The following is a 57671-nucleotide window of genomic DNA, read 5'->3' on the forward strand; positions in this document are numbered from 1 at the left end:
GACCGGGTGACAAAGGTGACAGTAGAAGAAATTCGCGAGAAGGAAATTGAATATTGCCGGGATCATGTGGAGTATTACATCGAAACGTATTGTCACATTGAGGATAAAGATGCGGAAGAGCTTATTCAGCCGTTTCATCTGTGGGAAGCTCAGAAACAGGCCCTGAAAGATATTCATGAGCATCGTAAGATCGCAATCTTGAAAGCGCGTCAGTTGGGATTCTCCTGGCTGGTTATGAGTTACGCTTCATATCTCCTGCGGTGTTGGACTGGAAGGACTGCAATAGGGCTTTCTCGATCAGAGGAAGAGGCGAAAGAGCTTGTTCGTCGTCTGGCAGTGATTTTTCGTTATATGCCCGAACTGATTGCTGAATATGGGAATGTACCACAAGGTTGGAGCGGACCTGTTTTTAAGAGAAATGATCTTATTCTAACTATATTTTTTTCAAACGGTCCAGAAAGCGTATTCAAAGCTTTCCCATCGTCGCCGAATGCGGCACGATCTTTTACCGCGGATCTTCTGGTGTTTGATGAGTGGGCATTCCAGCAATTCGCCGAAGAAATCTGGAAGGCAGCATTTCCGGTCATAAACCGTCCATTTGGCGGAAAAGTTGTGGGACTTTCCACGATAGAACGCGGCAGCCTTTTTGAGCAGATTTTTACGGACCCGGATAACGGGTTCTATAAAATTTTTATCCCGTGGTATGCAGACCCAAAACGTGATGAAAAATGGTATGAAGAAACGAAGCGGGCTATGGGGGACGATATCACGCAGGAATATCCAGCAACGATTGAGGAGGCTTTGGAAGTTCCGGGCGGTGCATATTTCCCGGAGGTTCGCGCGGAGACGCATTTGACGACAAAATACCCGGAAGGAAATGTGAGAACTTACGTATGCATTGATTATGGTCTGGACATGTTTTCGGCACATTGGGTGGCGGTTGATGAGAAAAATCATGCTGTAGTTTACCGGGAGTATGATTCTCCGAACAAGACGATCGGAGAAGCGTGCGACATACTGCGGAGTCTTTCAGAGGAAGAAAATGTAGAATTATTTTTGGCGCCGCCGGATTTATGGAACCGGGATCAGATCACAGGAAAGTCCCGCGCACTGCACTTTGCTGAATATGGGATAACGCTCACAAAAACCTTGAATCGACTGGAAGATGGATGCGCAGCTATGAAGGAATGGCTGTATGTCCCGAAAGATGGAAAGCCGGCACTCCAGATTATGGAGAACGCAGCTCCTAATCTTTATCGATGTCTTCAAAAGATTCAGAAGGACAAGCGCCGCCCCAACATTTACGCGAAAGATCCTCACGACCTGACTCATGATGTGGATAGTCTTCGCTGCTTCTGTGTTTATTGGACGGATCCCGCGGATCCAGAGAAACAGCGGAAGAAAAAGAAATGGACGGCGGATATGTATGAAGATTATGAGAATGCTAGTGAAGAGGATAAGCGGAAACTTTTAAGAATATACGGAGAGCCGGAAGAATGGTAGGGAGAATTAAGAACATGATCAAGAACATGAAAAATCCTGAGCAGCTTCGCAGATTGCGGATGTGGCAGGGAAGGCTGGATATAGCACTTGCGGCGTATGATCTGGAACGCAGGCACATGGATACGAAAGAGGCATATTACAATGGAACCCGGGAGGTCCAGAAAAATCCCAATTCTAAAAAATCCCCGACGAAGCTGGCCAGTAATGTTCGGAACATTGTCTATGAGCTGATTGAGTCACAGGTAGATAATTCAATTCCGATGCCGAAAGTGCGACCAATTCATCCGGAAGACATTGAGCTTGCGAAAAGTATAGAAAAAGCGCTGGTCAACGAGATTTCTAAGATCAAGTATAAGGACATAAATGATGAGCAGGAAAGGGTCACACCTATACAGGGCGGTGACTTTTTTCATGTCCAGTGGGATTCTACGGCAGGAATGCATTGTACTTTGGGAGACGTTTCTGTGGAAGAGGTGCATCCGAAGCAGGTGATACCGCAGCCGTGTGTAACAGAACTGGAGAAGATGGATTATGTGTTTCTCATCTTTTCTCAGACAAAGGATTTTATAAAAAAACGGTATGGTGTGAATGTGGAAGATGCCATAGAGGACCGTCCGGACATCCGCAATCAGAACGATACAACGTACAATGACGATATAGTAAGCCAGTATATCGCATACTACCGTAATAAAAACGGCGGGATCGGGATGTTTTCCTGGGTGGAAGATTACATTCTGGTGGATTTTGAAGACTATCAGGAAAGAAAGCTGGAGCGCTGTAAAAAATGTGGCGAGATCAAGGCCGCTGATGTGTGTCCGGTATGCGGCGGGAAAAAATTTGAGGAAGTTTCAGAAGATACGGAAGAAGTTTTCTCTGATATCCCGTTATCAAACGGAAATTTTATCCGTTCCGTTATAGGGGCAGAAGAAATTCCAGTGACCGATTCTGAAGGGAATGCTGTATATGATGAAAACGGGATTCCGTTGGTGGATATGCGGCCGATTCACGAACGAATTCCGTATTATAAGCCAAATGTGTTCCCGCTGGTGATCCGGAAAAATATATCAAAAAGTAAAAAATTCCTGGGCGGCTCTGATGTGGATGTGATCATAGATCAGCAGGACACTATAAAGAAGCTGGGAACGAAGATCAATGAAAAACTACTGCGCGGATGGTCATTTGCGACGTTGCCGGAAGGCCGAGAGATTACCTGCAGCAAAAATGAAATGAATATAGTCCGGGTACGTCCGCAGGATGTGAGCCTGATCGGTGTTTATAACATGCAGCCGGATATCTCCAAAGACCGTGTGGCTCTGGAAGACAACTACGACTGGGCGAGATCATCCCTTGGGATCACTGATTCTTATCAAGGGAAATATGATTCATCGGCCACATCAGGAACAGCAAAGCAGTATTCCATCAATCAGGCTGCGGGACGTCTGGAGTCAAAACGGATCATGAAAAATAATGCCTATGCTGCTCTGTACAAAATGATCTTCCAGTTTTGGCTGTCATATGCGGACCAGCCTATTCCTCTGAGTTACAAAAAGGAAGACGGGACATATGAATTCTCTCATTTCAATCGGTATGATTTTCTGAAAAAGGATGATGCAGGGGAATGGTACTGGAACGATGAATTTATATTTGAGACGGACACAACATCCTCGATCATGACAAACCGTGAGGCTATGTGGAATGCGGCTGACGTGAAGTATCAGGCAGGGGCGTTCGGACCCATTGGTGATCTTGAATCGTTGGTGCTTTATTGGAAATTTATGGCAAAAGCGAATTATCCGAATGCCGGGGAAATTTTATCTGATATTCAGACTCGACTGCAGGAGCAAAAAGAAATGCAACAGGCATTACAGGAAGGAGATGTGCAAAGTGAAGTGTCCGCTATGCAATTTGGAAATGGCGATCCAGTCATCCCGGTATGAAACGCAGGACGATGACAGCCCAGATAAAGAAACGCAGTTGTTTGTGGTTATGGATCTTACTTGCAGGGACAAGAAGTGCCCTAATTATGGGAAAGTGGTTCAAACAGTGAAAAATCCACTTCCAGTCAACAACACCTGAAAGGGTGTTTTTTTAATACATTTTCGCAGGAAGAGCGTAAAAATCCGGGAGGTATTTATGAGATTTAAAGAGATTCCGATGAACTTACAGATGTTCGCAGGCGAAGAAGTGCCGGAAGTCGCCGATCCGGCATTGGAAACAGAAGGAATCGGGGGAGAACCCTCGGAAGGCATAGAAGGTGAAGGCGGAAAAGATCCGGAAGTCGCCGACCCGGTAATTGACCAGAATGCCGCATATGCTGCTGCGCGCAGGAGGGCAGAGCAGCATTATAACCAGCAGATCGCGAACCGGGACGCAGAATATGCCCGGAGATTCGGTCATTTGCGTAACCCTGAAACAGGACAGCCGATACGAAGCGAAAAGGATTATTTCGCCGCACTGGATGCACAGGAGCGGCTTGGGGTCCAGGAACAACTCAGATCCCAGGGCGTAGACCCTGCGATGTTGGATCGGGTGATCCAGAATAACCCGACAATCCGCCAGGCGCAGCAGGTGATCCACCAGGCGAGGGTGGATAAAGGGAATCAGATGCTGGATGCCCAGATCAAAGAAATTTCCGAATTCTATCCGGAGGTGAAGTCCCTGGAAGATATCGCAAAGATGGATACATTTCAATCTTTTGACCGATATGTGCGAAGCGGGATGAACCTGGTTGATGCGTTCAGATTGGCGAATTTTGATGCCCTGGTCGGTAAAGGGGCAGCGGCATCTAGACAAGCGGCAATTAATTCCGCGAAAAGTACCGGTCATTTAATCCCGGTTGGTGGCGGGGCCAGTGGACCAGAGGGAGAAGTAGAAATCCCGAAAGCCGAATTGGGATTATGGCAGGACATGTATCCAGGCCTCAGTTATAAAGAACTCCGCACAAAGTATAACCGGACATTATGAGAAGGGAGAATTATCAATGTTTGCTTTTAAAAAATCCAATGTAAAACCGGAAGTCCCGGTGATCAAAACTTTGCCGACCACTGCATCTACAGCGTATAAGATCGGCGACGCGCTGGTACTTACTGGCGGGAAACTGGCAAAAGCCACGGGAACGACGATCCCGCGGTATATCTGCGCATGCAATTATTCTGCCCCGGCAGAGAATCCGGAAGACATCGCAGTGTACCTGATCGCTCCTGGAATGGAGTGGGATACGACTTTTGCGGCAGATGCTTCCTCCGTCACGGAAGGATCGAAGGTAACTATTCATACGGATGCAGCGCAGGTTACTGCCACCACAACGTCTGGGATTGTGACGATTCTGAAAAAGTACGGCACTGGGGCAAGTGGAACGGCGGTAAGAGTCACTTTTGATGGTGCAGTTCCTGCAGCGGCTGCAGGCTGATTTAAAGGAGGTAGAAAATATGGCACTTATTTTTTCACAGAACAGCGGACTGAATGATGATCTTTGGAAACCTGTTGGTCAGGTAATCAAAAGCGTTATGATGGATGCTGATACCGAAAAAACACCATACGACAAACTGGTGACGGATCTTTGCAATGAAGAGAAGTCGAAAAAATATGCAGAGAAGAACACGGGTCTTACTTCCACTGGAACCTTTCAGCTGGTAAACGAAGGCGATGTGCCGGATCTGTCTGATATCCGGGAGACTTTCCCGAAATTGATCATCCATTCTACATTCATGGATGAGATCGCATGCACCCGGCAGATGTTGGATGATGGTGAGATCAATACTATGAAAACCATGTCCCGAAACCTGGTTATGGGGTATAAAAGGACACGCGCGAAGCTGGCAACGAATGCCGTAGCGACGGAGGGAGCAAAGTACTCTATGGGAAGTCGTGAGCTGGATAAAACAACCGGCGACGGAAAAGCTCTGTTTGATACTGCGCATCCGGCAGCAAAAGAGGGAGTCGCTGTTCAGAGTAACGTGTTTACGAATGAGTTCGGAAACGATTCGGCTATGCTTATCCGGCTGGCGAATATTGGACGTAACTTTAAGAATAACTCTGGTGAGGTTCAGGGCTATACGTTCGACACCATTATTCTTCCCGGGAATGTGCCGGATCTGGAAGATCTGGTAAAGAGGATTATCCGGTCTGAACTGATCCCGGGATCCAACAACAACGATGTCAATACCCAGAAGGGCTTATGGAACCTGATCGTCCTTCCGACATGGCAGGTGGCGTCCGGGAAGAAGCCGTACATTATCATGTCCAGTGAGGCAAATAAGGAACTCCGCGGCACCTTGTTTTATGACCGTGTTGGCCTGGACGTAAAAAACTGGGTGGATGAGCATTCCCGCAACCTGCTGTGGAACGCATACTGCCGTATGTCCTGCGGGTTCAACGACTGGAGACACATGATCATGGGCGGTGCGGATGCCGGAACCACACTTTCTTGATTGGAGGAGTTATGGTCGAAAAGGGATTGCAGAAAGGGGCTGTCTTCACGGAAGGCAGCTCTTTTTACAAAGTAGAAGAGGTATTACCGGATGGGAATTATATATCCAGAAGGATCAGTGAAGAAGAAGCTGAAAAGCTGCGGATCAAAGATTCGGTGCCGAAAGAAAGCACGGAAGAGGGAGCGCCGTCAGAAGCCGTCAACAAACAGGTGAAGAAGACAGGCGGACGGAGAACCGGAGTAAGAAAAACAGCGCAGCAGAAAAACCGCTGAACGGGTTAGGACGGTGATTATATGACGTGGGGCGATATAAAGCTTGCTACTATGCAAAAAATGTTTTCTGCCGATGGCACAGAGATCCCGTCAGATGATTCTTCAAAAGATTATTTGGCAGGGATGCCTTATGTAGCAAATGAATGTCTGCAAATGATCTGCACATCAAAAAAGTATATCGTGAAGTCTGTGGATGTAAATTCTGTAGATGGTGACCAGGTGGGGCAGTTTCGCAGGTTCCGGATGAAGGATCTGGCAGAAGATTTTTTTGAATTTTACGGCGAAGTGTATATTACGGCCGGAAATTATCACGAAAGATGTGCCGAATACCGATCTGAGGCGCAGGATGTGCTCCTGATCCACTCTGATCTTGAAGGGATATATACGATTTATTATCGAGCTTATCCGCCAGCAGTGACAGCCGCGACGGAAGACGATTATTCTTTTGATGGGATATCCCCGGATGTTTTGGCAATTCTTCCGTTATATATGGCCTCACAGCTTTATAAAGAGGATGACAATGGAATCGCGACTTCGCTTCGGAATGAATTTGAAGTGGCATATGAAAGGCTCTCCCAGGACAATCCGTCCTATATCCTGGAATGTGAAGACGAAGGTGGTTGGTAATGGCAGTTTCATTCAAAGTCCCGTCCAGCCCGAGCAGGAGCATTATTACAATCGATGAGTTCTTGGGCGTGGATTTTACGAACAGCCCATCCAATGTCGACTTGAATAAATCTCCCAATGGGCAGAATATGATCCGGGACGTCCCAGGTAAGGTCAGAAAATGCATGGGTTATGAATTGGTCTCAGCCTATGACGGTCAGATCAACGGAATGCATGTAAGGCGCGGGGACGATCAATATCTCATCCACGCAGGGACAAAGCTCTATAAAGGCTCAAACGCTATATATTCAGCAATGAATAATACGCGGTCAAAGAGCTGGCAGTTTGGCGATGTGCTGTATATCGCTGACGGGAAAAAACTTTTGAAATATGATGGTTCCTCGGTCAGCACAGTGGAGTCATCTGCTTATGTTCCGACAGTGACAATCGCCAAAGCTCCATCCGGCGGCGGGACGCAATACGAGGCGTTAAACCTCCTTTCACCGGCGTTTGAAGAGCTTTTTGCAGGGACAGAAAATGATACGGCATATCACCTGTTGTTTGGCGGCCTGGACGCAACAGCGGTTGTTGTGAAAAAACTAAATTCAAACGGGAATTGGGACACGCTTACGGAAGGGAATCAGTTTACTGTAGACAGGACAAACGGTATTGTAAATTTTACTACAGCCCCCGGGGTCAGCCCTGTGACGGGAGAAGATAATATACGGATACGGGCATACAGGACTGTATCCGGGTATGCGGACAGGATCAATAAGTGCACAATAGGGATTCTTTACGGGGTGAGCGGAGCGTCTGACCGTTTATTCCTTTCCGGGAATCCTGATTTTGTAAATTATGACTGGTACAGCCAGTACAACGACCCGACGTTTTTCCCTGATACGGGTTATTCCGTCCTGGGCAGTGGCGGGTCTGCGGTGGTTGGTTATTCGATTATCAACGACAGGCTGGCGGCGCACAAGGACGATATGGAAATCGACCGCAACATCATCCTGCGCTTGGGTGAGATCGTGGAAGACGAACCGGCCTTCAAGATCGTCAATACGCTTCAAGGGGCAGGGGCTATCGCAAAATGGTCCTTTGGGTATCTGGCAACGGAGCCATTATTCCTCACCCGGTTGGGTATCTATGCTGTTACACCGCAGGATATCACAGGGGAACGGTATTCCCAGAATCGGAGCTTTTTTCTGAACGGGAAGCTTCTGGAAGAACAGAACCTTGAGGATGCTTACGCCTGTACGTTCAAAGATATGTATTGGCTTTGCATAAACGGAAAAGTTTATATCCTGGACGGGCTACAGCCGATCCAGACAGACCGGAGCATGCCATATGCGACACGCCAGTACGTTGGGTTTTACCGGATTAATGTCCCGGCATGGGTGATGTGGCAATACGACGGCGAGTTATATTTTGGATCGACAGATGGGAAGGTATACAAATTCTATTCCGATCCAGACTCCCAGCTTTCTTATAATGATAATGGATCAGCGATTCACGCAATCTGGGAAACGCCGGATTTTTACGGAAAGCTATTCTATAAAAATAAGACGTTTCGGTATATGGCGGTTCGTTTGGCAACTGCATTGATAACTTCGATCAAAATGTCTGTCTTTAAGAGAGGCATATGGGGCCTGATAAAAGAGGATACCACAAGCGCAAGATATTTTAGCTTTGCGCATGTGATATTCAGTAAGTTCACTTTCCGGACTGATACGACGCCGAAAACGATTGCGACAAAAATAAAAGTCAAAAAGGTGGACAAGGCCAGATTCAAGCTGGAAAATGACCATATCAATGAGCCGTTCGGGCTTTACGATATCGCTTTTGAGTATATCGAAAACGGAAATTATAAGGGGTGATAACATGGCATTTACGAGAATCACAACGGCTGACACAACAGGAAAGGGTGTGGTAGGACTTCCGGACACTCCTGGGTTGGATACTACGGAGATGCAGCAAAAATTTGACGAGTTGGCGCTGGATGTTATCATCCCAAAACTCAATAACCTCATCAGCGAACTGGAAGCCGCTGCTGGTGCAGCTTCGCTTGGTGCGAAAGCGCCGGCAGGAATTCAGGCACAACAGAATGTGCAGAGTATCCTAGATCAGATTGCCCTGGTGGCAGCAGACGCATCCTCTAAGGCCAATACTGCTTTTAACACTGCAACGGACGCAGCAAGTAAGATCAATTCTGTGGCCGAAACCGTAAATAACATTGCCTATATGGTTAATCCGTTTACCGGGCAAGTAGAGCCGATTAATCAGATCATCGAAAGTTTGTATGACAACATGAAGCCTGCGGCTCTGACCGCGGCAGCATACGCTGCGCTTCAGCTGACAGCAGATCAGTATGCAAGCTATCAGATTACGGCATATGATTATGCAAATTACGGTGCAAATATTTTAGGAAAATAGGGAGGAAGATATATGTCAACGGCAGCGAAGACACCAAATTATAACTTGTCCCAGGTAGCGGGATCTGATATTCCGGACTGGATCACAGACTATACTTCGGATATGAAAAAAATAGATGAAGCATTGAAGGAAAATGCAGATGATATTGCCACTGTCAGGCCGGACGAATTCAGTGAAGAATCGACCTATGCAGCAGGGGATTACTGCATAAAGGACAATGTGATGTATAAAGCCAAGACAGCAGTCGAAGCCGGAGCATTTGATATTTCGGACTGGACAGCAACAACGATTTTTGATGAGCTTTCGGGACTAAATCAAAAGAAAATAGAATCTGTTGAAATATCATCAATAGAACTATTGCAGGACGGATCAGGTTATTACATCAACATAGTAAAAAAAGGTGAATCGGAAAGAACGGGATATATTCGACTTTCTCAATGATCCTATAGGTTAAGAATCCTTTACCACTAATATAAATAGATTGATATAACCCACGGTGTTCCCTGAATATGGCGTACCATCGTCAATGTTAATACAATGCAGCTCCATCCGATTATTTGCGCTCTGCGCTTGACATGATGCGATTACTACTCCTGTTACATTTTCGGGTTGTGCAAAAGCTCTTGCAACACGGTCGCCCCCTGATAGATTGTTGTTGACGTATCCAACACCATTTACAAATTCCACATCTGTAACTCGTTGAAACATTAGATATAAATCACGATTTTCGTTTTCTGCAACAACATCATACTGAATTTTATTTTGGATCTTTTGATTTAGTGAACTGATGTTCAAAAAATAAAATGTAATCCGTAAACAATGTTTTGTTCGCTACTTACGAACTGAAAGGAGAAAGAATGAAAAAGTATATTGGAACCAAATTGATTGAGGCAAAGCCTATGACACGCGGAGAATACAATGAGTATCGCGGTTGGACGATTCCACCGGATGAGAATCCGGATGATCCGGGATATCTGGTGAAATATTCTGATTCTTATGTGTCATGGTCTCCGAAAAATGTGTTTGATTCGGCATATCTTCAGGTTGACGACAATAAGCACCTGCCTTCTGGCGCGAGTATTGGTCAGAAGATGGTCGATGAGTTTATTTCTTATAAAGAAATCATCACGCTGGGAGACAAAACCACAGTCGTGCGTTGTGTGCTGCGGAATGGTTTTGAAATCGTTGAATCCAGTTCTTGTGTGGATCCGAAGAATTATTCTGAAGAATATGGGGCTGAAATCTGTATGGAAAGAATCAAAAACAAGATTTGGGAGTTGCTGGGCTTTCTTCTTCAGACGGCGTGGCATGGAATCAGATGAGGAGGACATCCAATGGATCAGGAATATATAACACGGGCTGAACATGAAGAATTCCGGAAGCGGATTGAAGCAGAAGACCATCGCCAGAACCGGCGGATTGAGTTGCTGGAAGAGAGCATTGAGCAGCAGAAAACCCTGACGTCATCCGTGGAAAAACTGGCTCTCAACATGGAAAGCATGCTTAATGAGCAGAAGCAGCAGGGCGAACGGCTGGAAAAGCTGGAAGGCCGGGACGGCGAGAAGTGGCGCAGTGTCACAGGATACCTTTTAACCTTTGTGATTGGCCTTGTGGTCAGTTACATATTCAGTCTGATTGGAATGTGAAAGGAGAACATCGTATGACTGATTTGAGTTTTTTAATGGAGTACATCAACCTGATCACGCTGGGGATTTGTCTCTGCGTGGGATTCGCGCTGAAATACGCGAAAATCTTTGACTGGTTGGGAAATCAGTACATTCCGCTGTCCATGCTGGTGTTAGGGACTATCATCAATGTGCTGGTCAACATCCCCAGCATCAACGCGGCAGTAATTTTGGGCGGGATGATATCCGGCCTTGCCAGTACGGGATTATATGAAATGATGAGGAACCTGCTGGACAAAGATGGGAAGAGCGACATATTTTAATTATTGTAACCAGGGGACGGGAAACCGTTCCCTTTTGTGTCGGTGCATGAGCCGAAAGAAAGAGAGGAAATTATGAGATTCGCACAGGCTTTAGATATGATGAAACACGGGATTCCGATGAAGCTTCCGTCATGGGGAGGATATTGGTGTTGGGATGATGAAAAGAAAACTATTTTGATGCACTGTAGGAAAGCAGACTCAGATACAGGAAAAGATGTTCTTGATATCAGGGAAACTCAGAGAGTGGAATACACACTGCTGAATGTACTTTCAGACGAATGGGTTCCAGCAAATAGTGAGAACTGCTCAATCATGGGCGGTACGCCTACATTCAGTTTTGGTGATGCCATCAAGTACATGAAGCGCGGGCTTAAGGTGAAGCGTCAGGGATGGAATGGGAAAAATCAGCATATCGAACTGGCTAAGAATATCAGCTATATAACACCGGATGGGAATATTCAAAACTGCGACCATGACGCAATCGGCAATATGGCTATTGCTTTTGTTGGAACATCAGGGGTGCAGATGGGATGGCTTGCATCGCAGGCGGATATGCTGGCTGAAGACTGGGTGTTTGTGGAATAGAACGGGGGAATAAGAATATGAGAATAAGTGAAAATGGTTTGAATCTTATCAAAGAATTTGAGGGCTGCAGGCTGGAAGCGTATCTGGACCCGGCTGGGGTACCGACGATTGGATACGGTCATACGTCCGGCGTAAAAATGGGACAGGTCATCACGCAGAATACCGCAGATGAATATCTCCGGGATGATTGTGCGGCGGCGGAAAAGAATGTAAACGGTTTTGATGCCAAATATCATTGGAATCAGAATCAGTTTGACGCTCTTGTTTCCTTCGCTTTCAACCTGGGATCCATTAACCAGCTGACAGCAAATGGGACGCGCTCTATTGAGGATATATCTGCGAAAATTCCGGAATACTGCCATGCTGGAGGGGAAAAATTGAACGGACTTGTTCGCCGGAGGGCCGCGGAGAAAGAACTGTTCGACACTCCAACAGAAGCGCGAGCAGAAGGAGATCGTGAGCTGGATCAGGAAGCCGTCCGAAGTCTTCAGGAAGCACTCAACGCTGACGGAATCACGGATGCGGATGGAAAAGCGTTGGTGATCGATGGAATCAAAGGGCCAGACACGACTGCGGCGATCAAGAAAGTTCTGTTGCTTTCTGGAGCATTTGACATGTTCAGTGCACGATTTACTGTAGGCAGCACTGGACAGACCGTGAAATGGCTGCAGATGCGCCTGAACACGGTGATCGGGCCGCAGATTGTAAAGCTTCTGGGCACAGAGTATGGGCTGGAGGCTGACGGAAAATTCGGAAATGATACGCGGCTGGCGGTCGGATTGTTCCAGGAGATCCGCGGCTTGAAACTGGACTATAAGGTTGGTGTAAATACGATCACAGAACTGTTATATACAGCTTAATTGATTTTCCCCGGAGAAATCCGGGGATTTTTCAATATAAGGAGAGAATTTTTATGGCATTAAATTTGACGAAAAAGCAGTACGAAACAGAGATGGCAAGAGGCGAAGCCTTGAATAAAAAGTACGGGAAGAACAATTCTTCTTCATCGAATAAAAACACATCCAATAGAAACAGCGGAGGCTCAGGAAGAAATTCTGGTGGAAATTCTGAATCTTCCAGCGGGGGTAGTTCGTCTGCTGGGAATGCTGCATATTATGCTCAGCTTCAGGCAGAGGCAGAAGCAAGGGCACGCGAAGAAGCGGAGCGTCTCAGAAGAGAACAGGAGCGTATTGCCCAAAACGCATATGATCGGAATATGGCGGCGCTTAATGATGCATATAACCAGCGTGGAGAGCTTTTAAAACAGAATTATGACAGCACTGTGGGGACGCTGAATTCCAGTTATGATGTGTCAAAGGGGAATGTAAACAATCAATCGAATCAGGCATTGAGGGAGGCATACATTAACCGTATGTTGTCTCAAAGAAATCTCGCTCAAAATATGGCGGCACAGGGACTTTCGGGTGGGTTGGCAGAAAGCACTATGGCCGGTTTGTCCAATAACTATGGAAATGCCAGAAATAATATCGAAGAGACCCGCGCCAACAACCTGTCGGAACTGGAAAATACATACCAGAACAATCTGGCAACGGCATTGCAGAATTATAATAATCAGTTGGCGGAAGATTCTGCACAGAAAGCCGCGTACCAGATGCAGTTGGAAAGCGACCTGGCAAACCTGATTGCGTCATCTTATTCTGATATGTATGATAATATTCCGGCTTTGACGGAATCATATACAGCGGCGATGCAGGATCTTTTGGCGAATCAGGCGGCATATTCACCGGTAGAAGCAACGGTAACAAATAGGCAGGATCCTGTCTCAGTAAGTAGTCCAGTAGAGGACTATAGCTCCTGGAATAATTATGCCGCATGGGCGAAAAAGGTAAAAGCTAATGGATACAGCGATGATCAGATCGCTGATATGTTGGTAAGAAACGGCGTCAATAATACAGGGGCGCTGCAGTATATTCTCAACCAGCTGTAATCATGGAGGTCAGGTATGGCGAATTATAGCATAGACGATATAGAAAAGATGCTTAATAAGCATAAAAACGTCACATCTAATACAGAACATACTCCATCGAAAAAGATGGAAGTATCAAAGCGCCTGAACAAAAGCGGGAGCCAAAGTGCCACATCTGGCCAGAAAGACGCTTCTGGAAAACAATGGTATAACGCTGGTGAGCTAAAAAGAAAACAGGATTCTCAACGTGCGGCTAAAACAGAGAAAAAAGTGAGGACAAGAAGTTCGGTCGGGAATGCACTCAGTTATTATAATGATCGGCAGAAGGATAGTCTTTCCGGAATGACCGGAGTAGCCCGCCAGTTAAAAAGAACCACTGCTGTACCGACAACGGAGAGAATTCCAAGCCTTGATACATCGAGTCTGGGAAAAGAGAGTTCCTCTCCGGTTCTCTCGACAGGCTCTGTTCAGAGGCAAGAAAGCATACCCGTCTTGACACAGGAATTTGAACCTCAGGAAGAAGTGTCAAGCACTTCTAATCCGCTTTATGGTGCTTTGAGTGGGAAAATGTCAGAAGAGGACCGTAAGGTAATCCAGGAGTATGCAAGCGAATGGTTGAGGGATTATAACCGGCGCATTGCATCTGGAAGTATTTCTCAGGCGCAGGCGGCAAAAGACGCTACGGATGAGACTTCAATGTATGCAACTATGGTTAGGCTGAAGAATAAAACAAATCCGCTGGCGGCTTTTGTAACCGGGATTATGGACTCCGCACAGAACCTGCCTGGTGTTGGAACTGTACGAGACTGGATCGATAATCTGACACCGGGAGGGAATCCGTCCGGAAACTTTATTGACCAATCCATAGAAGATGCCCGAACACAAAGCCCGCTTGCGCAGGGCGCCGGGAACTTAGCTATGGAGGTCGCAAAATATAACCTGGCCAGCGGCATTATGTCTGATATTCCAAGGGTTCAGGCGGCAAGAGAGGCGCTTTCCGGAAGGATTGCAAGTGCTTTAAGTCCCGGCGGAAATGCTGCAGCTGCAGCAGCGGCTGGAAATAGAATTCCGGAGCTCGTTGGAGAGGCAACGGCGAACGTTCTGAGTGATCTGTCGCTGGATACTGTTTTAGATACACTTCCCCGTGCGGCGGATGATGTCAGGGCGGGTAGGAGCGCCGGTGAAGTGGCAGGGAATGTCGCGCGAAGTATTGGAAAAAATTTGGCATATAATGTTGCGGGCGAGGGTTTGTCACAGGTCGTTGGAAGAGCGCTTCGAAATAGAGCCAGAGGAACGGAGCTTGATCCTCCTGGAAGTCTTGAAAACGGCTTAGAACGGTCTGGAACGGCATTGAATGAGGCTGCAGATTCCGCAGAGACAGTAATGCGGAGGACGGATGGACTTTCGCCCTTGGAAAATATCCCGGCCAATGGGCGGACCGGCAGCGCGGTATCAGATGTAATGCCTCCATACAGAGTTGCAGCAGAAAGTGTGGATGATAGAACGGCGAGATTGACGGAAGAAATCCCGACTCTTCGAGATCCTGAAATATCTGCGCGCTCTGGCGAGGATCTATTAAATGGAAGCAGGTCCAGACGCACGGCAACAATTGACGGCAGAGATGTTGTCGAGGAGAGCTATGGTAATAATATTGCCAGGGGCAGAGTACAGGGTGTTTCCGATGAGATTCAAAACGAATTCATTGACAATCCGGCATTTTATGAAGTTCTGAGCAATGAAGAAACTTTACAGCGGGCACAGCGGATTTATGATTCTGGATCTGCAGAAAGCCAGATCTATCGTTTGCTGGACGCAAAATCTCCTGAAGCTGTCCCGTTGGCGAATAAGATCGTGTCAGATATGATTGATTCTGGCCGGAAGGACGAAGCTGTGGAGCTGCTGAGGACTGTCTCGCAGAAACTTCGTGAAGGCGGCCAGTTTACACAAGCTGCTGCAATTACCATGATGAAGAGTGATCCGGATACCGCATTGAGATATGCTGTCCGTGACATAGATAATATGAACGCGGCAGGGCGGCAGAAATTTGGGAACCGTTGGACAGATTTTTCCTTGACGGATGATGAGATAGAAATGTTCGGAAAAATCAAGCCGGGAGACACTGACGCGATCAAAAAGGCATATGAAAAGATTGGGGCGCGGCTTGCAAAGCAGTATCCGTCTACCAGATGGGAAAAGTTTGTGGAGTTGTCACGCGTGGGCATGCTGTTGAACCCAAGAACACAGATCAGGAATATCGTATCGAACGCATTATTGCAGCCGGTCCGTTCTTTGTCTGATCGCGTGTCTGCGCTTGGGCAGAATGCCATCCATTTGATAAACCCGGATTTCAAGGTTACGCAGTCCCTTACAGGAGGCGGAAAAGCAGAGAAGAAACTGGCAAGAGAAGTATGGGATGGTGTGAAAGAAAGCATCCTGGGAAGTTCAGCTTCAAAATGGGGGGATGGATTGAAGGGAGTTGCCGGGAATCATCAGGTATTCAAGGGAAATCGTGTGACAAGGGCAGTGACGGGAGCGACCTATAATCTTTTGAACCGAATAGCTCCGAGACTGACCGCCCGGGTGAAAGCGGCAACCGGAATAACAGTGAACGATTCTTTCCTGGAGATGGCGCGGCAGTTCACATATCATCTGCTGGAAGCCGGTGATGAGCCTTTCGTCCGCAACAATTTTGTGAACCGTCTTGCTTCCTATATGAAAGCACAAGGGATAACTTCCATCGACCAGATCCCGGAAGATGCGATAACGCTTGCGACAGATGAAGCGCTGAAGGCGACGTTCAAGGACGATAATGCATTGACGCGGACTTTTTCAAACTTGAAGAAAAACACCGGAAAAGTCGGGGAAATTGTTATGCCTTTCACAAAAACACCTGCGAACCTTGCGATGAGAGGAATTGATTATAGCCCGGCAGGCCTTGTCAATGCTTTCAAAATGGTTAAAGATAAAAAAGGCGCATCAGAAATCATGGATTATTTGGCAAAAAATTTGACTGGTACTGCGGCAATTGCAGCCGGTTACACTTTGGCAAAAAATGGCGTGATTACAGGGGCACTGTCCAGTGATAAAGATGAGGTAGCATTCCAGAAGCAGCAAGGGGAACTTGCTTATTCTATCAAAGTGGGTGATAATTATTACACATATGATTGGGCACAGCCGGCAGCAATCCCGTTTATCCTGGGAGCATCCATGTACCAATCCATTGCCGAGTCCGATGATGAATCAAAAACAGCTATGGATAGATTTGAGCGCGTCGCAGATATGGCCGGACAAGCCGCGGTTAGCGTATCAAATTCCTGGCTGGAACTGTCCCCATTACAGTCGCTTGCTGATATTTTTGATACGGGAAATGGCGGATCTGTCCCGGAGAACTTCATCAATGAGGTGTTGGAATTTCCGCAACGGTTTATACCATCGGCTTTGGGCGCCGCCGCGCGTACAGTAGATCCGGTACAGCGCCAGACGTTTTCTGCTGATCGACCAATTCAGACGCAGATTAACACGGCCATATCGAAGATCCCGTTCCTGAGTGAAACGCTTCCGGCAGCTTATGATACATGGGGCCAGGAAATCCGAAGAAGCGACAGTACAGGCGAAGCGGCATTCGCACAGATGGTTAATCCCGGTCAGCTTGGAAACTCTGCTGAAACGCCTATTGACAGCGAGATTCAGAGACTTTTTGATGAGACAGGGAATAATGCTGTATTTCCACGCAAAGCAGAGTGGAAAGTCGGGGATACCAGGCTGACCAATGAACAGTACAGCGCACTGCAGCGGGCGCAGGGCACACTTTCCTATGAGTTGGCGGAAGGCTTTGTAAATTCTCCTGAATATGAACAATTTGACGATGCTGAAAAATCTGAGATCCTTGGAGATATGTATTCTCTTGCAAAGGCAGTTGCTGAGAATGAGCAGTTCGGGAAAGAGATGAGCACTACAAATCAGAAGCTCTATAAGATTTATAATGATCTTGGAGTGGAAGGAATTGTGCGTTATAACCTGTATAAAGGCATTAAGGACGAAGGAGGAGAAGGTGCTGCAGATAATGTTAAAGCGGCGCTGGAAGAAAGCAATATGAGTCTTTCCGAAAAGCAGGAAGTCTACGCGCAGTTGTATCCGAATACGAAAGAAGAGAATAACCCTTACACAGAAAAGAATTACGAAACGACAAATGCTACGGAAAGGATCAGCGCTTCCCTGGAATCTGATCTGAACAGATCCCAGGCGTATTCGCAGCTTGGTATTCTTCGCTTTGATTTTGATGATAAGATGGAAAGTTTTACGAAAGCTCTTGCAAAGCATGAAGTACAGGGAACGGAGTTGAGCGCGGAAAACCAGAAGTTGAAGACAATCTATGATAATGATGGGGCGGATGGGCTTGTCAGATATTACCTGTATAAAAAGAATGCCGACGCTGATGGGAATGGATCCCTGAGAAAAGATGAAATAATTCCATACTTGGATTCGCTGGGTCTTTCTCAGCAGGAGAAAAGGACATATTTCTCATATCTAAGCTCAGCAAAAAATCCATATTAAATCTGAGCCAGCTTCTCCTTAAGAGGGGCTGGCTCATTTACTATTTCAAAATAAGATAAAATATGCCATTTTAAGCGTCACAACAAATGGTGCAAGAACCCAATCCGTACAACAGAGTGATGCAAATCAAATCATTGCGGCTACGTTTGTCCAAAATGACGATATATATAACATGTGCGCTGCCGATAATATATACCCGTCCGTACAAATAATGGGCACAAAAGTAATTCAGATTCTGTACATGAATAAAACACCAAAGGCTAATACTCGGACATTGCAAATATTGGTAGCATATATGTGATATCCTATATAGTATTGCGGTTACCTATAATATGCATTCATATGCACTGTAGTCCTGGCATCTTCTCCACCATAAAAAGCCTGGACAAGCGTAAGAACGGAGTTGTCAATATTTACACATGCTGATCCATTGGCACTAGGAGTATAATAAAATCCAAAATCTACTCTTTGATTACGATTTGGAATTACAGAAGATGCTACTTGCCCAGTCTCAAATGTTACACATACATTTATATCTTTTGCTCCAGCTGGTATTTGAATGGCATTTCCTGAACCCATAAACTTCCATTCCATCTTTTGAAATAGTAAAAGACTGACTCCAAAGCAAGAGAGAAGGAGTCAGTCTTTCAGAAGGAGATAGTCATGTATCTCAATATGCATCATATCACTGCTTAAATGGAGAATCAAGTCGTGTTGCATTTCGTGTTGCATGTGTTGAAAAATAGACATCTTAGGTGCAATAATAAAGACGTAAAAGTAAATTTGAAATAGTTGAAAAATAAAGCATTTTTAAAGAATGTGGAATTTCAAAGCAAACACAGTAATTATACGGAATTTATGATTCATGGGTTCGAATCCCGTCTCGTGCTCTCTCAAATACCTAGAAAAGCCTGAAAGTAAAGGCTTTTCTTTTTTTGTTTTTCCTTTATTTTCTAGTGATCTTTGGTGACCGGAGGGGCGTGACCATCTTGTCTCCGGTGTTTGATGAATTTGTACCCAGTTGTACCCACCTTCTTCCCTAAATGATTTTTAACGAAACTGAAACAATTTTTTAAATTAACAAAAACATCCGAAAGGTATGATACAGATATCATTTAAAAAGAAAACAGAGGTAATACAATATGAGTAATTGGCTCCATGATCTGTATGATACAATGAAACGCAGCGAGAAGGAAATGCTGATCAGGCGCTCCGGTTCCACAATGAGCAGTCCATGGTCGCAAGGAGGACAAAAGAACTGGCGAGACTTGGCCATATCAGCTGCGGATACCATCTGATTGATATCACTTATTATGGATATTCCATTTATATATCCTTCCATCACGCGCTGTGCGACGAACGCGGCGTCATGCCGTTCCTTGAGACTTTAATCTATTATTACTGTGATCTGAATATGGCAGGAAACCCGTGCCGGAAGGCGTCCGTCTGGCGGATGATCCGCTCCTGCCCGGAGAAACGGACGATCCATTTCTGCAGGAGTATGATTTTGACGAAAAGAAAACGTTTGTCAATCTTCCGCGGGACAGATACGCGATCCCTGAAAATGTGGCGACGGAGGAGGCCACAAATTACCGGTACGAGGTAAAGATTTCCGGCGCCCAATATATGAAGGCGTGTAAAGAGCACAACGCGACTCCTGTGATCCTGCTGGCTCTTTTGATGAGCCGCGGCATCGCGGAACTCTATTCGGAATATGACAAACCTGTCAACGCCAATATTGCCGCGGACATGAGAGACGCCCTGGGTGTGCCGAATACATTCAAGAACTGTGTGAAGAGCATGAATCTGCCTTACAGCAGAGAATTTTCAGAGAAGAGCCTGACCGAACAGGCAACAGAGTATCGGGAACTGCTGAAGGCGCAGAGAGACAGAGATTTTTGCCGGAAAGAGGCCAACGCGATGATCGGACTGTCCAATAAGCTGGATACTTTGGATTCTTATGAAGAAAAGCAGAAAATCATGACATTTTTTGAGGGGATGACGCTGAATACTTATATTATCAGCTATCTGGGTGCGTTCCGCCTGGGCGAGAACGCGCAGTATATTTCCGAAATACATCTTTACAATTCCGGGACCACCGGCCTTGGAATCAATATGATCTCCTGCGGAGAGAATTTTGTCCTGGATTTCAAGCAGAATTTCCAGTCGGACAAATACGTCAGGGCATTCTGTGAAGAGTTGGAAAAACTGGGAATTGCATATACAGTCAGCGATAGGATTCCGTTCGTCACTCCCGGCGATTCCATCATAAAGCGATAGAAAGATGCAGGAGGCGACGATCTGTTTGACATTTCCTGCATATTTGCTATAATATACTTAACAAGGGAGCCGGAAGGTGAATGCAGCTCACCCGTCCCGGCGCAATTTAAAAATGTACTATCAAGAGATAGCTGTCCTTAAACTTTGACGAGAGCAGGACGGCTATTTCTTATGTGTATAAGTTAGAATGGCGACTATCAATAGAGCAATGCTCACAATCAAGTTTAATTCTTCATATGTACTCATAATAATCACCGCCTTCCGTAAGGTCTCGGAATGGGTGAGAACACGTCCCCCAGCTCCCTGGGTAAGGATATTATATTTTCAAGGTGATTATTTGGGGTATGCCGGAGGAAGGAGAGAGATAGAATGAGAAAATTATCTTATTTGGTGATCGGAGCAGGCGGTACCGGAGGAAGTATTGCCGCATTTCTGGCAAAAGCGGGAAAAGACGTGACGCTGATCGCGCGCGGAGCGCACGGGAAAGCGATTCAGGAGAACGGGATGCGTATAATCTGCCCGTCAGGAGAGTGGACGATGCCGCTGAAAGCAGTAGAAGAAAAAGATTATGAGGGGAAGGCAGACGTGATCTTTGTCTGCGTAAAAGGATATTCTGTCGGCAGTATTTACGGCTGTATCCGCAAAGCGGCTCATGAAAATACGGTGGTGATCCCCATACTGAATATATATGGAACCGGAGAACGGATGGCGAAAGACCTGCCGGGCATCCGTGTGCTGAATGGCTGCATTTATATTGCGGCGGCGATTGAAGCTCCTGGAACGATCCGCATGAGCGGAGATATTTTCCGGATTGTATACGGAAGCCTGGACGGGAATGTGTCGGATCCGCTGCTGCTTCAGGTGAAAACGGATCTGCAGGACAGCGGAATCCTTCCGGTATATACAGATCAAGTCCGCAGGGACACATTTCAGAAATATGCGTTTGTCTCGCCTATGGCGGCGGCAGGGGCATACTATGACGCGGCGGCCGGCGATATGAAGCGTCCGGGGAAAGTGAGAGATCTGTTCGTTTCCTGTGTCAGAGAGATCGACGCGCTGGCAGACGCCATGGGCATTCCGTTTCCGGTGGATATTGTGGAAGAGGATCTGAAGATCATGGACGGGCTGGCGGACGACTGTACGGCGTCCATGCAGAAGGATCTGAAAAAGGGCGGGGATTCCGAGGCGGACGGACTTCTGCGGGAAGTAGTACGCATGGGAGAGCAGTATCAGGTACCTACTCCCAGTTACCGGATGGTCGCGGAGAAAGTCTGCGGCAAAATGGAATGACCCGGTCGAAACTTTACAAAAAATTTACAAAAATATGGTTATGAATTTTACATAGGGAGGATATACTATCCATCGTAAGGTACCCAGCACCTACTTTTTCATATCGGACTTGGATAAGTCCCCTCCCTTTGATTGGGCTGTCAGAGTTCTGACAGCCGTTTTTTTACAGAAAAAGCAGGAGCGAAGCCGGGAAACAGGGGAGATATGGACAGAAAGGATATTGTATGAAGAAAACGAAAATCATCTGCACGATGGGACCCAACGCGGACAATCGGGACACATTAAAACAGCTGGCGCTGCACGGAATGGATGTGGCGCGATTCAACTTTTCCCATGGAGATCATGAGGAACAGAAAGGGCGCCTGGAGCTGCTGAAAAGTGTGCGGGAAGAGCTGGATCTCCCGATCGCCGCGCTTTTAGATACGAAAGGACCGGAGATTCGTACAGGACTCCTGAAAGACGGAAAAGTACATCTTCAGGACGGGATGCCGTATACTCTGACCACCAGAGAAGTAGAGGCGGATGGAGAAATCTGCCATGTGAATTATGCGGGACTGCCGGCCTGTGTGAAACCGGGGACACATATTCTCATTGACGACGGACTGATCGATCTGGCTGTAGAACGTGTGGAGAACACGGAGATCTTCTGTCGTGTCGTCAGCGGAGGGGAACTGGGACAGAAAAAAGGCGTCAATGTTCCGAAGACGAGGATTGATCTGCCGGGCCTGACGGAAAAGGACAAGGCGGATATCCGATTCGGCATGGAACAGGGATTTGACTTTATTGCCGCTTCTTTTGTCAGGAATGCGGATGTGATCCGGGAGATCCGCCAGATTCTGAAAGAAGCGGATTCCCAGATCCGGATCATCGCGAAGATAGAAAATGAAGAAGGCATCGAGAATCTGGACGAGATTATCAAGGAAAGCGACGGCATCATGGTGGCGAGAGGGGATCTGGGAGTAGAGATTCCGCCGCAGACACTTCCATATATACAGAAAACCATGATCCAGAAGTGCAATGAAGCTGGGAAAACTGTGATCGTGGCGACACAGATGCTGGATTCCATGATCCGAAATCCCCGTCCCACCAGAGCAGAGGTGACGGATGTGGCCAATGCGGTGTATGAAGGGGCTGACGCGGTTATGCTGTCCGGCGAGACGGCTGCCGGGAAGTATCCGGTGGAGGCGCTGCGGATGATGGCGCAGATCTGCCGTGACGCGGAAGCGCATCTGGACGGAGAATTTTACCGGACAAGAAAAGTAAGCCCGGAGATCCTGGGGACTGTTTCCAACGCGGTCTGCTATTCCTCGGTGTCCACCGCCCATGATCTGCACGCGAAGGCGATCGTCGCGCCCAGTATGAGCGGATTTACCACATGGCGGCTCTCCAAATGGAGACCGGAGACTCCGATTATCGGCATGTCGCCGGACGCGCAGGTAGTCCGTCAGATGCAGCTTTACTGGGGCGTGCTCCCGTTCCAGGCCAAGCGTGCGGAGTCCACAGATATATTGATTTATTCTTCTCTGGAGCTCTTGAAACAGAAAGGTGTGATCCGGGAAGGAGATCTGGTGGTGGTGACGGCAGGAATCGTAAGGGACCTGAATACAGTGGAGTCTTCCAGACATACCAATATTATGCGTGTGGTGGAAGTGGATTAAGCCAAACGGCTTGCCCTTTTGAATCTTAAAAATGGCAGCAGGACATGTTTTTGATTTTGCATGTGTCCCGCTGCCATTTTCAGATGTTATTTATCCGTGGAAAATCAGCAGAAAATCCGGCTCCACATAATTTCTGTCGAACTGATTAAGAAATACTGCAAATGGAACCGGGAAAATCTTGCAGTTGCCCTGATTGGGCCAGATGCAGTTGGCTGTCTCAGCATAGAAAAATTATAATATAAAATGAAAAGAGAAAAAAAGAAAGGCCTCCACTTTCGTGAAAACCTTGATATTTCGAGGGAGTGGGGGCTTTTGGGAAGCCCCCTAAAGTGTTATGAATGAAATACTGATGTGTTCCTGTTACGAGTATTATAATAGCAAGGAAATGTGACGAAAATGTGGCGATGAAATAAAGGATTTCTAAAAAAACAAAAGAAATACGAAACAAAAAGGAAAAAATGTGCTACAATGTTCGCGTGACCGGAGGTGCATATGAAAATACTTCTTGTGGCAGTCAATGCTAAATATATTCATTCCAACCTGGCTGTATACAGCCTGAAAAAAGCGGCGGAAAGGCCCGCGGGAGAGGTGGAAATTGCGGAATACACCATTAATCAACAGTTTTTTGATATACTCAGCGATATTTACCGAAGGCAGCCGGACGTGGTTGCTTTTTCCTGTTATATCTGGAACCGTCTGATGGTGGAAGAACTGATGGGAGAGCTTCCCAAGGTGCTTCCGGGGATCAGCATATGGGCCGGCGGTCCGGAAGTATCGTTTAACGCGGAGGCGTTTCTGGAGGAGCATCCGGAGGTGACCGGTATCATGCGCGGTGAGGGAGAGGGGATCTTCCGGGAACTTGCTTCCTATTATATAGAAAGAACAGGTTCTCTGAGCGATATCCGGGGACTGACGTTCCGGGATTTTTCCGGAAATATCAGACAGAATCCCCCGGCAGCGCTTCTGGATCCGGATGAGGTTCCGTTTCCTTATGACGATCTGGGAAAATTCGCGCATAAGATTATCTATTATGAATCCAGCCGGGGATGCCCGTTCAGATGCAGCTATTGCCTGTCTTCCGTGGACAGAAATGTGAGGTTCCGCAGTCTGGATCTGGTAAAAGCGGAGCTGGGAAGATTCCTGGAGGCGCGGATCCCCCAGGTGAAATTTGTGGACCGCACCTTTAACTGCAATCCCGGAAGGACGGCGGAATTGTGGCGCTGGATGATGGAGCATGACAATGGAATTACGAATTTTCATTTTGAGATTGCCGCAGATCTAATCACAGAGGAAGAACTGGAACTGATGAGCCGGATGCGTCCCGGGCTGATTCAGCTGGAGATCGGCGTACAGTCGGTAAATCCTGCGACGATCCGGGAAATTGACCGGGTCATGGATCTGGAACGGCTGAAAACGGTGGTGGAGAGAGTCCGCAGCCGCGGAAATATCCATCAGCATCTGGATCTGATCGCAGGACTTCCGGAGGAGGATCTGGACAGCTTTCGAAGATCTTATAACGAAGTGTTTGCCATGAAACCGGAGCAGCTGCAGCTGGGGTTTCTGAAAGTGCTCGAAGGCACAAAGATGAAGGCGCGGGCGGAACGTTACGGGATCCTCTGCCGGAAGAATCCTCCGTACGAAGTATATGCCACTTCCTGGCTCTCTTTTGGCGAGGTGCTTCTGCTGAAGGGAGTGGAGGAGATGACGGAAATTTATTACAATTCGCATCAGTTTGACCGTACTCTGGCGGAAATTTTAAAAAGGAAGGTATCTCCATTTGATTTCTTCCATGAACTTGCAGTATATTATGATGAAAAGGGGCTGGCAGACGTCAGTCACGGGCGCATGGCACGGTATGAAATTCTGAGGGATTTTCTGAGGGAAAAGGGTTGTTGGTCCGCGGAGGCAGACCAGTGTATGGTTTTTGACCTGTACGCCAGGGAGAGACTGAAAAGCCGCCCTGTATTTGCCGCGGATCTGACGCCTTACAGGGAGCGTCTGAAAGAATATGAGCGGGCCTATGGCAGGAAAGTGCATATCGAGGTATTTGAAAAAGAACATGGGCCGGAATTTGTGCTTTTTGATTATGACAGGCGAAGCCCTCTGACAAAGGAAGCATATACGGAGGTACTGAGATGACCAAGAGAACCGGAGAGATCCTGGAGCTTCTGGATAGGGAATACGGGACAGAATACGTCTGTTATCTGCATTATGAGACGCCGTGGCAGCTTCTGATCGCTACGATGCTCAGCGCCCAGTGTACGGATGCCAGGGTAAACCAGGTGACAGCGGATCTTTTTCGTAAATATGATTCTCTGGAGAAATTCGCCGCGGCGGACCTGAAAGAGCTGGAAGAGGATATCCGACCCACCGGATTTTATCACAATAAGGCGAAAAATATCATCGCCTGCGCCGGAAAACTGGTGGAGGAGTACGGAGCAGAGGTTCCAAACGATCTGGATGCGCTGACTTCTCTGGCGGGCGTGGGAAGGAAGACCGCCAATGTGATCCGGGGAAATATTTTCCATGAACCCAGCGTGGTGGTGGACACACATGTAAAGAGGATATCCAGAAGGCTGGGACTCACAAAAGAAGAAGATCCGGTTAAGATTGAATTTGACCTGATGAAGAAACTGCCGAAGGATCATTGGATCCTCTGGAATATACATATTATTACATTCGGAAGAAGTATCTGTACGGCAAGGAATCCCAAATGCGGGGAGTGTTTCCTTCGTGGATACTGTAAGGAAAAAGGACATGACAGATAGATATGTGGCGCTGGATGTGGAAACGACAGGACTGGATCCGGCGAAGGACCGGCTCCTGGAGATCGGAGCCGTAAAGGTGGAGGACGGAGAGATACGGGAAAGTTATGAGACGCTGATCAATACAGGCGTGCCGATCCCTTACCGGATACAGGAACTGACCGGAATCACGGATGAGATGCAAAAGGCGGGGAAACCTCTGGAGGCGGCCATGGAAGAGATAGTGCGGTTCTGCGAAGGATACCCGATTCTTGGGCATAACGTACAGTTTGATTATGGATTCTTGAAGCAGAACGCGGTTATGTGCGGTCTGGGATTTGAAAAAGACGGCATCGATACATTGAAGATTGCGCGGAAAGTGCTGCCTGATATGAGGTCCAGATCTTTGCCGGCCATGTGCGCGCATTATTATGTGGATCCGGGAAATTCCCACCGGGCGCTGGATGACGCCAGATCCGCCCACGAGATTTTCCGGAAAATGCAGTCGGAATTCGGCGGGACGGAGCCGCAGGTATTTGTTTTTCAGAAAATGATGTATTCTGTAAAAAAAGAATGCCCGATTACAAATTCACAAAAAGGATACTTGAATGATTTATTGAAATATCATAAAATAGAAATGAGTATCTGCGTGGAGGAGATGACCAAGAGCGAAGCCTCCCGCATGATCGACCACATCATTCTGCAGTATGGCAGAATCGGAAGAAGGAAAGGATGATACGTAATGAGATCTAATGATAAGAAAAGAAGAATTGTGGCGGCGGTGATCGTGCTGCTGCTGGTAGTGGCTATGATTGTGCCGCTGCTGACTTATGCGCTGTAGGGAAGGATGAGGAGAAAGTATGAAAAAATGGATCAGTAAGATAGCACTGGGCATATGCCTTCTGGTATTCGGACTGGGGTCCTGCGTATTTGCTGCGGAAGATACGATCCTGGACGGTGTTGCGATCGGGGAAGTGGACGTATCGGGCATGACAAAAGCTCAGGCGATGGATGCGCTTGCGTCTTATGTGGAGGATGTAAAAGAGCAGACAATCACTTTGAAGATCGGTGACAACACGCTGGAAGCTCCGCTTTCAGAATTCGGAGTTACCTGTACATATGAAGATGCAGTGGATGAAGCGCTTGGAATCGGGCGTACCGGACATATTTTGAAAAGATATAAGGAACAGAAAGACCTGCAGCACGGAGGAAAAGTTTATCCGTTGGAATGGACGGCAAACGAGTCTATGGTTCGCACTTATGTAGAGGAGAACTGTACACAGTTTGACCAGGAAGCTAAAAATGCTTCTCTTACCCGTGAAGATGGAGAGTTCCAGTTTGTAGCGGGGGAGGAAGGGCTCGTATTAGACGTAGACGCGTCGGTTCAGGCTATTGTCAGTTATCTGGACGGCGGTTGGGATGAAAACGGTTCCGTGGATCTGGTGACAGAGATTACAGAGCCGGAGGGAAGCGCGGAAGAGCTTCAGTATGTACAGGATCTGCTGGGAAGTTTTACCACCAGTTATTCCACATCCAGTTCCAACCGCAGCAAGAATATCACCAGTGGAACGGAGCATATCAATGGTACCGTATTGTATCCGGGAGAAGAGTTTTCCGCTTATGAAGTGGTGGCTCCGTTTACGGAGGAAAATGGTTATGCCATGGCAGGGTCCTATCTGAACGGGGAGACTGTGGACAGTATGGGCGGAGGAATCTGTCAGGTGTCTACAACGCTGTACAATGCGGTGCTGCGTGCGGAACTGGAAGTAACGGAACGCTCTCCGCATTCCATGACCGTCGCCTATGTAGAACTTGCCGAAGATGCGGCAATCGCCGGAACATACAAAGATCTGAAATTTGTGAATAATACAGATTATCCGATTTACATAGAGGGATATACAACTTCTGATAAAAAGGTAACATTTAATATTTATGGAAAAGAGACCAGAGATCCGGACAGGGAGATCTCCTTTGAAAGCGTGCTGGTAAGCCAGACAGATCCGACTACCGTGCTGACCGAGGATGCGGGACAGCCGCTGGGATACAAGAACGTGTCGTCCGGACGGACCGGATACGTGGCGGAGCTGTATAAGATAGTAACGGTAAACGGTGTAGAGACTGAAAGGATCAAAGTCAACAAGAGCACCTACCGCGGAAGCAACCGGACGGTGACCTACGGAACAGCCGGAGACCCTGTGCTGTCAGAAAATCTGCGCGCGGCTATCGCCCTGCAGGATGAGGCGCTGGCGGACGCCAATATTGCGCCGCTGGTTCAGGCGGCAACGCCTGCACAATAATCCGGAAGAGGGTAAGACTATTTATGGAAATCGGAAAAGTGCCGGAGGCGGTCCTGAAAAGGGCCGTTTTTCGGCAGATACACACCAGAAGAGAAGAGGTCCTGGTGGGAGCCGGGGTCGGAGAGGATTGTGCGGCTCTGCAGCTGGGACCGGACGAAGTCTTTGTGTTGTCTACAGACCCGATTACCGGGACGGACAAGAATACAGGAGAACTGGCGGTTCAGATCACGGCCAATGATCTGGCCAGTGCAGGGGCGGAGCCGGTAGCGCTGCTTTTGACGGTGCTTCTCCCTGTGACGGCGGATGAGCCTTTGATTCGCCGGCTGATGAGGGAAGTGGATGAGGCTTGTGAGAAACTTCATATACAGGTAGTAGGCGGCCATACGGAAGTGACGGCGGTGGTCAATCAGCCGGTGATTTCCGTGACCGGCATCGGTAAAGCGAAAAAGGGTCATCTTGTGACTACTGGAGGAGCCGGGGTCGGAGACGACGTGGTGGCTACCAAATGGATCGGGATTGAGGGGACCTCCATTATTGCCAGAGAAAAAGAGCAGGAGCTGTTGGAACGTTTTGCAGCCCCCTTTGTAGAGGAGGCGAAGAATTTCGACCGGTTTCTGTCAGTGGTGCCGGACGCGGCCGCCGCGGTAAAGTCCGGCGTCACCGCCATGCATGACGTGACGGAAGGGGGCATCTACGGCGCGCTCTGGGAACTCGCGGAAGCGTCCGGGGTAGGGCTGGAGATTGATCTGAAAAAGATTCCTGTCCGTCAGGAGACCATAGAGCTCTGTGAGTATTATCGGCTGAATCCGTATCAGTTGATATCCAGCGGATGCATGCTGATGACGGCTTCGGATGGAAGAAGGCTGGTCCGTGATCTGGAGAAAGCAGGGATTCATGCCACGCTGATCGGACGCTGTGTGGATGGAAAGGCGAAGAAGATTCTGAATGGAGAAGACACCGCTTATCTGGAGAGGCCGAAAACGGATGAGCTGTATAAGATTTATGAATAGGAAAAGAGAGAACTGCTATGGCTTTGAATATTGTACTGTATGAACCGGAGATACCGGCAAATACCGGAAATATCGGCAGAACCTGCGTAGCTACGGGCAGCCGGCTCCATCTGATCGAACCGCTGGGATTTCTTCTGGGGGAAAAAGAACTCCGGCGCGCGGGTATGGATTATTGGAAAGATCTGGATGTGACAACTTATCTGGATTATGAAGATTTCCTGCAAAAGAATCCGGGAGCAAAAATCTATATGGCGTCTACCAAAGCGCCGAATATTTACACGGATGTACAGTACGAACCGGATTGCTATATTATGTTTGGAAAAGAGAGCGCCGGTATTCCGGAAGAGATACTGCATGAAAACAGGGAGATGGCGGTACGGATCCCCATGAACCCGTCGATCAGATCTCTGAATCTGTCTAATTCTGTGGCGATTGTTCTTTATGAAGCGCTCCGTCAGCAGAATTTTGCCCATATGCAGCTGAGAGGAAACTTGACAAAATACAGCTGGGATTAGAAGGGGGAGCTTTATGCGAGAAAAAATCCGCAGGATGTACAAAAGAATGCTCAGTGTGATGTTGGCGCTCAGCATTGCAGCGTCTTCCTATGCCGTGTCGGCGGCCAGTAAGGAGACCCAGGACAAGATCGATCAGGTGGAACAGGAGAAAAGTGAGGCAGAGGAGCAGAAAGCGGCTACCGAACAGGAAAAAAGCAATCTGAATAATGCCAGATCGGAGATGGAAGAGTATCTGAAAAATCTGGATCAGCAGGCCAGCAGCCTGAATGAACAGATCTCCATATTGACGCAGGATATTGAGGCAAAGGAAGCGGAGATAGCGGAAAAGGAAGCGGAAGTCGAGAAGGCCCAGGAGGAAGTAAACAAACAGTATGAAGATATGAAAACGCGTATCCAGTACATGTATGAAAACGGCGGGAATAATCTGTTCACTTATCTGGCGGCATTGGTGACCGGAGGTATTTCCGATATGCTGAACCAGGTAGAATACGCGGAAAGTATCAATGACTATGACCGGCAGCGGCTGGAAGAATATAAAACATCCAAGGCGACTCTGGAACAGCAGCAGGCGGACCTGGCGGACGAGCAGGAAGCCCTGGAACTATTGAAAACAGAGACCGAAGACAAGAAAAAACAGGTGGCGCAGCAGCAGGCGGCGACAGGATCCAGGATCAGTGAATACAACAGTCTGATCAGTGATCTGGAGGGGAAGATCGGAGACATGGATGAGCTGATTCAGGAAAAAACGAAGATCCTGAACGAACTGATCGCCCAGGCAGAGGAGGAAGAGCGTCAGGCCAGAATCCAGGCGGCTCAAAATGCGGCGTCCTCTATGGAGAATGTGACGATTATTGCCGGCGACGCGCAGATTTCGGACCATCAGATCTCGCTCAGCGATTATGAACTTCTGATGCTTGCGACAATTATCTACTGCGAAGCCGGGAATCAGAGTTATGAAGGTCAGCTGGCCGTGGGCTATGTGATCATGAACCGTGTGAGGAGCAGTCTGTACCCCAGTACTTTGGAGGGTGTTCTGCGCCAGTCAAAACAGTTTGAGCCAGTCGGTTCCGGACGTTTCGATCTGGTGCTTCAGGCGGAACAGGATGATGATATTCCCGATATCGTGACTCAGTCCTGCTGGAACGCTGCCAGAGAAGTGGTCAACGGAAGCAGCAATGTGGGCGAATCCCTGTTTTTCCGTACCTGGGCGCCGGTGCCTTCGCTGATCACAAATCTTCAGAACGGCGGAGTCCCTTACTGGATTATTCAGGACCATATTTTTTATTATTACTGGACCAGTTATTCCACTTCTACTTCTACGCCAAGTGAGGACACGGAAGAAGAACAGGAAGAGGAACCGGAAGAAACAGAAGAAACCGAAGAGCCGGAAGAGTCGGAGCAGACTGAAACTGAAGATCCTGCTGCGGGTACGGATAATACCGGAACCGAAGATCCTGCCGCTGGCTCAGACGGAACCGAAACGACGGATCCGGCCGCAAATATGGACAGTGCCGGGACAACGGATCCGGCCGCGGATGCGGGCAGTACCGGGACTACAGATCCTGCTGCGGGTACAGATAATACCGGAACCGGTGATCCTGCGTCGGGCACACAGACTCAGAGTACGGAACAGGGTACGAACTGAGGCGGATGAGCCCAAAGTAATCAGATTTAATTCATACCGGACAGACAGTGCCGGACCTGCACCTGCTGAAGCAAATTCGCTTCAGCAGGAAAAATAAAAAAATTAAAAAAAACTCTTTACAAATCGTGAAAGTCGGGGTATAATAAACGAGTTCGCAGTTGAGAACAGAAATAAAATATCGATGCGTGGCTCAGCTTGGTAGAGCGCTGCGTTCGGGACGCAGAGGTCGCAGGTTCAAATCCTGTCGCATCGACTCCTTGGCAGGGGCGCCGGAGATGTTGATTTTCAGCATCTCCGGTTCTTTTTTATTTCGGAAAGAAGTGCCGCGATGATGAAAAATCTTTTGAATTCAGGCAGTTGTTTAAGTGCGTCATGGCTTTATTCCCCTTTTGATATTATTTGAATTGATGTTTTTTTTGTCATTATATATAATATGAAATAGGGAGACAAGTTGCTGCTTGTCCGGGAGGCGAGAGGAATCCCGTGGAAAACGATAAAAATGCTTTGCGAGGTTTTACGCAATGGATGGAGTGAATAAAAAACGACCGGCAGAGACATCTCTGCTTCCGCCAGAGCAGGAAGTGGAGAGCGAAGAGAAGGTCCTGGAACATGTGGTAAAAAACCTGAACTATTTCCGGAGTAAATATCAGATCGGAGCGCAGAAAGATCTGGCGGAAATCCTGGAGATCAGTCCTTCGCAACTGACAAAGATACTGAAAAAGGAGCAGATGCCGCCATTGTATCCGCTTCTTGTAAATATAACAAAAAGGTTCCATTATTCCATCGATGAGTTCTTGTTTACAGATATTCGGACTGCAGAGATATTCCAGACGGGAGATGAGGAAGACCTGCCTGCGGCCAGCTATATGAAATTCCAGGGGGCTTATCAGGTCTATTATTTTAATACTTCTTCTTTCCGGGAAAAAGAAAGGAGATTTCATGGGAATTCCCTGAAAAGCGGCGTCCTGTATATGGAGAAGGATTGCAGGGGCAGCGGGCATAAAATCTATGGAATCCTTGATTTGTCTAAAGACAGTGCGGACCGATATATCCGGGATGCCGTAAGAAATGGACGTTCTCCTGAATCCTCGGTTCTCGATAAAATAAAAAATGCCACACGAATGAGTCGTACGTATTTCGGCGGGTTGGATCTTTCTTCCAAACATATTTATATGGATCTCAGGTCGGATGGGGTCAAGGACGCGATCCATATGATTTTTCATCGGCCGGAGAGCAATTCTGGACGATATATCGGAGGGCTTGGAACGATGATATCCGTGTCCAGAGGAGCTGGTGCGGCCCCCAGCGTCCAGTATGTGGCAATTGTCAAGGATTCACTGGATGTGTCCGAAGAGGAGCTTGCGTCGTATCTTTTGATGCGCGGACCGGGCATCGTGGATGAAGAATCTGTAGGAGAACTGGCCGCTTTTGTGGAGAAGTTGTACAGCCCGGGGGCTGCAGAGTTCCTGGCGGCGCTCTCTGGCGAACAGAAGAAAGCCATTGTGAAAAGCAATTTTAATATGATTTTACGCGAAACGCTGGAGAGAAACTTGTCCAGGGACTTAAAAGTATCTCTGGAAGATGACGAGGAATTTTATCACTATATAAAAAGAACCATCTCTGGCATGCGCGCGGAAAGGAAATAATATGATGCCTGTAAAAGAAGATCTGTATGAAGAGATTCATAAAGCATATGAAGAGACGCTCAGAAAAAACAGAGATACTTTCCGCGAAGAATACGGAGTGGAGGCAAGCATGCAGAAGCTGGTACAGGATGGCGCCAGAACCGGAAGCATGGTGAAAAGCCTTTCTTTCCAGCGCAGAGATGCGTACAGTCTTTATCAGGACTTGTCAAAGCTACGTGCAGACAACAAAGATATGAGAAAGGCATTCATAAAAGAGAAGCTCTCTGTTTTTGACATTTTTATTATTGTCAGTGACCAATATAGCGGCAGGCCGGATGATTTGTTTTTTGAAGTATATGACAAACTGTACCAGGGGTTTTACCGGATGACAGTTACCGGATGTTTTTGCGATGGGGAGGAGAGCTTCTATGTTTTGACAGACAAGTACCGCCATACGTATAGACTGTATGTTCAGTCGGAGTTGGAGTATCGCAGGCATTTGAACCGTCGCGCTGTCGGAAGAAGGCATGGGGAATCGGACGCTCCGGTCTGCCCGGGCATTACGGTGCTGGATTTCGCGTTTGCGCAGGGAGAAGAGATCGGACTTCATTTGGAGAGAGCATATGTAAATGACGGCATCTCGCCTGCTGGTCTGGATACTGTGCTGAAGGCGGGCGACCATGTCCGGTTGGAGTATGATTTGTCAGGGCCGGTAACGGCGGTTTTTGAGTGGTTTGGCTATGTAAAAACAGATTTGGCGAAAGAAAAACTGATCGGTTATTTTAACCGTCGGTTTCGGGGCTGAGGGAAGGCGGAGCTTATGTCGAGATTTGAGTGCGGGATTCTGGGGATCGATCTGGGAACTACCAATACTGTTGTGGGCTATTATGATGAGATCGGGCAGAGGGGTGAATGCTGCATGAATCAGGAAGGAACAGCGCTGCTTCCGTCCGCAGTCTATTTTGAAGACAGTTCCACATATGTGGTCGGAACGGTGGCACGGGATGGCGCCATATTGCACCCGGATCGTACGGCGATGTTTTTCAAGCGGAAAATGGGGGCAGATAAGGAGGCCATTACGGTTGATGGGAAGGCCTTTTCTCCACAGCAGATTTCCGCTCTGGTGCTGAAAGAAGCAGTGGAGAACGCACGTGCGGAATTGGAAACGGAAGCGACGGAGGCAGTGATCACAGTGCCTGCCTATTTTGATGCGGCCGCAAGGCGGGCCACCATGGAAGCCGGAGAGATGGCGGGACTTCATGTTAGGGATATCCTTGACGAACCGGTGGCCGCTCTGTATCATTGCGACGTGCTGGGGGATCTTATAGATAAAACTGTGCTGATCTTCGACTTAGGGGGTGGTACGTTCGACCTGGTCGCAGCTGAAGTGCGCGAAACGGAGATCAACGAGATTGCCATCGCCGGGGACACAAGACTTGGAGGCTCCGATTGGGATAAGGTTTTCGCAGATTATCTGAAAGAACGCTATCTGAAAGGCCGTACGATGAACCCGGAGGAAGAACAGGAACTTTTGCTGAGTGCGGAGAAAGCAAAAAAGATTCTTTCTAAAAAAGAAAAGACAAGGCTATATATTTCGACAGCGGAAGGCCGTGTTCCGGTAGAGGTTACCCGCGAGGAGTTCGATCGATGCACGGCTCACTTGATGAAAAAAGTTCAAAAGGTTCTTCTGGATCTGATGATGGATCTGTTTGAAAAAGGGATCACTGGTTTTGATAAGATCATATTGGTGGGCGGAGCTACCAGGATGCCGCAGATAGAACAGTTTCTTAAAGGGATTCCCTATACGGACATTATAGCGAAGGATCAGGACGAGGCAGTGGCGAAAGGCGCGGCGGTTTATGCGAGACTTTTAGGAGATTTTGTGGACGGTACGCGGCAGCCTGTCAGGCAGGTATCTTCAGAAAAATATCTGAACAGAATTTGTACCAGAAGCTATGGTCTGGCGGCAATGCTGGGAGAGGACGGCGAAAGAAAGGTGTGCAATATTATTTTTCGTTCGACAGTACTTCCGGTATCCAAAAAGAGACGTTTTTATACAACATGTGATAACCAGAGACAGGTAAATCTGAAAATCTATGAAAATCTGTCGAATGAACCGTATGTGAATGTCCATTCGGAAGCTCTTTTAGGAAACTGCGTGCTGGAACTCCCGGAAGGGTTGAAAAAGGGCTCTGCTATCATGGTGGTATTCACGATCAGCGGGAATGGCGTGCTCACAGTAGAGGGAAGCGATCCTGCAAGCGGGAAAAGCGTTTCAGTGACAATGGAATCAAAGGCGCTTTTGGAGCCGGATGAGGTTATGGCTCAGAAGGTAGATATTGAGCAGCTTTCGAAAATCTATTAGGCAGAGAATTTCTGTCTGGAAATTTCGGTTGCGTATCAGAAACATAATTGAGAGATATAGGACGCTGGAAAAAGAATATCGTTTTATAATAAGGGCATATTCAAAAGAATATGTCTTTTTTATGTATGAGGAAAATATAGGACGTGTCCGTCTGGCCACTGTCCGGAGGAGGGATTCATATGGATAAATGCAGGATCAGAGAAGAGTGGAACAAAGAGTGCCCGGTGACGGACTGCGGAGATTATGCACAGTATCCGTTGCAGGACTGTATTTTGATGCGGCAGATGGAGCGTGACTTTGACGGTGCAGGGCAGCATTGTTTTGTTTTTGGGTATGTGCGGGAAACGAGAGAGGGCGTTCCGTTTGTAGATCTTTATGTGTGGGATCCGGGTATCCGGCCGCAAAAGTACAGGCGATTTGTGATTCGGGAGGGATATCGTCTGTCAGGGGACGATTTGAAAAGCTTTTTGACATATGCAGAAAAAAAGGATCTTTTTATGGGGACTATGTCTATGTCTTGTCTGCGGCTGGATGTTGGAAACCGTTTTCCGGGTTGGAATATCGTTCGGGCGTTTCCGAGCGGGGCTGGGGAAATGCTGGAACATTTGTATTTTGCGAGCCACAGGAGTGGCCCGCTGGAGATTTTGTACAAGTCAGGACTGGATGAAATCGCATATCATATTCGAAAAATCCCGGCCGCCAGGCCGGAAGGAAAAAGGCCCGCGGAGATTATCGGGCATGGGGTACCTCTGAAACTTCTGCGTATCTTGAACAATCCGGAACTTGTCGAAAATCTTTACAATGAAAAAACGATGGAGGAATGCGTGGCTGTATACAAATTGTTTGCGCCCTACATGGAAGGAACGCTTCCCACGGAAATACAGTGGAATTATCTGAAAGATTTATATTTCAACGAAGGTATCCATGCGGCGGAGAGATTTAACAGATGTCTTTACAAGGCAATGGGAGACATTCTCATAGATTTTCCCGTCAGGCAGCCTCTTCCCGTCAGAAACCGTCAGCTTCACGGTTTCCGCCGGGCACCGCTGATGTTTAATCGGGAAGCGATCATAAAAGACGCCGATAAAAAGATCCGAGAAAGAAAACGTAGGGATCGATACTATGAATATGAAAATAAAGACTATAAGATCATTCTTCCGGAAAATGCGGCGGATATGTTCAGGGAAGCAGATAAACAGAAAAACTGTCTGGTGCAATACATCAGTATGCATGCAGAGAGGGCTACCACGATTCTTTTTCTCCGCCGGGTCCAGCGCCCCGGTAAATCTTTTGTAACCATGGAAGTGAACTGTGAACAGAGGATTACGCAAATATACTGTGCGTGCAATCGGGATCCGGACCGGGAAGTACGTAAATTTGTAGAGGAATACGCTCAGGAAAAAGGTTTTCATTATGAAGAGAGAGATCATATGCTGGAAGAGATATATGATCTTGCCGAGTTGTTTGACGATGACTGGGAGCAGGATGAAGACATTTTTGATAATGGTTTTGACCATGGTGTATAGGAAACGACAGTTGCTGGAACTGTTTCGGGTTTCAACTGATAAAAAATAGTGTATAATTTTTTTGAGGGGCGCAGCTGCATGGATACATGGAGAGTAAACTGCGTCAAATGCCGACCAGACAGGAGGAGAAAGTAAATGAATGAAAAAGACGGTATGCTGAGGGATGAAGTGTATGCCAAGACTGATGATGAAGAAGTTGAGGAAGACAGGCAGGTATTTGAAGTAGAACTGGAGGATGGAACGACTGCAAAGGCTGAACTTCTCTGCCTGGCCGAGATCGACGAGGTTGAGTACGCTGTTTATGCACTGGATAACGAAGATGGCACCTTTGATATTCTTGCTTCATATGTGCGCAAGGACGAGGAGGGCTATGATATGCTGGCAGATATCGAAAATGCGGAAGATAAAAGAAAAATAGCCGAATTTGTGAAAAGCTGTATCCCTGAATTGAAAAAGGGTGTTTCTGCGATCACTAAAGATTAAAGCGAATGATATTATAACAGAGGGCTGCATGGAGATTGAGATCCGAAATGCCGGGATTTTTCGGATCTGAAACGGAAATTTCAGAAAAAAAACAAAATTGACTGTCGCCGGATTGTATCCGCAGTTTCCACTGTCGCATAATGAAGTTACAAAAACAGAAAAATGCGAAGGAGGGCATTAAGATGACTGGGTTTGTAAAAAAACTGACGGCAGCGCTTTTGGTTGTATCAATCGCTATGACTGCAGGGGAATGGGAGGCCGTGCCGGTGCACGCTGCGTCAAAGACAGAGTGCGTGGATGTGACGAAGGTGGACGCGCCCCTGTGGAGCGGGCCGACCAAGTATTCAGAGCTGGTTGACCACACATATTTGGGCCGGGTATTGGCGGTCGTTGACGAGACAGTCAACGAGTATGGGAATCTGTGGTATGAGGTTGCGTGGGAGGAAGAGCCGGGAGATGGAAATACCGCGTTTATTTACAGCGGAAATGTGGAACCGCATACCCACGGCTACTGCTGCCTGTACGTTGAGGGCGTAGAGTACAGCTACTGCGAATGTGGGGATGTATATGTGATGGGGACTTCTTATGTGGAGGTGTCCCAGGAGGACACATATATGATGTCGACGATGGCCCAGGCAGGCATCCTCAGTTTGGGAGACACTGCATTGCCGTTCGGGGATATGGTAGCAGGGGTTCTTATCATCGGAACTATCTGTCTGTATCTTACCGACAATATCCCGACGACGCTGCAGATGGTGACAGAGGAAATAGATTTTCTGGATTATCTGAAGGAAAACCCGGAGGTCTGCACGGAAACCAATTTCCGGATGGTGACGCGGGATATGAAGAATGGTCTGCTGGTTATTGAAGGAGACAATTGTCTGACCATTTCGGAAGCCTATGTATACGCAAGATTCTGCGGGGGAGATGTATGGACGCCGGACAAGACGGGGACTTCTGCGCTGGCGTGCGCAGAATTAAATGGAGAATTTTTCGGGCCGGAGGTAGATAAAGACAAGCCGGGGTATTACTATCATTACCATATGGGAACAGATCATGATAACGCGGTGGAAAGCCATATCTTTTACGGTACAGGGCAGTATACTGGCAGTTATCCGGTTGGTTACTGACGGAAGGATACTTAAGTTTTTTTCTTCCGGATACCGGTGGGATGGCCGCGTACTGAAAAAGGCAGATGTGGCTGCGGGTGTGTATGAAGTCATATAGAAGGCGGATATGATGGCGAGATTTGAGTGCGGAATTCTGGGGATTGATCTTGGAACCACCAATACAGTAGTGAGCTATTATGATGAGATCGGGCAGAGGGGAGAATGCTGCATGAATCAGGAGGGGACGACGCTTCTCCCGTCCGCAGTATATTTTGAAGACAGTTCTTCCTATGTGGTCGGTACGGTCGCCCGGGAAGGGGCAATGTTGCATCCGGATCGGACAGCAATGTTTTTCAAGCGGAAAATGGGTAGCAGCAAGGAAGCATTCATGATAGAGGGAAAGGCTTTTTCTCCGCAGCAGGTCGCTGCGTTGGTGCTGAAGGAAGCGGTGGAAAATGCGCGAACCGAGCTGGGGACAGAGGTCACGGAGGCCGTGATCACAGTCCCGGCATATTTTGGCGCATCCGCAAGGCAGGCCACCATCGAGGCCGGCGAGATGGCGGGGCTTCGGGTGAGGGATATCTTGGATGAACCGGTGGCCGCACTGTATCACTGTGATGTGCTGAGCGATCTGATAGGAAAAACAGTACTGATCTTCGATCTGGGCGGAGGGACACTGGACCTGGTCGCAGCCGAGGTGCGTGAAAATGAGATCAATGAGATTGTGATCACCGGGAATATGAGACTTGGGGGAGTCGATTGGGATAAGGCCTTTGCAGATCATATCAGATGGACCCGTCTGCAGAGCTGCACGTTGGTGCCGGAGGAAGAGCAGGAGCTTCTGCTGGCGGCGGAGAAGGCGAAAAAAATCTTTTCCAGAAAAGAGAAGACGAAGCTCTATGTTTCGACGAAGGAGGGGCGCGTTGCCGTAGAAGTCACCCGCAGCGAGTTTGACCGGTGTACGGAGCATTTGAACAGGAAGGTCCGGGTCGCTATCATCGACCTGATGATGACTCTGTACAGAAAAGGGATCAGTGAATTTGACCGGATCATCCTGGTGGGGGGAGCAACCCGGATGCCCCAGATTAAAAGGCTTCTAGCGGAAGCATTTCCTTATACGCACGTTGCCGCCGGAGATCAGGACGAAGCGGTGGCAAAGGGCGCGGCGGTCTACGCAAAGCTTCTTGACAGCTCCGCCGGAGGACATTCCTCTGCCAGGTATGCCGCGCCGAAAAAACGTCTGAACAGAATATGCACCAGGAGCTATGGCCTGGCGGCCATGATGGGAGAGGATGGTAAAAGGAAAGTATGCAATATGATTTTCCGGTCAGCGAAGCTACCGATCGCCATCGTCCGTCGGTTTTATACATCCTGCGACAACCAGAAGCAGGTGAACCTGAAAATATATGAAAATATATCCGATGAACGATACGTGGACGTTCATCCGGAGGCATTCCTGGGAAACTGCATACTGGAGCTGCCGGAGAATCTGCCGAAGGGATCCGATATCGAGGTGATGGTCACGATCCGGCGGGACGGGGTGCTCACGGTAGAAGGCAGGGAGCCGGAAAGCGGGAAGGCAGTCCGGGCGGTCATCGACTTAAAGGCACCGCCGGGACAGGATGAGGCCCATGACCCAGACGGGAGATATTGAGAAGCTTTCAAAGGAGTATTAGCGGAAATTCCCCTTTCCTATTTGAAACTATAAACCGGGAGGTATCAGTATGGACAGACATACGGATAAAAGAGAATGGAATAAAAACTGTCGGGGGGCAGCAGGCGTGCTGAACCGGCTTTTGATGCTGTCGTTTTGCCCGTTGCTTTGGGCGGGCGTCCATATGTTGTTTGATGGCAGCTGGTGCGCGGCAGCCAGCTCTGCGGATGGAGCGGCATCCTTTTGGCCGGGAATTCTGGTAGGATATGTATCCGGGATTGTTCTTCATGAGCTGGCTCATGTCTGTGCCTGCCTGGCGTATGGCGGGCGTGTGCTGGGCGGCGGCCTGATGTTCCGGTATTTTATACCGCAGGTTTATGTGAACATAGACTGGGAATGTGTCAGGAGCAGGCTTAAAAGGGTGCAGATCCTGGCGGCAGGCATAGAATGCAACTTTGCCCTGGCCGGTTTTTTCCTTCTGCTTCTGAAAACAGGGCTTTTCAGCCGCGAATTCCTGCAGAACGCGGCAACAGTCAATTTTATCCTGGGGGTTCTGAATACATCTTTGGCAGACGGCCTGGACGGGATGCAGATCTATGAACAGATTCTGGGAGAAGAGAACATGGTTCGGAAAGCCAGGAGGCTGCTTGGGGACAGGGAATCCAGGAGGCGCCTCAGGAGCAGAAAGGTGAACGGCTATGCGGTGCTCCTTCAGTGTTATCTGACCGTTGGAATGCAGCTCTTGCTGCCGCTATATCTGATCTTTGACCTGCTGAGTTTATGCCTGATAGGAAGGCTTGCCCGCTGACAGGGAAGAAAGGAGACAATATGATTTTGAAAAGTGTGCTGATGGTTTATGTGCCCCTGTTTTTTCTGGTATCCGTACTGCCGGTCTGCCGCAGGAGAGAAAGCCTGTGGATCTCTGTGCTGACGCCGGCCGTATCAGCTCCGTTTAATTACATGCTCGTCAGAGAATATATGCCGTTGATACTGCCGGGGGAAACAGAAGGGTTTTTGGGGATTATCCGCTGGGCATTTATACTTCTTTATATTTTGATTCTGACAAGTATGGAAGAGGTGATAGCGGGCATCGCGGGCAGGGTGATCTGGCGCAGGCAGCGCAGGCTGCATATTCCCGTGAAAGTAAAAGGGGAATGACGGTTGGCGCGGGGTACAGAGTATACCGCCTATATAGCAATTATGCCATAATTATATGGAGCAGATGGAAGTTTTTGGTGAGCTGCAGCTACAGGATGCAACTGCTTATATTCAGAGAAACCGGATGATCCTGGGGAGTATCAGTGTGGTTCTCCTGCTGACAGGTCTTACGAATTATTTTAATGTGGTGATAACCGGCGTTTTTGAAAAATCTGGAAATGGCTTCTGAATTTTACGAATATGAAGAACCGAAGTCTGCTTATCGGGGCTGATCTGGTATAAAAGAAGGACCTTGGGATTATTTTTCTCCCATGGCCCTTTTCGATTTTTAGTTATGCTTTTTTACAGTCCCCTTACTGCGCCGATTCCCAGTCCGCCGGCGCCCACATGGGCTCCGATGCTCATGGAAAGAGGGAAGTAGACCAGTTCCATATCCGGGAACTCGGCCTGCAGCGCGGATTTGAAATGTTCCAGTTTGTCAGGATCCATCAGGGTGTTTGCCAGCCCGAGCTTCAAAAGCCCCTGCTCTTTCATCCCGGAAAAACGGGACTGGATGTCTGTCCGCAGGGCTTCCAGCATGAGACGGAAGGCGGACTCCACTCCTCTGGCCTTTCCGAAAAGATCCAGTTTGCCGCCCTGAATCGTCAGAACGGGCTTGATCCGAAGAATCGTTCCCAACGCGGCGGCAGCGGCAGTGATCCGCCCGCCTTTCTTCAGATATTCCAGCGTATCCACAGCAATGAAAATCGTGGCGTCCATGGCCTCTTTCTCCAGAATATTTTTGATTTCCTGTCCGCTTTTCCCTTCTTCGGCGAGTTCCTGAGCGTCCAGGACAGATACGGCCTGCGTGACGGAGATCCGGTGGTTGTCCACCACAAAGACCCTTCCCTGGTACGGCTCGTCTTCCGCCAGCAGGCAGGCGGTCTGGCAGGCGCTGCTCAGGCCGGAAGACATAGGAATAAATACGATCTCATCATGTGTGCGGAGCAGACGGTCCCACATGGCCGTCACATCCCCCGGAGACGGCTGGGAAGTGCTGACGGCAGATCCGGCTTCCTGCATCTTATAAAATTCATCCGGCTGGATATCTACCCCTTCAAAATATGTTTCCCCGTTGATAATGACCGGCATAGGCAGTATGTGGATCCCGTAAGAGGACTCTTCCGACGGCATGATCCCGCAGTTGCTGTCTGTCATGATTGCGATTTTTGACATAATTCCCTCCGATATGTCTGCTTCTTCCCCTGAAAAGCAAAATAGATTTATATGAAATATAGCAATTATAACAAAATAATCCCTAACCTACAATGGACAAACACCGCAAAGTGGAAATGAATTTTTATGCGGAACCGATTGTATAAAAATACATTATGCGAAAAAAGAGAAGTACAGGGAAAATATAGTGTAAATTATATTTTGCGATAATGAGACAAATTATCATGTACAATTTAAATACAAGTTCGCGAAAAAAGAATACAACTTGTCAGAAAGCAGTAAAAAATGTGCAGTTTAGGAGAGAAAATAGTGCGAATATAATTGACAAAACAGGTGTCGGAATGTATATTGTTACTAAATCATAAACAATATACAAACCTGAATTCGTTAAAATCACAAAGTTTTTCCTGTGTTTGAAATTATATATGTAAATTTTATACATGTACAACACCGTACAAGTTGTGCGGATTGTAAATACAACTTTTAATCAACTAAAGGGAGGATTACCAACAATGAGAAGAAAAGCCTTAAGCGCAATTCTCGCTGTCGCTATGGTAGCTGCTATGGCAGTCGGATGCGGAAGCTCCACCACAGAGACCACCAGCGACACAACCACAGAAACTACGGATGACGCAGCAGCTGCGGACGATGCGGCGGCGGAAGCTACGGATGAAGCAGCCGCGGCAACCGGAGAAGGCGGAAGAATTGGCGTGGCAATGCCGACCCAGTCTTCTGAAAGATGGATCAACGATGGTAATAACATGAAGACCGAGCTGGAAGCTCTTGGGTATGAAGTAGACCTTCAGTATGCAGAGGACGACGTTCAGATGCAGGTTTCTCAGATCGAGAACATGATCGCGGCAGGTGCTGACTGTCTGGTTATCGCAGCAGTTGACTCCGGCGCTCTGACCACGGTTGAGGCTCAGGCAAAAGAGGCGGGCATCCCGATCATCGCTTACGACCGTCTTCTGATGGACACCGACGCAGTTTCCTACTATGCATCCTTCGATAACAAGGGTGTCGGAACCGCGATCGCGAACTACATCGTAGAAGCAAAAGACCTGGAAGCGGCAAGAGAAGCCGGTGAAAGCTACACCATCGAGTTCTTCATGGGCTCCCCGGACGACAACAACGCCGTTCTGCTCCATCAGGGCATCATGGAAGTGCTTCAGCCGTATCTGGACGACGGCACCCTGGTATGCAAGACCGGAAGAACTTCTTTTGAAGACACCTGTATCCTCAGATGGTCCCAGGAGACCGCTCAGCAGTGGTGCGAGAACTACCTGACCGGTTTCTATGCTGACGAAGACCTGGATATCGCATGCTCCGCGTTCGACGGTTTCGCATACGGCATCAAGGCGGCTCTTCAGGGAGCAGGATACACCGAAGAGAACTGGCCGCTGGTTACCGGACAGGACGCAGAGCTGATGGCCTGCAAGAATATCCTGGATGGATCCCAGACCATGTCTATCTACAAAGATACCCGTCTCCTGGCTGAGAAGTGCATCACCATGGTACAGGCTGTGATGACCGGAACCGAGCCGGAGATTAACGATACCACGACGTACAACAACAATGTAATCACGGTTCCGTCCTATCTGTGTACTCCGGTAGCGGTGGACGCTGAGAACCTGCAAGAAGTCATCGTGGACGGCGGATACTATTCAGCTGAAGATCTGGGGCTGTAATTTTTCGGACCTGACAGAGGCGGCGGCGCAAGTCGCCGCCTTTTTGAAGCAAATACAGAGAAAAGGAGCGAGAGGTATGTCAGAATATATCTTGGAGATGAACCACATAACCAAGGAATTCTCGGGCGTCAAAGCACTGGACGATGTGAATCTGAAAGTGAAAAAAGGAGAGATCCATGCGTTATGCGGGGAGAACGGCGCCGGGAAGTCTACCTTGATGAACGTTCTGTCCGGTGTGTATCCCTTCGGAACCTATACCGGGGACATCGTCTATAAGGGCGAGACGATGAAATTCCACCACATCAAGGACAGTGAGGCAAAGGGCATCGTTATCATCCATCAGGAACTGGCGCTGAGTCCGTACATGTCCGTGGCGGAGAACGTGTTCCTGGGCAACGAGCAGTGTTCGGCAAGAGGCGTGATCGACTGGACGAAGACCCAGGCGAAGGCGAAAGAGATGCTGGCAAAGGTCGGACTGGAACATGAGAACGTGAACGTGCCGGTCAACACGCTGGGCGTGGGCAAGCAGCAGCTGATCGAGATCGCCAAGGCGATGGCGAAAAACGTGGATCTGCTGATCCTGGACGAACCGACGGCGGCGCTGAACGACGAAGAGTCGGCGAAACTGCTGGACATCATGCTGGATCTGAAAAAACAGGGCGTGACGATGATCATCATCTCCCATAAGCTGAACGAGATCAGCTATGTGGCAGATTCCATCACGGTCATCCGGGACGGCCATACGATTGAGACGCTGGTCAAGGACGTGGATGATTTCTCGGAAGACCGCATCATCAAAGGCATGGTGGGACGTGAGATGACGAACCGTTATCCGGTCCGCGAGGGAGTAACGATCGGAGACGTTATATTTGAGGTGAAAGACTGGAACGTATATCATCCGGACGACCCGGACCGGCACGTACTGCGGGACATCAACATCAAAGTGCGCGCGGGAGAAGTGGTAGGGCTGGCAGGCCTGATGGGAGCGGGCCGGACGGAATTTGCCATGAGTGTGTTCGGAAAGTCCTATGGACAGAAGATCAGCGGAACCGTTAAGATCAACGGCAAAGAGGTAAACCTGAAAGACGTGCGGACGGCCATCGACAATAAACTGGCCTACGTGTCGGAAGACCGGAAAGGCAACGGTCTGGTCCTGATCGACGACATCAAGCGGAATATGACTATGGCTGCCCTTCGCAATTTCTTCTCCAAAAACGGCATCGTGAACGCCAACGAGGAGATCGTGAAGGCAGAGGAATATAAAAAACTGATCAATGTGAAGGCGAACTCCATCGACCAGACGGTTGGTTCCCTGTCGGGAGGAAACCAGCAGAAGGTGGTACTTGCCAAGTGGATGCTGACACAGCCGGATGTGCTGATCCTGGACGAACCTACCCGGGGAATCGACGTGGGTGCGAAGTATGAGATCTACTGCGTGATCAACGATCTGGCGAAGGCAGGAAAGGCGGTCATCGTCATCTCGTCCGAGATGCCGGAGATCATCGGTACCTGCGACAGACTGTACATCATCAACGAAGGCCATATTGCCGGAGAACTGAGCAAGAGCGAGATGACTCAGGAACGGATCATGGGATGCATTATGGCGGATAACAGGAAAGGTGAGTAATCATGGAAAATAAGAAAGTAGTAAATATTGATATGAGACAGTACGGCATGGTACTGGCCCTGATTGCGGTTTATGTAATCTTTGCGATCCTGACCGGCGGAAAGAATATGTCCCCGGCCAATATCAACAACCTGATTATGCAGAACGGCTACATTGTGATCCTGGCAGTAGGTATGCTGCTCTGCGTCCTGACCGGTAACGTGGACCTGGGCGTCGGCTCTATCGTAGCTACCTGCGGTGCGGTCATCGGTATCGGTATGGTAGACTATGGATGGAATATGTGGGTAGCGATTCTGGCAGCGCTGGTTGTCGGACTTCTCTGCGGTATGTTCGCCGGATTCTTCATTGCGAAGCTTGGCATTCCGCCTTTCATCGTAACGCTGGCAACCATGCTGATGGGCCGCGGACTTACCTACGTGCTCCTTCAGGCGCAGACGAAAGGACCTCTTCCGGCAGACTTTACTTACATAGGAGCAGGATTCCTGCCGACGATCAAAGTGGGACCGGAAGGCGCTCAGATCGATATGGTATGTATCATTGTGGCGGCAGTGGTATCTGTCCTGATCATCCTGGCAGAGCTTAAGAGCATCGCAACAAAGAAAAAATACGGTTTTGCTACCAACCCGCTGTGGCAGCTGGTAGTGAAAAATGTGGTGATCATCGGAATCGTATGGTTCTTCTTCTATAAACTGGCATGCTACAGCGGAATTCCGTTCGTGCTGGTGCTGATGGTTCTTCTGGTAGGACTTTATCATTTCATTACCACGAAGACGGTAGCAGGACGTCAGATCTACGCTCTGGGCGGCAACGAGAAGGCGGCGAAACTTTCCGGTATCAACACGGAGAAGGTATTTTTCTGGGTATATACGAACATGGGTATCCTCTGCGCAGTAGCAGGTATCGTACTTTCCGCACGTAATGCTTCCGCTACTCCGAAAGCAGGCGACCAGTTCGAGATGGACGCAATTGCTTCCTGCTACATCGGCGGTGCGGCAACCTCCGGCGGTGTTGGTACGATCATCGGAGCGGTCGTAGGAGCATTCATCATGGGTATCCTGAACAACGGTATGTCCCTGTACGGATTCTCCACCGATATGCAGAAGATTGTAAAAGGTGCAGTTCTTCTGGGTGCAGTTACGATCGACCTGGTATCCAAGAGGAAAAAATAATTAAATAATGAAAAAGGAAGGGGGCTGCGCGCAGCGGAAAAACCGGCTGGTGCGACAGCCCCCATTGAATAACTATGAGACAGCAAGAGCCCAAATACATCCTGCTGATAAATTGGATAAGGGAAAAAATCAGCACAAAAGAACTGCGGCCGGGATCAAAGCTATATTCGGAGAATGAACTGAGTGCCATGTTCGGGGTGAGCCGGCAGACGGTGCGCCATGCCATTGGGATCCTGGAGACGGAGGGCCTGGTGGAGCGGGTCCGCGGAAGCGGCACTTATATTGAAAAACGCATGGGAACAGCGCGGAAGCCTACGATGAATATCGCGGTAATCAGTACCTATGTGGACGGATACATATTTCCGCCCATGCTGCAGGGGATTGTGCAGAAGCTTTCCGCGGAAGGGTATACGACGCAGATTACGTTTACCGGGAACCAGATTAACAATGAAAGAAAGATACTGGAGGAAATCCTGGAGAGAGATCAGGTGGACGGGGTGATCGCGGAGGCGGTGAAATGCGCGCTGCCCAACCCGAATCTGGAATATTACAGGGAAATTCAGAAGCGGCAGATCGCGCTTCTGTTTTTCGACTGCAGATATCCGGAACTGGACGCTCCGCTGGTGGCGCTGGATGATGAGAAAGTAGCGGAAAAAGCGGTAAATTATCTGATTGAAAAGGGCCACCGCAAGATAGGAGGCATCTTCAAGGCGGACGACGGACAAGGGAGACTTCGTTACTCCGGATATCTGAACGCGCTGCTGAAGGCGGGGATAGGTGTGGACGACCGGAAGGTGCTCTGGATCGATACGGAGGACCAGAAAAATATAAGAAATATTCGCGCGTCTCTTCTTCGGCGCCTTATGGACTGTACGGCAGTTTTCTGCTATAATGATCAGGTAGCATTTGAATTAATCGAACTTCTTCAAAAGGAAGGGATCCGGGTGCCGGGACAGTTGTCCGTGATCAGTATCGACGGGACGGAACTGTCGCTGCTCTGCGAGCCGAAGATCACGTCGATTCCGCATCCGATGGAAGAACTTGGCCAGAAAGCGGCGGAGTATATGGTGCGTATGATCGTAGAGCCTGGATTTCAGGAAGATTATCTGTACTGCCCGGAAGTCCTGGAAAGGAGCTCGATTAAAAGAATAGGAGGCTAGAAGGATGGACGGGGCGAAGAAACCCAGGAATACAATGATGGCTCTGATCGCGAGGCTTGTTGTGGCGGCGTATCTGCTGTATACGGCGTGGGAGCTGCGCGGAGCGCCTGCCGCCCACGATGGAGCGGAGCGCGTTTTATTTATAGTGGCGATTGTCGCGTTTACAGCGATCGCGCTGGTATTAGGAGGATTTTCCCTGAAAGCTCTTCTGAAAGGCGAGTACGACAAGCCTGGTTCGGATGAGGAGCCGGAAGGAAAAGAATAAATCATTTAAGGGAAAGAGGTAGAAGTCATGAAAAATTATAAGTTCTGGTTTTGTACCGGATCTCAGGATCTGTACGGGGATGAGTGCCTGAGAAAAGTGGCGGAACATTCTGCAAAGATTGTAGAAGGTCTGAACAACGGCGGAAAGCTCCCGTTTGAAGTGGTGCTGAAGCCGACGCTGATCAGCCAGGCGTCGATCCGCCAGACTCTGAACGACGCAAATAATGATCCGGAGTGCGCGGGTGTGATCACCTGGATGCATACCTTCTCTCCGGCGAAGATGTGGATCATCGGCCTGCAGGAGTATAAGAAACCGCTTTGCCACCTGCTGACCCAGTTTAATGAAGAGATTCCGTATGACACCATCGACATGGATTTCATGAACGAGAACCAGTCCGCGCATGGAGACCGGGAATATGGCCATATTGTGAGCCGTATGGGTATTGAGAGGAAGATTATCTTCGGCCATTGGAACAATCCGTCCGTGCAGGAGCGTCTGGGCAGCTGGATGCGTACCGCTGTGGGCGTGATGGAATCCTCCCATATCCGTGTATGCCGTGTGGGCGATAATATGAACAATGTGGCGGTTACGGAAGGCGATAAAGTAGAAGCGCAGATCAAATTTGGATGGGAGATCGACCACTACAATGTCAATGACCTGGTAGAGTATGTGGACGCGGTTCCGCAGGGTGATGTAGACGCGCTGGTGGAAGAGTACTATAACAAGTATCAGATTCTGCTGGAAGGCAGAGACGAAGCGGAGTTCCGCAGACATGTGGCGGTTCAGGCTCAGATCGAGATCGGCGCGGAAAAATTCCTGAAAGACGGCGACTATCATGCGATCGTAACACATTTTGGCATGCTGGGCGGACTGAAACAGCTTCCGGGTCTGGCAATGCAGAGGCTGATGGAAAAAGGATACGGATTCGGCGCAGAGGGAGACTGGAAGACGGCGGCTATGGTACGTCTGATGAAGATCATGACCGAAGGCATCCCGAACGCGAAGGGAACTTCCTTCATGGAAGACTATACATATAACCTGGTGCCGGGCAAGGAAGGCATTCTGCAGGCACACATGCTGGAAGTATGCCCGTCCATCGCGGACGGCCCTATCTCCATCAAAGTACAGCCTCTTTCCATGGGCAACCGGGAAGATCCGGCGCGTCTGGTATTTACATCCAAGACCGGCCCGGCAGTGGCTACGTCTCTGGTAGATCTCGGAAACCGCTTCCGTCTGATCATCAATGCGGTGGACTGCAAGAAGGTAGAGAAACCGATGCCGAAGCTTCCGGTGGCTACCGCGTTCTGGACTCCGCAGCCCAGCCTGGAGATCGGTACCGAGGCATGGATCCTGGCGGGCGGCGCGCACCATACCGCATTCTCCTACGATTTGTCCGTAGAGCAGATGGCAGACTGGGCGTCCGCTATGGGCATTGAGAGCGTTGTAATCGATAACAATACCAACATCCGCGATTTCAAGAACGAACTGAGATGGAACGCGGTTGCTTACAGATAAGCGACAGGAGGCAGGATCGATGCTGGAAGAATTAAAACAGAAAGTATATGAAGCCAATATGCTGCTTCCCAAATACGGGCTGGTAACATTTACCTGGGGCAATGTAAGCGGGATCGACCGTGAAAGCGGCCTGTTCGTCATCAAGCCCAGCGGCGTGGACTATGAGACTATGAAGCCGGAAGACATGGTGGTTATGGACCTGGAGGGAAACCGGGTAGAAGGACATTACAAACCGTCTTCCGATACGCCGACCCATCTGGAGATCTATAAAGCGTTTCCGGAGGTGGGAGGCGTCGTGCATACCCATTCCTCCTATGCGACCAGCTGGGCGCAGGCGGGAAGAAACATTCCCTGCTACGGAACGACCCATGCAGACTATATGTACGGAGAGATCCCCTGTGTGCGCTGTCTGACCAAAGAAGAGATTGAAGGCGCTTACGAGGAGAATACCGGACATCTGATCGTGGATTCTTTCAGAGCCATGAATAAGGACCCTATGGCGGTGCCCGCGGTACTGTGCAAGAACCACGGCCCGTTCGCGTGGGGCAAGGATCCCCATGAAGCGGTGCACAACGCGGTAGTGCTGGAAGAAGTGGCAAAGATGGCTTACCGCGCGGAGACGATCAATCCGAGGATCCAGCCGGCTCCTCAGGAACTTCAGGACAAACATTATTTCCGTAAACATGGCGCGAACGCGTATTACGGACAGGATACCAAATAGGATATACGAAACGGCCGGGCCGCCGGGGAATTTCCCAGGCGGCCCGGTTTTTTTGATAAAAAGTATTGTCTTCTGAGAAAAATCCCAGTATAATCAAAGCTGGCTTTGTGAAGATCGGAAGACTGCGGACTGACGATCCGTGCGGGGAGCACAGTTGTCCGCGGGAAGAGAACAAGGAGATGGAGTAATGAAAAAAGTAGTAAAATTCGGAGGAAGCTCTCTGGCCAGCGCAGAGCAGTTTCGCAAGGTAGGGGATATTATCCGCGCGGATGAAGACAGGCGCTATGTTGTGCCGTCTGCGCCGGGCAAGCGTTTTTCCAAAGATATAAAAGTAACGGATATGTTATATCAGTGTTATTATTCTGCGGCGAACGGCGAAGATTTTGAAGGGATGCTGCAGCAGATCCAGTCCCGTTATAACGAGATTATCGGAGGCCTGAATCTGAAACTCTCTTTGGACAAAGAATTTAAAGCGATTGCGGAAAATTTCGGGAAAAAAGCGGGAAGCGACTACGCCGCATCCAGAGGAGAGTATCTCAACGGTCTGGTTATGGCGGCATATCTGAATTATCCTTTTATTGATGCGGCGGAAGTGATTCGTTTTGACGAAAATGGTGATTTTGATGGGGATACGACGGATGAGATTTTGTCAAAGCGTCTGGAGGAAATGCCCAATGCGGTGATTCCGGGATTTTACGGAGCGCTTCCGGATGGCAGAATCAAAACGTTTTCCAGAGGCGGTTCCGATATTACCGGGTCTATCGTGGCAAAGGCAGTCGGAGCGGATATGTACGAAAACTGGACAGATGTGTCCGGGTTTCTGGTAACAGATCCAAGAATCATCAAAGATCCCGCGGTGATCAGCGTGATTACATACCGCGAACTCCGGGAACTGTCTTATATGGGAGCCACCGTGCTCCATGAAGACGCTATCTTCCCGGTGCGTAAGGCAGGAATTCCTATCAATATCCGCAACACTAACCGGCCGGAAGACAAAGGCACCATGATTGTTGCCAGTACCTGCCATAAACCGGATTATACGATCACCGGCATTGCGGGCAAGAAGGGATTTGTGACCGTTAACATTGAAAAGGACATGATGAATTCGGAGATTGGTTTTGGCCGCAAAGTGCTGGGTGTGTTCGAACAGTATGGAATTTCTTTCGAACACATGCCTTCGGGTATTGACACTATGAGCATCGTGGTACATCAGGACGAGTTCGAAGAGCATGAACAGAATGTCCTGGCGGGCATTCAGCGAGCTGTACAGCCGGATTATCTGGAAGTAGAAGGTGATCTGGCTCTGATCGCCATTGTTGGACGCGCTATGCGCGCCAACCGGGGAACCGCAGGAAGGATCTTCTCAGCGCTGGCCCATGCCAATGTGAACGTGAAGATGATCGACCAGGGTTCCAGTGAGTGGAATATAATTGTCGGAGTAAGAAACGATGACTTCGAGAGAGCGATTCGGGCAATCTACGATATCTTTGTGACGACTCAGCTGTAAAATGCCGGGGAAGGGGCTCTGCGGAAGAAAGTATCCGGCAGATGCCCCGTTTTTTAAGAATCCTTAAAATTTTATGAAATTCCGCCATCGCATGGGAAATTGTGATAAACTATGGGAAAACACGCAGACAGAAGGTGATTCTCAATGATTACACGGGAAGAATTTTACGTGGATTCAGCAGATGGTATTCATATGATACACGGTTACCGCTGGTATGATCCCGAGGTGGAATACAAAGGAGTCCTGCAGCTGGTACATGGAATGCAGGAATATATAGAACGTTATCAGGGGCTGGCGGAGTATATGGCTTCTGCCGGTTATTTTGTGGTCGGACATGATCATCTGGGACATGGGGATTCTGTGAAGTCTCCGGAAGAACTTGGATATGTGGGCAGACAGGGGGCGGTTTTATGGCTGAGAGATATCGGCCAGATCCGCCGGATGGCGGCCTCCTATGCTCCGAAAGTTCCGTATATTATTCTCGGCCACAGTATGGGTTCTTTTTTGGTGCGCAGATATCTGATTTATCATGGAAAGAAAGTGGACGGCGCGGTCCTGATGGGAACCGGGCAGCAGCCCGTGCTGCTGGTCAAAGCAGGGCTGGCATTGACCTATTTGAGTATGCTGAAATCCGGAAAACATGGAAGAAGCAGACTCCTTGACCGGCTGACATGCAGCGGATTTGCAGGCAGATATCCGGATAATGCGCGTACGGGAAGCTGGATGAGCCGGGATCCGCAGGTGATGACGGCCGCGCTGAATGACAAGAAGATGAACTTTCATTTCTCTCTGAACGCGTATGAAGCGCTGCTGCGTACCGTGGAGGAAGTGATCGATCCGAAAAGAGCGGTCCGGATGCCAAAGGACCTGCCGATCCTGATTCTGTCCGGAGCGGAAGATCCTGTGGGAGAAAATGGAAAAGGCGTCCGTCGGTTTGAGAAAATGCTGGATAAAATAGGAATGAAAAAAGTGACCTGCAAGACTTATCCGGAAGCGAGACATGAGCTGCTCAACGAACTGAACAGACAGGAGGTCTTCCAGGATATTCGCAGATGGTGCGACGCCGTTGTGAAAAGTTGAAGGAGGAAGACACTATGAGAAAATGGATTTCCATGTGCTGTCTGGTTATAGCATTGCTGGCGGTCGGCAGCATAAAAGCGGATGCGGCTGAGGCTCCGGTCCTTGCGCTGGGAGCTGATCTGACCGAAGACCAGAAAGCGATCGTATTTTCAGAAATGGGGATTACGGCGGAGCAGGCGGCATCCTACCAGACTGTTTATATTACAAATGACATGGAACACCAGTATCTGGACGAGGCGTTGGGCGCATCTGTGGTAGGAACCAGATCCCTGTCTTCGGTTCTTCTCATTCCGCAGGAAAGCGGAAGCGGTCTGAGTGTGGAGACGCATAATATCAGTTATTGTACTATCTCCATGTACCGGAACGCGTTGCTGACTGCCGGTGTGGCGGACGCGAAGGTAATCGTGGCGGCGCCCAGCTCGATCAGCGGTACGGCGGCGCTCATCGGGGCCGTGAAGGCATATGAAGCGTACAGCGGGGAGCCGGTAACGGATGAGGCGCTGGAGGTAGCTACGGATGAGCTGGTTCTGACCGGAGATCTGATGGATGAACTGAATAATCTGGATCCGGATCAGGTGTCGGATATGATTGCCTATCTGAAACAGGAGATCGCGGAAAGAGGCCTGGATGATCCGGAAGAACTGGAAAACCTGGTGAGACAGGTGGCGGTCGAGATGGAGATCTCCCTGACGGATCAGCAGGTGTCCAATATCGTGGACCTTCTTCTGAAACTGGGAAATCTGGATATTGACGCCAATCAGCTTATATCCCAGGCAAAAGAATTGTACAGCCGGCTGGAGTCCATGGGTATTGAACTGGATGGAGAGAAAGTGGGAAATTTTATTACCCGGTTCGTGTCATCCATCTGGGACCTGATTCAGAGCTTCCTTTCAGAATAAGCAGCTCAGGCTTTCTATATGGGAAAGGAGGACGTCAGTCCTCCTCGATCACCTGAAATTCCAGAAAATCAAAATCTACATCGTCGACAAAGCTGTCCGGACGGAAACGTGTCCGGGCATGCCGCTTAAACTCGCGGATATTGGAGTCCAGCCAGATCGGCCGGCTCAGGTCAAACGCATAGCAGATCTCATCAAGGGCCCGGAATACTTTATGGGTTCTGGTGTCGTTCTGCCCGTCGCATACCATAATGTCTTTTAACATGCGGTTATCTTTAAATATTTTTCCCCATACGCGGAACATGGCGGTATCCTCCTGTAGTCTGAAACTGTTCTGTATCTGCTTTTCAGTATAAAGGCTTGTATGGGGAAAGTAAAGAAGGAGAATTACGTGGAACGTTATCAGGAAATCGAGAGAAGTATTATAAAAAAGTACAGGAAAGAAATTTGGCGGCCCTTTGTTCTGGGCGTTCAGAAATATGATATGATCCAGGAAGGAGACCGCATCGCGGTCTGTATTTCCGGCGGAAAAGATTCCATGCTTCTGGCGAAACTTTTACAGGAACTGGAGCGCCACGGTAAATTTCATTTCGGCCTTGAGTTTCTGGTGATGGATCCGGGATATAATCCGGCAAACCGAAGGCGTATTGAGGAAAATGCGAAGATTCTGAATATTCCCATACATATTTTTGAGTCGGATATCTTTGACGTGGTAGTGGATATTAAAGAGAATCCCTGTTATCTGTGCGCGCGGATGAGAAGAGGATTCCTGTATGCGCATGCAAGGGAGCTGGGATGCAATAAAATCGCTCTGGGCCACCATTTTGATGACGTGATAGAAACGATTTTGATGGGGATGCTGTATGGAGGGCAGATGCAGACAATGATGCCCAAGCTGCACAGCACCAATTTTGAGGGAATGGAGCTGATACGCCCTATGTATCTGGTACATGAGGAGGCGATTCTGGACTGGGCGCGTTGCCATGACCTCCATTTCCTTCAATGTGCCTGTCGGTTTACAGAAGCTTATGAAGTGGATGAACATGGAGCCAACAATTCCAAACGGCAGGAGATGAAAGAACTGATTCAAAGATTCCGCCGGATAAGCCCTGTCATCGAGAAAAATATTTTCCGCAGCGTGGAAAATGTGAATCTGGATACGATCATCAGCTATAAACAGGGAAATAACGTCCATCATTTCCTGGATGATTACGACAAAAGATAAGAAGAACTTATAAAAACGATGTCAAAGTTGTGAAATACATATAAATTTTCCAGAAAAAATGACAAATTATGTAAAGTTTTTATGATATAATATTTCTTATATATGCGCATCCGGCGCGCGTCGGGTGGCGGACGGCTGCGGGAGGCAGCCGCGCAAGAATGTTCTGCACAGGGGAGTAATGCATAAATGGCAGTAGAGATGAGCATACAGGAGTATATCAGGAAAAGGCCGGAGAAAGACAGCTTTCAGACGGCGATGTTTATCTATGAGTCGGCGCTGATTCAGATGGCCAGCCGTCTGGAGATCCTGAATAACGAGCTGAACCATGTATATTCCTATAATCCGATCGAATATATCAGAACAAGGCTGAAGACACCGGAGAGCATCACGAAAAAGCTTCGGAAAAACGGGCATAATATCAGTATCGACGATATGGTTGAACATGTTCATGATATTGCGGGGCTTCGTATTACCTGCTCTTTTTATTCGGAGATTTATTTCCTGGCGGATATGATCGCGCGGCAGGACAATCTGAAAGTGGTGAGCATCAAAGATTATATCAGCCATCCCAAGGAAAGCGGATATAAGAGTTATCATATGATCCTCTGCATACAGGTAGCTCTGGCGGACGCGGTGGTGCCTACGAATGTGGAACTGCAGATCCGTACCATGGCTATGGATTTCTGGGCCAGTCTGGAGCACAAGATATATTATAAATACGAAGGGAACGCACCGGATTATTTTTCCAGGGAACTGAAAGAATGCGCGTCGATCATCTCGAAGCTGGACGGGAAGATGATGTCGCTGAATGAAGCAATGAAGAAAATTGACGGCGGCTGAGAGGAAGTCTTCCTTTTGGCCGCTGTTGTTTGGAATGATCTCCATAAATGAGGAGTGCCCCGGTAATACGGATACCGGGGCTATTATGAAAAAATTTATCGAGTTATCTTATTGGCTTTCCTTTTGATTGATTTTAGTGTAGCATTCAGATATGGATAAATTATGAACAAAATTTGAAGAGTGTGTAAAATACACAAAGATAATAAGAAAAAGCAGAAAAACCTGTAAAAAATAAATAAAACAGGAAGGCCCCGCGGCGGGAAACAGTTGTAAATGCAAACAGGAAGTGCTAAAATAAAGCAAGAAATATAGGGAGGATATGTAAATGGCAGCAGGAGAAAAAGCGCCGATATATGTTATCGGCCATAAGAATCCGGACACGGATTCCATATGTTCCGCCATTGCCTATGCGGAACTGAAGAACCGCCTGTACGGGAAAGGCTACTGCGCGGCCAGGGCGGGACAGATCAATCAGGAAACCCAGTATGTGCTGAATTTTTTCCAGGTGCCGGCGCCCCAGTATGTGGCGGATGTGATGACGGATGTACGAGATATTGACATCCGCAAGACGGAAGGAGTGTCCGGGCAGATTTCTCTGAAAAAAGCATGGAATATGATGCGGGCTCTGGGTGTTACTACTCTCCCCATTACGGAAGATCACAAGCTGAAAGGTCTGATCACAGTAGGGGATATTGCCAACGCTTATATGAATGTCTATGACAACAGCATCCTTTCCACGGCAAAGACTCCATATAAAAATATCCTGGAAGCCCTGGATGCCACCATGGTGCTTGGAGATGAAGATGCGTATTACGAAAAAGGCGAGGTTGTGATCGCGGCGGCCAATCCTGATGTGATGGAGGAGTATATTCACGAAGGGGACATGGTGATTCTGGGCAACCGGTATGAGTCCCAGCTGTGCGCCATTGAAATGAACGCGGCCTGCATCATCGTATGTATGGGCGCAAAAGTGTCCAAGACGATCCGGAAGCTGGCGCAGGAGAATCACTGCAGTATTATCGTAACTCCTCACGACACGTTTACTGTGGCCCGTATGATCAATCAGAGCATGCCGATATCCCATTTTATGCGGCGTGACGGGCTCACTACTTTCAAACTGACGGAAAAAACGGAAGATATCAAAGG

The 57671-nt window shown here is 48.5% G+C and carries 55 protein-coding genes and 1 tRNA gene (1 of these 56 cut by a window edge); 51 read left to right on the forward strand and 5 right to left on the reverse strand.

From position 1 onward, the window contains the following. The first annotated feature begins 15 nt into the window (after positions 1-15). From B5F29_RS02650 to B5F29_RS02695, 10 genes are all read left to right on the forward strand, one after another. Positions 16-1503 carry a hypothetical protein gene (locus B5F29_RS02650; RefSeq protein ID WP_143449107.1) on the forward strand — a complete coding sequence of 496 codons (1488 nt, stop codon included), beginning with the start codon at positions 16-18 and terminating at the stop codon, positions 1501-1503. Between the two features lie 14 nt (positions 1504-1517). Continuing rightward, positions 1518-3440: a hypothetical protein gene (locus B5F29_RS02655; protein ID WP_143449108.1), complete on the forward strand. Its 1923-nt coding sequence runs from the start codon at positions 1518-1520 to the stop codon at positions 3438-3440. Between the two features lie 196 nt (positions 3441-3636). Beyond that, positions 3637-4467, forward strand: coding sequence for a hypothetical protein (locus B5F29_RS02660; RefSeq protein WP_087153143.1), 831 nt, complete (start codon positions 3637-3639; stop codon positions 4465-4467). Positions 4468-4483: 16 nt separating this feature from the next. Continuing rightward, on the forward strand, positions 4484-4912 hold the full coding sequence (locus tag B5F29_RS02665; protein ID WP_087153144.1) for a hypothetical protein: 429 nt from the start codon (positions 4484-4486) through the stop codon (positions 4910-4912). 19 nt (positions 4913-4931) lie between these two features. After that, a complete protein-coding gene (locus B5F29_RS02670) occupies positions 4932-5933 on the forward strand; it encodes a hypothetical protein (RefSeq protein ID WP_143449109.1) in 1002 nt (333 codons plus the stop codon). An 11-nt stretch (positions 5934-5944) separates the two neighbouring features. Then, a complete protein-coding gene (locus B5F29_RS02675) occupies positions 5945-6205 on the forward strand; it encodes a hypothetical protein (protein WP_087153146.1) in 261 nt (86 codons plus the stop codon). Positions 6206-6226: 21 nt separating this feature from the next. After that, a complete protein-coding gene (locus tag B5F29_RS02680) occupies positions 6227-6832 on the forward strand; it encodes a hypothetical protein (protein ID WP_087153147.1) in 606 nt (201 codons plus the stop codon). Further along, positions 6832-8688, forward strand: coding sequence for a hypothetical protein (locus B5F29_RS02685; protein WP_087153148.1), 1857 nt, complete (start codon positions 6832-6834; stop codon positions 8686-8688). The genes B5F29_RS02680 and B5F29_RS02685 overlap by 1 nt, the downstream gene beginning before the upstream one ends. 4 nt (positions 8689-8692) lie before the next feature. Next, complete coding sequence (locus B5F29_RS02690) at positions 8693-9244, forward strand: hypothetical protein (protein WP_087153149.1); 552 nt, start codon at positions 8693-8695, stop codon at positions 9242-9244. Positions 9245-9256: 12 nt separating this feature from the next. Next, positions 9257-9685: a hypothetical protein gene (locus tag B5F29_RS02695; RefSeq protein ID WP_087153150.1), complete on the forward strand. Its 429-nt coding sequence runs from the start codon at positions 9257-9259 to the stop codon at positions 9683-9685. Positions 9686-9694: 9 nt separating this feature from the next. Here the strand turns inward: B5F29_RS02695 and B5F29_RS16235 are convergent, their stop codons facing one another. Continuing rightward, positions 9695-10039, reverse strand: a complete 345-nt coding sequence (locus tag B5F29_RS16235) for a hypothetical protein (RefSeq protein WP_143449110.1) — start codon at positions 10037-10039, stop codon at positions 9695-9697. Positions 10040-10101: 62 nt separating this feature from the next. Here B5F29_RS16235 and B5F29_RS02700 point away from each other — a divergent pair, with 62 nt between their 5' ends. The 7 genes from B5F29_RS02700 to B5F29_RS02730 all read left to right on the forward strand — a co-directional run bounded on the left by B5F29_RS02700 (position 10102) and on the right by B5F29_RS02730 (position 18258). Next, a complete protein-coding gene (locus B5F29_RS02700) occupies positions 10102-10566 on the forward strand; it encodes a Gp49 family protein (protein WP_087153151.1) in 465 nt (154 codons plus the stop codon). 12 nt (positions 10567-10578) lie between these two features. After that, complete coding sequence (locus tag B5F29_RS02705) at positions 10579-10890, forward strand: hypothetical protein (protein WP_087153152.1); 312 nt, start codon at positions 10579-10581, stop codon at positions 10888-10890. 14 nt (positions 10891-10904) lie between these two features. Next, positions 10905-11192, forward strand: a complete 288-nt coding sequence (locus tag B5F29_RS02710) for a phage holin family protein (protein ID WP_087153153.1) — start codon at positions 10905-10907, stop codon at positions 11190-11192. A gap of 72 nt (positions 11193-11264) precedes the next feature. After that, entirely contained in the window at positions 11265-11777 is a 513-nt protein-coding gene (locus B5F29_RS02715) for a DUF2829 domain-containing protein (protein ID WP_087153154.1), read from the forward strand. A gap of 17 nt (positions 11778-11794) precedes the next feature. Beyond that, on the forward strand, positions 11795-12637 hold the full coding sequence (locus B5F29_RS02720) for a glycoside hydrolase family protein (protein ID WP_087153155.1): 843 nt from the start codon (positions 11795-11797) through the stop codon (positions 12635-12637). 53 nt (positions 12638-12690) lie between these two features. Beyond that, the gene (locus B5F29_RS02725; protein WP_087153156.1) at positions 12691-13725 is read left to right on the forward strand and encodes a hypothetical protein; all 1035 of its coding nucleotides are present in this window, start codon (positions 12691-12693) and stop codon (positions 13723-13725) included. A 546-nt stretch (positions 13726-14271) separates the two neighbouring features. Further along, entirely contained in the window at positions 14272-18258 is a 3987-nt protein-coding gene (locus B5F29_RS02730; protein ID WP_143449111.1) for a hypothetical protein, read from the forward strand. 321 nt (positions 18259-18579) lie between these two features. Here the strand turns inward: B5F29_RS02730 and B5F29_RS16240 are convergent, their stop codons facing one another. Then, on the reverse strand, positions 18580-18837 hold the full coding sequence (locus B5F29_RS16240) for a hypothetical protein (protein ID WP_143449112.1): 258 nt from the start codon (positions 18835-18837) through the stop codon (positions 18580-18582). Between the two features lie 849 nt (positions 18838-19686). Here B5F29_RS16240 and B5F29_RS02735 point away from each other — a divergent pair. Then, positions 19687-20538, forward strand: a complete 852-nt coding sequence (locus B5F29_RS02735; RefSeq protein WP_087153158.1) for a hypothetical protein — start codon at positions 19687-19689, stop codon at positions 20536-20538. A 162-nt stretch (positions 20539-20700) separates the two neighbouring features. Here the strand turns inward: B5F29_RS02735 and B5F29_RS17235 are convergent, their stop codons facing one another. After that, the gene (locus B5F29_RS17235) at positions 20701-20784 is read right to left on the reverse strand and encodes a putative holin-like toxin (RefSeq protein ID WP_442911268.1); all 84 of its coding nucleotides are present in this window, start codon (positions 20782-20784) and stop codon (positions 20701-20703) included. 123 nt (positions 20785-20907) lie between these two features. Between B5F29_RS17235 and B5F29_RS02740 the strand changes: the two genes are divergently transcribed. The 20 genes from B5F29_RS02740 to B5F29_RS16385 all read left to right on the forward strand — a co-directional run bounded on the left by B5F29_RS02740 (position 20908) and on the right by B5F29_RS16385 (position 41846). Beyond that, complete coding sequence (locus B5F29_RS02740; protein ID WP_087153159.1) at positions 20908-21828, forward strand: ketopantoate reductase family protein; 921 nt, start codon at positions 20908-20910, stop codon at positions 21826-21828. A 224-nt stretch (positions 21829-22052) separates the two neighbouring features. Next, positions 22053-23486 carry a pyruvate kinase gene (gene pyk / locus B5F29_RS02745; RefSeq protein ID WP_087153160.1) on the forward strand — a complete coding sequence of 478 codons (1434 nt, stop codon included), beginning with the start codon at positions 22053-22055 and terminating at the stop codon, positions 23484-23486. Between the two features lie 492 nt (positions 23487-23978). Continuing rightward, positions 23979-25625: a B12-binding domain-containing radical SAM protein gene (locus tag B5F29_RS02750; RefSeq protein WP_087153161.1), complete on the forward strand. Its 1647-nt coding sequence runs from the start codon at positions 23979-23981 to the stop codon at positions 25623-25625. Next, the gene (nth, locus tag B5F29_RS02755) at positions 25622-26254 is read left to right on the forward strand and encodes an endonuclease III (protein WP_087153162.1); all 633 of its coding nucleotides are present in this window, start codon (positions 25622-25624) and stop codon (positions 26252-26254) included. Before B5F29_RS02750 ends, nth begins: the two co-directional genes overlap by 4 nt. Further along, positions 26244-26966 carry a 3'-5' exonuclease gene (locus B5F29_RS02760; protein ID WP_087153163.1) on the forward strand — a complete coding sequence of 241 codons (723 nt, stop codon included), beginning with the start codon at positions 26244-26246 and terminating at the stop codon, positions 26964-26966. The genes nth and B5F29_RS02760 overlap by 11 nt, the downstream gene beginning before the upstream one ends. Before the next feature lie 124 nt (positions 26967-27090). Next, complete coding sequence (locus B5F29_RS02765) at positions 27091-28527, forward strand: VanW family protein (RefSeq protein ID WP_087153164.1); 1437 nt, start codon at positions 27091-27093, stop codon at positions 28525-28527. Between the two features lie 23 nt (positions 28528-28550). Next, on the forward strand, positions 28551-29537 hold the full coding sequence (locus tag B5F29_RS02770) for an AIR synthase family protein (RefSeq protein WP_087153165.1): 987 nt from the start codon (positions 28551-28553) through the stop codon (positions 29535-29537). A gap of 17 nt (positions 29538-29554) precedes the next feature. After that, complete coding sequence (locus B5F29_RS02775) at positions 29555-30052, forward strand: tRNA (cytidine(34)-2'-O)-methyltransferase (RefSeq protein WP_087153166.1); 498 nt, start codon at positions 29555-29557, stop codon at positions 30050-30052. A 13-nt stretch (positions 30053-30065) separates the two neighbouring features. After that, complete coding sequence (locus tag B5F29_RS02780) at positions 30066-31697, forward strand: cell wall hydrolase (protein ID WP_087153167.1); 1632 nt, start codon at positions 30066-30068, stop codon at positions 31695-31697. A gap of 179 nt (positions 31698-31876) precedes the next feature. After that, positions 31877-31950, forward strand: a tRNA-Pro gene (locus B5F29_RS02785). A 268-nt stretch (positions 31951-32218) separates the two neighbouring features. After that, complete coding sequence (locus B5F29_RS02790; protein WP_087153168.1) at positions 32219-33343, forward strand: helix-turn-helix domain-containing protein; 1125 nt, start codon at positions 32219-32221, stop codon at positions 33341-33343. Positions 33344-33347: 4 nt separating this feature from the next. Beyond that, complete coding sequence (locus B5F29_RS02795) at positions 33348-34127, forward strand: TGS domain-containing protein (RefSeq protein WP_143449113.1); 780 nt, start codon at positions 33348-33350, stop codon at positions 34125-34127. 15 nt (positions 34128-34142) lie between these two features. Further along, on the forward strand, positions 34143-35687 hold the full coding sequence (locus B5F29_RS02800; RefSeq protein ID WP_087153170.1) for an Hsp70 family protein: 1545 nt from the start codon (positions 34143-34145) through the stop codon (positions 35685-35687). A 179-nt stretch (positions 35688-35866) separates the two neighbouring features. Continuing rightward, entirely contained in the window at positions 35867-37213 is a 1347-nt protein-coding gene (locus B5F29_RS02805; RefSeq protein WP_087153171.1) for a PcfJ domain-containing protein, read from the forward strand. Between the two features lie 135 nt (positions 37214-37348). Then, on the forward strand, positions 37349-37696 hold the full coding sequence (locus B5F29_RS02810) for a hypothetical protein (RefSeq protein ID WP_087153172.1): 348 nt from the start codon (positions 37349-37351) through the stop codon (positions 37694-37696). A 182-nt stretch (positions 37697-37878) separates the two neighbouring features. Beyond that, positions 37879-38826, forward strand: coding sequence for a hypothetical protein (locus B5F29_RS02815; RefSeq protein WP_087153173.1), 948 nt, complete (start codon positions 37879-37881; stop codon positions 38824-38826). 106 nt (positions 38827-38932) lie between these two features. Then, complete coding sequence (locus B5F29_RS02820; protein WP_087153174.1) at positions 38933-40459, forward strand: Hsp70 family protein; 1527 nt, start codon at positions 38933-38935, stop codon at positions 40457-40459. 70 nt (positions 40460-40529) lie between these two features. Continuing rightward, positions 40530-41267, forward strand: a complete 738-nt coding sequence (locus tag B5F29_RS02825) for a hypothetical protein (protein WP_087153175.1) — start codon at positions 40530-40532, stop codon at positions 41265-41267. Positions 41268-41287: 20 nt separating this feature from the next. After that, complete coding sequence (locus tag B5F29_RS02830) at positions 41288-41617, forward strand: hypothetical protein (protein ID WP_087153176.1); 330 nt, start codon at positions 41288-41290, stop codon at positions 41615-41617. A gap of 64 nt (positions 41618-41681) precedes the next feature. Further along, entirely contained in the window at positions 41682-41846 is a 165-nt protein-coding gene (locus B5F29_RS16385; RefSeq protein ID WP_162608348.1) for a hypothetical protein, read from the forward strand. Between the two features lie 113 nt (positions 41847-41959). Here B5F29_RS16385 and B5F29_RS02835 read toward each other — a convergent pair whose 3' ends face one another. Then, complete coding sequence (locus B5F29_RS02835; RefSeq protein ID WP_087153177.1) at positions 41960-42832, reverse strand: DegV family protein; 873 nt, start codon at positions 42830-42832, stop codon at positions 41960-41962. Between the two features lie 512 nt (positions 42833-43344). Here B5F29_RS02835 and B5F29_RS02840 point away from each other — a divergent pair. From B5F29_RS02840 to B5F29_RS02885, 10 genes are all read left to right on the forward strand, one after another. Continuing rightward, positions 43345-44520 carry a substrate-binding domain-containing protein gene (locus B5F29_RS02840; protein ID WP_087153178.1) on the forward strand — a complete coding sequence of 392 codons (1176 nt, stop codon included), beginning with the start codon at positions 43345-43347 and terminating at the stop codon, positions 44518-44520. A gap of 76 nt (positions 44521-44596) precedes the next feature. Further along, a complete protein-coding gene (gene mmsA, locus B5F29_RS02845) occupies positions 44597-46147 on the forward strand; it encodes a multiple monosaccharide ABC transporter ATP-binding protein (protein ID WP_087153179.1) in 1551 nt (516 codons plus the stop codon). A 2-nt stretch (positions 46148-46149) separates the two neighbouring features. Then, on the forward strand, positions 46150-47316 hold the full coding sequence (gene mmsB, locus B5F29_RS02850) for a multiple monosaccharide ABC transporter permease (RefSeq protein WP_087153180.1): 1167 nt from the start codon (positions 46150-46152) through the stop codon (positions 47314-47316). Positions 47317-47390: 74 nt separating this feature from the next. Then, entirely contained in the window at positions 47391-48476 is a 1086-nt protein-coding gene (locus tag B5F29_RS02855; protein ID WP_087153181.1) for a GntR family transcriptional regulator, read from the forward strand. A 4-nt stretch (positions 48477-48480) separates the two neighbouring features. Further along, positions 48481-48741, forward strand: coding sequence for a hypothetical protein (locus B5F29_RS02860; protein ID WP_087153182.1), 261 nt, complete (start codon positions 48481-48483; stop codon positions 48739-48741). 27 nt (positions 48742-48768) lie between these two features. Continuing rightward, positions 48769-50256: an L-arabinose isomerase gene (gene araA / locus B5F29_RS02865; protein WP_087153183.1), complete on the forward strand. Its 1488-nt coding sequence runs from the start codon at positions 48769-48771 to the stop codon at positions 50254-50256. Positions 50257-50275: 19 nt separating this feature from the next. After that, complete coding sequence (locus B5F29_RS02870; RefSeq protein ID WP_087153184.1) at positions 50276-50977, forward strand: L-ribulose-5-phosphate 4-epimerase; 702 nt, start codon at positions 50276-50278, stop codon at positions 50975-50977. Positions 50978-51164: 187 nt separating this feature from the next. Further along, complete coding sequence (locus B5F29_RS02875) at positions 51165-52484, forward strand: aspartate kinase (protein WP_087153185.1); 1320 nt, start codon at positions 51165-51167, stop codon at positions 52482-52484. Between the two features lie 144 nt (positions 52485-52628). Continuing rightward, positions 52629-53564, forward strand: coding sequence for an alpha/beta fold hydrolase (locus B5F29_RS02880; protein WP_087153186.1), 936 nt, complete (start codon positions 52629-52631; stop codon positions 53562-53564). A 14-nt stretch (positions 53565-53578) separates the two neighbouring features. Continuing rightward, positions 53579-54463 (forward strand): DUF1002 domain-containing protein, encoded by an 885-nt coding sequence (locus tag B5F29_RS02885; protein WP_162608349.1) that lies wholly within the window; start codon positions 53579-53581, stop codon positions 54461-54463. Between the two features lie 34 nt (positions 54464-54497). Here B5F29_RS02885 and B5F29_RS02890 read toward each other — a convergent pair whose 3' ends face one another. After that, positions 54498-54764: a hypothetical protein gene (locus B5F29_RS02890; RefSeq protein ID WP_087153188.1), complete on the reverse strand. Its 267-nt coding sequence runs from the start codon at positions 54762-54764 to the stop codon at positions 54498-54500. 60 nt (positions 54765-54824) lie between these two features. Between B5F29_RS02890 and B5F29_RS02895 the strand changes: the two genes are divergently transcribed. The 3 genes from B5F29_RS02895 to B5F29_RS02905 form a co-directional block, all read left to right on the forward strand. Then, positions 54825-55685: a tRNA 2-thiocytidine biosynthesis TtcA family protein gene (locus tag B5F29_RS02895; RefSeq protein WP_087153189.1), complete on the forward strand. Its 861-nt coding sequence runs from the start codon at positions 54825-54827 to the stop codon at positions 55683-55685. Between the two features lie 186 nt (positions 55686-55871). Then, positions 55872-56525: a GTP pyrophosphokinase gene (locus B5F29_RS02900; RefSeq protein WP_242955560.1), complete on the forward strand. Its 654-nt coding sequence runs from the start codon at positions 55872-55874 to the stop codon at positions 56523-56525. A 325-nt stretch (positions 56526-56850) separates the two neighbouring features. Beyond that, on the forward strand, positions 56851-57671 hold the beginning of the coding sequence (locus B5F29_RS02905; RefSeq protein ID WP_087153190.1) for a putative manganese-dependent inorganic diphosphatase. 829 nt of this gene lie beyond the right edge of the window; the window shows 821 of its 1650 coding nt (coding positions 1-821); the start codon lies at positions 56851-56853; its stop codon lies beyond the right edge, outside the window.

The organism is Lachnoclostridium sp. An196 (assembly GCF_002160135.1).
Classification (GTDB): Bacteria; Bacillota; Clostridia; order Lachnospirales; family Lachnospiraceae; genus Hominiventricola; species Hominiventricola avistercoris.

Coding starts and splice junctions, on each gene's coding strand:
- B5F29_RS02895 (WP_087153189.1), top strand. CDS start 54,825: ATGGGGAAAGTAAAGAAGGAGAATTACGTGGAACGTTATCAGGAAATC.
- B5F29_RS02670 (WP_143449109.1), top strand. CDS start 4,932: ATGGCACTTATTTTTTCACAGAACAGCGGACTGAATGATGATCTTTGG.
- B5F29_RS02730 (WP_143449111.1), top strand. CDS start 14,272: ATGTCAGAAGAGGACCGTAAGGTAATCCAGGAGTATGCAAGCGAATGG.
- nth (WP_087153162.1), top strand. CDS start 25,622: ATGACCAAGAGAACCGGAGAGATCCTGGAGCTTCTGGATAGGGAATAC.
- B5F29_RS02720 (WP_087153155.1), top strand. CDS start 11,795: ATGAGAATAAGTGAAAATGGTTTGAATCTTATCAAAGAATTTGAGGGC.
- B5F29_RS02860 (WP_087153182.1), top strand. CDS start 48,481: ATGGACGGGGCGAAGAAACCCAGGAATACAATGATGGCTCTGATCGCG.
- B5F29_RS02760 (WP_087153163.1), top strand. CDS start 26,244: ATGACAGATAGATATGTGGCGCTGGATGTGGAAACGACAGGACTGGAT.
- B5F29_RS02770 (WP_087153165.1), top strand. CDS start 28,551: ATGGAAATCGGAAAAGTGCCGGAGGCGGTCCTGAAAAGGGCCGTTTTT.
- pyk (WP_087153160.1), top strand. CDS start 22,053: ATGAAGAAAACGAAAATCATCTGCACGATGGGACCCAACGCGGACAAT.
- B5F29_RS02790 (WP_087153168.1), top strand. CDS start 32,219: ATGGATGGAGTGAATAAAAAACGACCGGCAGAGACATCTCTGCTTCCG.
- B5F29_RS02675 (WP_087153146.1), top strand. CDS start 5,945: ATGGTCGAAAAGGGATTGCAGAAAGGGGCTGTCTTCACGGAAGGCAGC.
- B5F29_RS02655 (WP_143449108.1), top strand. CDS start 1,518: ATGATCAAGAACATGAAAAATCCTGAGCAGCTTCGCAGATTGCGGATG.
- B5F29_RS02775 (WP_087153166.1), top strand. CDS start 29,555: ATGGCTTTGAATATTGTACTGTATGAACCGGAGATACCGGCAAATACC.
- B5F29_RS02700 (WP_087153151.1), top strand. CDS start 10,102: ATGAAAAAGTATATTGGAACCAAATTGATTGAGGCAAAGCCTATGACA.
- B5F29_RS02695 (WP_087153150.1), top strand. CDS start 9,257: ATGTCAACGGCAGCGAAGACACCAAATTATAACTTGTCCCAGGTAGCG.
- B5F29_RS02890 (WP_087153188.1), bottom strand. CDS start 54,764: ATGTTCCGCGTATGGGGAAAAATATTTAAAGATAACCGCATGTTAAAA.
- B5F29_RS02885 (WP_162608349.1), top strand. CDS start 53,579: ATGAGAAAATGGATTTCCATGTGCTGTCTGGTTATAGCATTGCTGGCG.
- B5F29_RS02680 (WP_087153147.1), top strand. CDS start 6,227: ATGACGTGGGGCGATATAAAGCTTGCTACTATGCAAAAAATGTTTTCT.
- B5F29_RS02750 (WP_087153161.1), top strand. CDS start 23,979: ATGAAAATACTTCTTGTGGCAGTCAATGCTAAATATATTCATTCCAAC.
- B5F29_RS02725 (WP_087153156.1), top strand. CDS start 12,691: ATGGCATTAAATTTGACGAAAAAGCAGTACGAAACAGAGATGGCAAGA.
- B5F29_RS02710 (WP_087153153.1), top strand. CDS start 10,905: ATGACTGATTTGAGTTTTTTAATGGAGTACATCAACCTGATCACGCTG.
- B5F29_RS02835 (WP_087153177.1), bottom strand. CDS start 42,832: ATGTCAAAAATCGCAATCATGACAGACAGCAACTGCGGGATCATGCCG.
- B5F29_RS02705 (WP_087153152.1), top strand. CDS start 10,579: ATGGATCAGGAATATATAACACGGGCTGAACATGAAGAATTCCGGAAG.
- B5F29_RS02780 (WP_087153167.1), top strand. CDS start 30,066: ATGCGAGAAAAAATCCGCAGGATGTACAAAAGAATGCTCAGTGTGATG.
- B5F29_RS02810 (WP_087153172.1), top strand. CDS start 37,349: ATGAATGAAAAAGACGGTATGCTGAGGGATGAAGTGTATGCCAAGACT.
- B5F29_RS02740 (WP_087153159.1), top strand. CDS start 20,908: ATGAGAAAATTATCTTATTTGGTGATCGGAGCAGGCGGTACCGGAGGA.
- B5F29_RS02665 (WP_087153144.1), top strand. CDS start 4,484: ATGTTTGCTTTTAAAAAATCCAATGTAAAACCGGAAGTCCCGGTGATC.
- B5F29_RS02800 (WP_087153170.1), top strand. CDS start 34,143: ATGTCGAGATTTGAGTGCGGGATTCTGGGGATCGATCTGGGAACTACC.
- B5F29_RS02870 (WP_087153184.1), top strand. CDS start 50,276: ATGCTGGAAGAATTAAAACAGAAAGTATATGAAGCCAATATGCTGCTT.
- B5F29_RS02875 (WP_087153185.1), top strand. CDS start 51,165: ATGAAAAAAGTAGTAAAATTCGGAGGAAGCTCTCTGGCCAGCGCAGAG.
- B5F29_RS02795 (WP_143449113.1), top strand. CDS start 33,348: ATGCCTGTAAAAGAAGATCTGTATGAAGAGATTCATAAAGCATATGAA.
- B5F29_RS16385 (WP_162608348.1), top strand. CDS start 41,682: ATGGAAGTTTTTGGTGAGCTGCAGCTACAGGATGCAACTGCTTATATT.
- araA (WP_087153183.1), top strand. CDS start 48,769: ATGAAAAATTATAAGTTCTGGTTTTGTACCGGATCTCAGGATCTGTAC.
- B5F29_RS02715 (WP_087153154.1), top strand. CDS start 11,265: ATGAGATTCGCACAGGCTTTAGATATGATGAAACACGGGATTCCGATG.
- B5F29_RS02830 (WP_087153176.1), top strand. CDS start 41,288: ATGATTTTGAAAAGTGTGCTGATGGTTTATGTGCCCCTGTTTTTTCTG.
- B5F29_RS02815 (WP_087153173.1), top strand. CDS start 37,879: ATGACTGGGTTTGTAAAAAAACTGACGGCAGCGCTTTTGGTTGTATCA.
- B5F29_RS02880 (WP_087153186.1), top strand. CDS start 52,629: ATGATTACACGGGAAGAATTTTACGTGGATTCAGCAGATGGTATTCAT.
- B5F29_RS02855 (WP_087153181.1), top strand. CDS start 47,391: ATGAGACAGCAAGAGCCCAAATACATCCTGCTGATAAATTGGATAAGG.
- B5F29_RS02825 (WP_087153175.1), top strand. CDS start 40,530: ATGGACAGACATACGGATAAAAGAGAATGGAATAAAAACTGTCGGGGG.
- B5F29_RS02690 (WP_087153149.1), top strand. CDS start 8,693: ATGGCATTTACGAGAATCACAACGGCTGACACAACAGGAAAGGGTGTG.
- B5F29_RS02765 (WP_087153164.1), top strand. CDS start 27,091: ATGAAAAAATGGATCAGTAAGATAGCACTGGGCATATGCCTTCTGGTA.
- mmsB (WP_087153180.1), top strand. CDS start 46,150: ATGGAAAATAAGAAAGTAGTAAATATTGATATGAGACAGTACGGCATG.
- B5F29_RS02660 (WP_087153143.1), top strand. CDS start 3,637: ATGAGATTTAAAGAGATTCCGATGAACTTACAGATGTTCGCAGGCGAA.
- B5F29_RS17235 (WP_442911268.1), bottom strand. CDS start 20,784: ATGAGTACATATGAAGAATTAAACTTGATTGTGAGCATTGCTCTATTG.
- B5F29_RS02820 (WP_087153174.1), top strand. CDS start 38,933: ATGATGGCGAGATTTGAGTGCGGAATTCTGGGGATTGATCTTGGAACC.
- B5F29_RS16240 (WP_143449112.1), bottom strand. CDS start 18,837: ATGGGTTCAGGAAATGCCATTCAAATACCAGCTGGAGCAAAAGATATA.
- B5F29_RS02840 (WP_087153178.1), top strand. CDS start 43,345: ATGAGAAGAAAAGCCTTAAGCGCAATTCTCGCTGTCGCTATGGTAGCT.
- B5F29_RS02805 (WP_087153171.1), top strand. CDS start 35,867: ATGGATAAATGCAGGATCAGAGAAGAGTGGAACAAAGAGTGCCCGGTG.
- B5F29_RS02685 (WP_087153148.1), top strand. CDS start 6,832: ATGGCAGTTTCATTCAAAGTCCCGTCCAGCCCGAGCAGGAGCATTATT.
- B5F29_RS02900 (WP_242955560.1), top strand. CDS start 55,872: ATGGCAGTAGAGATGAGCATACAGGAGTATATCAGGAAAAGGCCGGAG.
- mmsA (WP_087153179.1), top strand. CDS start 44,597: ATGTCAGAATATATCTTGGAGATGAACCACATAACCAAGGAATTCTCG.